The following is a 41068-nucleotide window of genomic DNA, read 5'->3' on the forward strand; positions in this document are numbered from 1 at the left end:
GCGGCTGCTCGCCGGGGCGACCGAGCAGCACCTCGACCTGACCGGCGCCCGGCTCGCCGGGCTGGAACTGCTCGGCGGCGCCTCCCGGGTGGACCTGCGCCTGCCGGTGGTGACCGGCACCCTGACGGTGCGGATGAGCGGTGGCGCCGACCGGTTCGCCGTGCACGCCCCGGGCGGCCCGCCGGTGCGGGTCCGGGCCGCCATCGGCGCGGGCGTGGTCAGCGTCTACGGCGACCGCCGCGACGGGGTTCCCGCCGGCGCGCTGATCAGCTCACCGAACTGGGACCGCCGCGCCGACCGGGTGTACGTGGACCTGGTCGCCGGGGCGCGCACGGTCACCGTCACCGACGACTGACGGCCGAGGCCCGGGTGGGGCCGCCCGGGCGCGGCATAGAGTCGGGCCGTGGACCGTACCGAATCGTTGCCCGCGCAGACCCGACCACCCGGTGTGGCGGCGGTCGACCCCGGCAGCGTGCTGCTGCCCGGGCACGACGTGCCGCTGGGCCGCTACACCACCGTGCGCCGGCTGCTGCCGCAGCGCCGGCGGCGGATGGTCGGGGCGTGGTGCTTCGTCGACCACTTCGGCCCGGACGACGTGGCCGAGCGGCCCGGCATGGAGGTGCCGCCGCACCCGCACACCGGCCTGCAGACGGTCACCTGGCTGCTGGACGGCGAGATCGTGCACCGGGACAGCCTGGGCAACGTCCAGCCGATCCGCCCCGGTCAGCTGAACGTGATGACCTCCGGGCACGGCATCGCGCACTCCGAACGGTCGCCCGCCACGCACCCGCCGCTGATGCACGGCGTACAGCTGTGGGTGGCGCTGCCCGACCCGGCGCGGGCCGGCGCGGCCGGCTTCGCCCACCACGCGGACCTGCCCCAGTGGCGCGACGGCGACTGGGAGGTGACGCTGCTCGTGGGCGAGCTGGCCGGCGAGCGGTCGCCGGCCGTGGCGCACACCCCGTTGCTGGGCGCGCAGCTCACCGCCCGCGGGCCGGCGCCGGCCACTCTGTCGCTGCGGCCCGACTTCGAGTACGCCCTGCTGGCGATGTCCGGCGCGGCCGAGGCGGACGGGGTGGCGCTCGCCCCCGGCGCGCTGCTCTACCTCGGGCGCGGCCGGCAGCGGCTGACGGTGGGCGCCGACGCCGGCACCCGGCTGATGCTGCTGGGCGGGGCGCCGTTCGACGAGCCGCTGGTGATGTGGTGGAACTTCGTCGGCCGCTCGCACGAGGAGGTGGCGGCGGCCCGGGAGGACTGGATGGCCGGCCGGCGCTTCGGCCGGGTGGCCGACGACGCGGCGCCGCCGCTGCCCGCCCCGGAGATGCCGACCACCCGGCTCAAGGCCCGCGACCGGGGCGGGGACGTCCGCGGCTGACCGGGTGCGCTGCCCCACAGTTCGGCGAAAATCAGCCGTACGGAGGATGTCCTGTCGTATGGTGATCGTGGCAGCGATGCCCGCCCGGTTCGGGCGAACATCCACCTATCGGCGGTTCGCCGATGTCAGGTGCGCGTGGCGCCCCAGGTCGCGGTTCGTGACCCGGGGCGCCCGCCTGTTTCGGGGTGTACCGGGCAGTCAGTGGGCCAAACCGGCCAGCAGGTTCACCGTCGCCGCGATGATGATCGCCCCGAACAGGTACGACAGCAGCGCGTGCCGCAGCACCGCCCGGCGGATCGGGGCGCTGGTCAGGTCGGTGTCGGAGACCTGGAAGGTGGCGCCGACCGTGAACGCCAGGTAGGCGAAGTCCGCGTAGCAGGGCCGGGCCTCCTGGTGGAAGTCCACCCCGCCACCGTCGCCGTAGTAGAGCCGGGCGTACCGGGTGGTGAAGACGGTGTGCACCACCGACCAGGACAGCAGGACGCTCAGCGCGCCGAAGGCGGCGTACAGGTCCGCCGCCGACCCCGGCTTCCGGTCGTGCGCGGTGATCAGCACCACCGCGACGGCCAGCAGGCTGGCCAGGCAGGCGGCGAGCAGCAGGACGTCCCGGACGGCCCGGTTCGGGTCCTCGTGCTTGGCCAGCCGCGCGGTCCGGTCGGCGTCCGCCGGCCAGAGCGTGCGCCAGACCATCGCCAGCCAGACGGCCGCCGCCACGTCCCAGCCGCCCAGCGGGCCCAGACCGGGGGAGACCAGCCAGCCGACCAGGCCGCCGCCCAGCGCGCCGGCCGCGCCCAGCACGGCCAACTGCCCGGCGGCCGGAGTGTGCCCGGCCACCCGCCGCACCCCGCGGGTCAGATGCCGCGCAGGTGCTGCGAGACCCGCGGGTGCCGGTCCCGGGCCTGGGCGGCCCGGTGGGCCGGGCTCAGCTCGGGCGCGGCGTCGATGCCGGCCGAGCGGGCCACCTGGTTGCCGTTGGCGTAGTCGACCGGCGGAAGGGCCCGCAACGCCTTCAGCACGTCCGGCGGGGCGCCCTCCCGTTCCGCCTCGCGCACCACGTCGTCCTTGCCCGCCGGGAAGTCCAGGCTGGACAGGTACCGCAGGACGTCGGTGTAACTCGCCATGGCGTGGGCTCCCTCGCCGCCTCGATCCGGTCACGACCGGGCGCGGTTACCCGTCGTCGCGCCCGGCACGCCCGGTCGGCGGGAAAATCGGCGCCGTTTCCACGCCCGGCCGGCGGGTAACCGAGCCGTCCGACCCGGAGGGAGCACCGCGATGGACTACGACACCTTCCTCGACCAGGTCGCCCGGCGGGCTCGCACCGGGCCGAACCGGGCCGTGGAGCTGACCCGGGCGACCCTGGAGACCCTGGGCGAGCGGCTGACCGGGGGCGAGGTGCTGGACCTGGCCGTCCAGCTGCCGGCGCCGTTGCGGCTGGTGCTCAAGCCCAGCCCGAGCACCGAGGCGGCCGAGCGGTTCGGGGCCGCCGAGTTCGTGGCCCGGGTCGGCCAGCGGGCGGGCCTGGACGAGGCGTCGGCCCGCGAGGGCGTCCGGGCGGTCTTCGTGACCCTGCGCGAGGCGCTGCGCGGCGGCGAGTTCGACGACGTGGTGATCCAGCTGCCCCGGGACTACCGGGACGTGGTGGAGCCGGCGCTGATTCCCGGCACGGCCGCCCTGCGGCGCTGCTGACCGCCCACGCGGGGCCCGGTCAGCCGATCGTGCCGGCGGCGCGCAGCGCCGCGATCCGCTCGGTGGCCAGGCCCGCCTCGGCCAGCACCTCGTCGGTGTGCTCACCGGGGGTGGGTGGTGGCCGGCGGATCGCGGTGGGGGTCGCCGAGAACCGGGGCGCGGGTGCCGGCTGGGTCACCCCGTCGGGCGCGACGAAGGTGCCCCGGGCCACCAGGTGCGGATGCTCCGGCGCCTCCCGCCAGTCCAGCACCGGCGCCACGCAGGCGTCCGAGCCGGCCAGCAGCGCGGTCCACTCGTCCCGGGTGCGGGTGCGGAACAGCCGGGCCCAGGCGCGCCGCAGCACCGGCCAGTTCGCCGGGTCGGCGCGGTCGGGGGCCTCGTCGCCGGCCAGCGGAAAGCCGGTGAGCCGGACGAGTTCGGCGTAGAAGCGCGGCTCCAGGGCACCGACGGCCAGGTGCCGACCGTCCGCGCACTCGTACGTGTCGTAGAACGGCGCCCCGCCGTCGAGCAGGTTCACCCCGCGCGGGTCCTGCCACCTGCCGAGCCGGCGCAGCGCGTGGATCTGGGTGCTGAGCACCGACACACCGTCCACGATGGCCGCGTCGACCACCTGGCCGGGGGCGCCGGCGCGCACCGCGTAGAGGGCGGCGACGACGCCCAGCGCCAGCATCATGCCGCCACCACCGAAGTCACCGAGCAGGTTCATCGGGGGCACCGGGCGCTCGCCCGGCCGGCCGATGCCGTGCAGCGCGCCGGTCAGCGCCAGGTAGTCGATGTCGTGGCCGGCGGTCCGGGCGAGCGGGCCGTCCTGACCCCAGCCGGTCATCCGGCCGTACACCAGGCGGGGGTTGACCGCGTGGCAGTCGTCCGGGCCGAGGCCGAGCCGTTCGGTGACCCCCGGCCGGTACCCCTCGACCAGCGCGTCGGCGTCGCGGACCAGGGCCAGCACCACGTCCCGCCCGGCGCCCGACTTCAGGTCGACCGCCACCGAGCGTCGGTTGCGGTTCAGCAGGTCACCCGGGGGGCTGCCGAAGTCGGCCGGGGTGGTGCGATCCACCCGGATCACGTCGGCGCCGAGGTCGGCCAGCATCATCGCGGCGAACGGGGCCGGGCCGATGCCGGCCAGCTCCACCACCCGGACCCCGGCGAGCGGCCCGGCCGGGACGGCGGGGACGTCGGGGACGTCGGGGACCGTGGGGTCGGGCGGGCCGGCCGGGTCGGTCGGGGCGTCTTCGGTCACCCGGTCACGATAGGCCCGCGGCGACCACCCCGTCCCTCCCCGCCTCTTGCAAGATCACCGTACACAGCGGTTGACCAGGGCAACTTCGTGACCAGGGGCGGTCACGTCGGACTTGGCGGCGGGGGTGAGCCTGACCTAACCTGGGCGCACGAGGGGAGTACTTCCCACGAACCATTCCGGTCAGTACGGCGCGCCCCGGGCGCGCCTCGGGTGGTTGCCCACGCCAAACCGTGGGTGAAGGAGACCTCGAACATGGCACGGTGTTCGAGGAGGCTCCATGACCGGTACGTCGTATCTCGCTGCCGACCTTCAGTCGGTCGGCACCCCCACGCTCTGGGCGGTCACCATCGCCGGCGTGCTCGCCCTGCTGGTGCTCGACTTCCTGGTGACCCGCAAGCCGCACGAGGTGTCGATCAGGGAGGCGCTGGGCTGGTCGGCGTTCTACATCGCCCTGCCGCTGGCCTTCGGCGCCTGGGTCTGGTCCCGGTTCGGCTCTCAGCAGGGCGTCGAGTACCTGACCGGCTACCTGGTCGAGAAGTCGCTCTCGGTTGACAACCTGTTCGTCTTCATGCTGCTGCTGGCCGCCTTCGCGGTGCCGGCCGCGCTGGCCCAGCGGGTGCTGCTCTACGGCATCGCCGGCGCCCTGGTGCTGCGCGCCGTCTTCATCGCGCTCGGCGCCGCCGCCCTGCAGACCCTCGACTTCGCCTTCCTGATCTTCGCGATCATCCTGATCGCCACCGCGGTCAAGCTGCTGCGCGACGCCCTCACCGGGCACGGGCAGGAGGTCGACATCAACAAGATGCGGTCGGTGAAGCTGCTGCGCAAGGTCATGCCGGTGGTGGACGACTACCACGGCACCCGGATGACGATCAAGCAGGCCGGCCGCCGGGCGCTCACCCCGTTCGCGCTGGTCGTGGTGGCGGTGCTGGCCACCGACATCGTCTTCGCGGTCGACTCGGTGCCGGCCGTCTACGGCATCACCGAGGACCCGTACCTGGTCTTCGCCACCAACGCGTTCGCCCTGCTCGGCCTCCGGGCGCTCTACTTCGTGCTGCACGCCGCGCTGAGCCGCCTGGTGCACCTGAGCTACGGCCTGGCGATCATCCTGGCCTTCATCGGCGTGAAGCTCGGCCTGCACTGGGCGCACGGCATCTGGTCCGGCGTCCCGGAGATCCCCACCCTGGCCTCGCTCGGCGTGATCATCGGCGTACTGGTGATCGTCACCCTGACCAGCCTGCGGGCCACCCGCGGTGGCCGCCCGGGCGACCGCGAGGTGGTCTCCGAGCGGTCCTGAACCGTCGGTCGGCGGCGGCCACACTCCGGCCGCCGCCGACCGACCCCCACCCGAAGCGGTCCGTCCGAACGCTCCCGTCCGGCCCCGCCGGGTGGTACGACTGACGGGTGGGAATCGTCTCGCCGGGCTTTCAGGGCCGCCGCCGTACGACCGGACCGGACCTGCCCCCCGGGCAGTACCTGACCGAGGACTTCCCGGTGCTGTCCGCCGGGCCGACGCCGAGGGTGCCGCTGGACAGCTGGGAGTTCGTCATCAGCACCGAGACCGGCGCGGAGTTCCGCTGGTCGTGGGACGAGCTGATGAGCCTGCCGCAGGAGACCCCGACCGTCGACATCCACTGCGTGACCCGCTGGTCGAAGTTCGGCACCAGCTGGCAGGGCGTCTCGCTGGACGTGCTGCTCGCGGACATCGACACCGCCGCCGACTACGCGCAGGCCCACTCGTACGGCGGTTACACCACCAACCTGCCGCTGGACGACCTGCGCGACGGGCGGGCCTGGGTGGTGCACGGCTACGACGGCGAGCCGCTGCCCGCCGAGCACGGCGGGCCGGCCCGGCTGCTGGTGCCGCACCTGTACCTGTGGAAGTCGGCCAAGTGGGTGCGCGGCATCCGGCTGACCGTCGAGGACGAGCCGGGCTTCTGGGAGACGGCCGGCTACCACGACTACGGCGACCCGTGGCGCGAGCAGCGCTACCAGGGCGACTGATGGCCGCGCCGACGGCCGGCCGACGGGTGGGTGCCCCGCTGATGTGGCGGGAGGCCCGGCTGGTGGAGCGCCGGGTCGAGACGCCGACCGCGCAGACCCTGATCCTCGACGTGCCGGGCTGGCCGGGGCACCTGTCCGGGCAGCACCTCGACGTGCGGCTCACCGCCCCGGACGGTTACCAGGCGGCCCGGTCGTACTCGATCGCCGGGCCGGCCGAGGGCGAGCGGATCGCGCTGACCGTGCAGCGGGTGCCCGACGGCGAGGTGTCGCCCTACCTGACCGACGTGTACGCCGAGGGCGACCCGGTGGAGGTCCGCGGCCCGGTCGGCGGCTGGTTCGTCTGGCGGCCCGAGGAGACCGCGCCGGTGCTGCTGGTCGCCGGCGGTTCCGGGGTGGTGCCGCTGATGGCGATGGTCCGCGCCCGCCGTGCCGCCGGCAGCCGCACCCCGTTCCGGCTGATCTACTCGGTACGCACCCCGGCCGACGTCTTCTACGCCGACGAGCTGCGCGCCCGGGCCCGCGACGACATGGGCCTGGACGTGGCGTACGTGTACACCCGGGAGGCGCCGGAGGGCTGGCGCGGCGAGCCGCACCGGATCGGGGTGGCCGACGTCAACACCCACGGCTGGCCGCCGGACCTGGAGCCGCTCTGCTACGTCTGCGGGCCGACCGGCTTCGTGGAGACGGTGGCGGACGTGCTGGTGGGGCTGGGCCACCAGACCCGGCGGGTGCGGACCGAACGGTTCGGACCGACCGGCTGACCGGCGAGGAGAGCCGATGACCGACATGTCGTACGTGGACGGCAACATGCTGGACGGCCCGCTGCGCGAGCTGTTCGCCGTCGACCTGAGCAGCGCCACCGGGCGCTGCGAGTCGTGCGGGATGGTCGGCCCGATGGCCGGCCTGCACGTCTTCTCGCACGCCCCCGGGCTGGTCGGCCGCTGCCCGGCCTGCACCGAGGTGATGCTGCGGCTGGTCCGCGCGCCCGACCGGGCCTGGCTGGACCTGCGCGGCGCCACCTTCCTCCAGGTCCCGATGCCGGCCCAGTCCACCTTCGGCCGCCCGGCCTGACCCCGCCGGGGTCGGCTTACCGTCGCCTTAACCCGCTGTTGTGGTGGGGCCGGGCACGGTGGAGCCTCCCGGCCCGCGTGAGGGAGCCGGGTCCGGCCGGTGGGGCCGGCCGGCCGGCGTCACGGGGTCGCCGGGCGCGGTCCCACCGCAGCCGCGTTGGGCACGCTTCCCGCGGATGCCGTGGAGCGTTCAGCGCCCTCCGCGCAGGTAGGCGCGAAGTGACAGCGGGACGAAGATGACCAGCAGCGCGGCCGACCAGAGCAGGACGGCGGGCACCGGATGCGCGAGTGGCCAGGCCACGTTTCCCGGCGGGGCGCCCGGGTTGCCGAACAGCTCCCGTGCGGCGGCGGTGAGCGCGCTCACCGGGTTCCAGTCGGCCAGGAAGCGCAGCCAGTCCGGCATTCCGCCGGTCGGGACGAACGCGTTCGACAGCATCGTGAAGGGCAGGCCCAGCGGCACCATCGCGTCGGCGACCTGCTCGTTCCTCACCGCCAGGCCCACACAGACCCCCACCCAGCTCAACGCGTACCGCAGGACGATCATCAGCAGGAACGCCAGCGCCGTGGGGATCAGGCCGCGGTGCGGCTGCCAACCCACCAGCATGCCCGTACCCACCATGATGGCCAGCATCAGCAGGCCGATCAGCAGGTCGGCGCCGGTCTGCCCGAACGGCACCGCCAGTCGCGCCATCGGCATGGAGCGGAACCGGTCCATCACCCCGCGGGAGGCGTCGCCGGCGGTCCGTGTCATGACCCCCGACCAGGCGGAGAAGGTCACCATCGCGAACAGGCCGGGCATCAGGTATTCGCGGTAGTCGCCGCCGTCCGGCACCTGGATCGCGCTGCCGAAGACGTACCCGAACAGCACCACCATGATGACCGGGAAGACCAGCGCGGCGACGATCTGCCCGGGCTCCTGCCGCAGCCGTGCCAGCTCGCGGCCGATCAGGGTCAGCCCGTCGGCGATCGTCCAGCCCAAGCGACCCAGTGGCGAGGTGAGGGTGCTCATCGAACGGGCTCCCTGCGGTCGGTGAGGCGCAGGAACACCTCGTCGAGGGTGGGGCGGCGCAGGCTCACGTCGGCGGCTACGACTCCGGCACGGTCCAGTTCGCGGACGATGTCGGCGAGCCGGCGGCTGCCGCCCGGTAGGGCGATGCTGAGCCGGTCGACGGCGGTGGTCGTGGGCGCGGCGTCGGCCAGAGCGCTGAGGACCCTCGCTGCCGCATCCATCGTGGCGGGGTCGTCGAGGGTGACGTCGAGCCGGTCGCCGATCGTGGCCTTGAGCTCGTCCGGTGAACCCCTGGCGATCACCTGCCCGCGGTCGATGACGGCGATGCCGTCGGCCAGGTGGTCGGCCTCCTCCAGGTGCTGCGTGGTGAGCAGCACCGTGGTGCCGTCGGCCACCAGCTCGCGGATGCTGCCCCAGATCTCGCCGCGGCCCCGCGGGTCGAGGCCGGTGGAGGGCTCGTCCAGGAACAGCACGTCCGGGCGCAGGATGAGGCTGGTGATCAGGTCGAGGCGGCGGCGCATGCCCCCGGAGTAGCCGGCGACCGGTCGGTCGGCGGCGTCCAGCAGGCCGAAGCGGTCGAGCAGTTCGTCGGCCCGCCGGTGCGCCTCGCGACGGGACAGGTGGTAGAGACGCCCGAACATGCGCAGGTTGCCGCGGCCGGTGAGCTTCTCGTCCACGGCGGCGTACTGACCCGCGAGTCCGATCCGCTCGCGTACCTTGCCAGCCTGGCGAACGACGTCGTATCCGGCGACGCGGGCCTGCCCGGCATCGGGGTCCGACAGGGTCGCCAGGATCCGCACCGCCGTTGTCTTCCCCGCCCCGTTCGGCCCGAGCACGCCGCAGACCGACCCTCTCGGCACGCTCAGATCCAGCCCCCGTAGGGCATGGGTGTCACCGAAGGACTTGTGCAGCCCTTCGGCGACCACGATCGAATCTGCCATGATCACCTCACTGGGTACGTCGTACGCGGTGGTGGCGGCCAGAGTAGGGGACTGGGTACTGTGTACGCAACCAGGAGGGTGGGACGGTGGCCGACGCCAAGTACGTGAACATCTGGATGCGCCCCGAGCGTCCGGCCTACGGACCGAAGCCGGCCTACAGCCGGGCGCGGATCACCGAGGCGGCGATTCGGATCGCCGACGCCGAGGGGTTGCAGGCCGCCACCATGCGGCGGATCGCCGCCGAGATCGGCGCCGGCGCGATGTCCCTCTACCGATACGTCCCGAGCCGCGACGACCTGGTCGACCTCATGGCCGACCGGGTGACGGGCGAGGTCGACGTCACGGGCATGCCGTCGGACGACTGGCGCACCGACCTGACCCGCTACGCCGAAGGGCTCCGGGCCATGTGGCGCCGGCACCCCTGGATCGCGAGCGTGCAGCGGTCACTCCCCAGCTTCGGCCCCAACCAGCTGCTTCTGATCGAACGGCTGATGGGAGTGTTCGACCCCCACGTCCCCATCGACGAGAACCTCGGCCTTATCGCGCTGCTGAACAACTTCGTCGAGGGCGCCACCCGCGAGGAGATCAGCGCGGCCGAGGAATTCCGCCGCAGCGGGCTCACCGAGTCGGAGTGGATGGCGCGTCGCCATCCGTACGTCGACCGGCTGGTAAGGAGCGGGGACTACCCGATCTTCGCCAAGATCGTGCTGGAGGCACGCCAGCCCCACCTGAGCCGCGACGACCAGTTCCGGCACGGGCTCCAGCGCGTCCTCAGCTGCATCGCCGCCGCCCTCCTATCGAACGGCCGATTCTCCGAGGCACCCGAGGCTGACTCCCCAGCCATTGCGGAAAGTGGCGATTGAGCACCCCCAATGCGAGGAGCCGGTAAACCTGTCGATCCCAAGGGGCGTCCCGGCTACCGTCCGGCGGTGACCTACCAGCATCCCCTCGCGTTCCTGATCGGCCTGGAGGGCGTGGCCCTGCTGCGGGCCACGGCCGGCGACGACGGCCTGGACCGGGAGTTCGTCGAAGCGCGCCTGACGGAGGTGCGCCGGCTGCTCGACGAGGCGGCACCGGCTGTAGGCGAGGGCGTCGAGCGCGGCGCGGTCGGCACGATCGACGGCTACCGGGCCTGGGCGGCGACGTACGACCAGCCGGGCAACCCGCTGATCGAGGTGGAGCAGCCGGTGGTCCGGGCGATCCTGGACGGGTTGCCGCCGGGGCGGGCGCTCGACGCCGCCTGCGGGACCGGCCGGCACGCCGCCCACCTGATCGCCCGCGGGCACACCGTGGTCGGCGTGGACAGCTCGCCGGCGATGCTGGACCGGGCCCGGGTGAACGTGCCCGAGGCCGGGTTCGTCGTCGGTGACCTGCGCCGACTGCCGGTGCCCGACGGGGCCGTCGACCTGGTGGTCTGCGGTCTCGCCCTCGCCCACGTGGCGGAGCTGGCACCGGTGCTGGCGGAGTTCGCCCGGGTGCTGCGTCCGGGTGGCCACCTGGTCGTCTCCGACGTGCACCTGCTCGCGCTCTACCTGGGTGGGGTGGCGCAGGCGGTCGGGCCGGACGGTCGGGTCGGCCTGCTGCCGGCGTACCGGCGCTCGGCCGCCGATTACCTCACCGCAGCGCTGGCGGCCGGGCTGCGGGTGCGGGCCTGCGCCGAGCCGGGCTGGCCGACCAGTGAGTACGCCGGCGGCCCGGAGGCCCGGCGGTGGTGCCCGGAAGCCGCGGACGTCGCCTACACCGGCACCCCCGCCGCCATCGTCTGGCACTTCACCCTCGGACAGTGACGAGATCTTGGCGAGTTGTGGTTCGCGGTGAACCACAACTCGCCAAGATCCCAGCGAGAGCCGCCGTGCCGCCGTGCCGGCGTTGCCCGCCGTGCCGGCGTTGCCCGCCGGGAGGCGGCCGCCGGGCGGGACCGGGAGGCCGCGGGTCGGAGGGGCGTACTGGTCAGGCCGTGGCGAGGGCATCCAGGTCGGCGCGGCGGGGTGGGTCCGCGCCGGGGCGGGTGCAGGTGATCGCGGCGACCCGGGTGGCCCGGTCGAGCACCGCGCGCAGCCGCGCCTCGGTCAGCGCGCCGACCGCCGACGGGTCGGCCGCGCCGGCCTCGACCAGGGCGTCGAGCAGGCCCGCCGTGAAGGCGTCGCCGGCGCCGACGGTGTCCACCACCGGCACCCGGCGGGCCGGGTGGTCCAGCCGTACCCCGGCGGTGAGCGCGTACGAGCCTTCCGCGCCCCGGGTCACCACGACCAGGCGTACCCCCAGATCGCGCAGGGCCTGCGCGGCCTCGGCCACCGACGAGCCCGGGAAGAGCCAGGCCAGGTCCTCGTCGCTGGCCTTGACCAGGTGGGCGTGCCGGGCCAGGGCGAGCAGCCGGCGGCGGGCGCCCTCCGGGTCGGCGAGCACGGCCGGGCGGACGTTCGGGTCGAGGCTGATCAGCACCCCACCCGCGGCGTGTTCCCGGGCCAGCAGCTCGGCCACCCGGTCCGCCGCGGGCGGCAGCAGAGCCGCCAGCGAGCCGGTGTGCAGCACCCGGGTGCCGGCGGGCAGTCCGGCCAGTTCGTCCGCCGTCCAGTGCCAGTCGGCCGTGCCGTCCAGGTAGAAGTCGTAGCTGGCCGCCCCCGTGGCACCCAGCGACACCACCGCGAGGGTGGCCGGCCGGTCGTCGGTCACCGCCGCGGTCAGGTCCACCCCGTTGGCCTCGGCGTGCGCCCGCAGCCGGTGCCCGAAGGCGGTGCGGGAGAACCGGGCCAGCATCCGGGTGGGGCGGCCGAGTCGGGCCAGCCCCACCGCGACGTTCAGCGGGCTGCCGCCCGGGTGGGCGGCGAACAGGTCGCCGCTCCCGGACGGTGCGAGGTCGATCACGGCCTCGCCGAGCACGGTCAGCACCGCTCAGGCCCCCGCCGCGACGGCGTCCACCCGGGCCGCCTGCTGCTGGGTCGGCGCGGTCGGGCCGGCCTGCGCCGGGTCCGGCGCGACGTCCCGGCGACCGTGCACCGAGTACGGCGTGCCCGGCTCGGCGTCGCCGAGCAGCACCGTGCCGTCGGCGAGCACCCGGACCGGGATCGGGTCGCTCAGCTCGCCGACGAACCGGCCGTCCTCGTCGTGGTTGAGGAACGCCAGCAGCTGCCAGGCGCCGTCCGCGTCGCGGACCAGTCGTCCACTGTAGAGACTGTCGTCGGTTAGCTGCTGCGCCTTCGTCGCGTCGAACGGGCCGAGCAGCGAGTCGCCCGGCACCGCCCACACCCCGCAGGCGCGGGCGTCGCGGCACCGCTCGGCGAGCTGGTCGTGCAGGCAGGAGAAGATCAGGATCGGTCGGCCGTCGACGATCTCGACCTGCGGCACCTCCAGGTGACCGAAGCCGCTGCCGGGCGCGGTGACCGGTGGCTGCGCCTCCCAGTGCACCAGGTCGTGCGAGCGGGCGTGCGCGATCACGCCCCGGTCGTCGACCGGTCCCTCGTTGGCCCGGGCGGTGATCAGCATGTGCCAGCCGTCGCCGTCCGGGTCGGCGAACACCCACGGGTCCCGCCAGGCCTCGTCCTGCCAGGTCGAGTCGCCGAACCGCTCGTACCAGCGGCCGGCGGCGGTGAGCACCGGGGAGGTCGGGTGCCGCTCCCAGGTCATCAGGTCGGCGGAGGTGGCCAGGCCGATCCGCTGCACCAGGGCCCGTTCGGTGCTGCCCGCGCCGGTGTAGAACATGTACCACCGGCCGTCCGGGCCGGGCAGCACCGAGCCGGTCCAGGTGGCCACGTCGTCGAAGGCCGGCCGGTCGGCCGGCACCAGCGCGTCGGCGAGCTGGGTCCAGGTGCGCAGGTCGGTGGAGACGGCGTGGCCGACGCTGGCGCGGAAGTGCCGGCGGTCCGGGTCGCCCAGGGCGCGGGAGGCGCGCAGGAAGTACAGGTGGTGGGTGTCGCCCTCGCGGGCGAACCAGAAGTCCCAGATCCAGGCGTCGGGAAGTCGCAGCACGGTGGGTCCTTTCGGGCGCCGCCCGGGGGCGGCGGGGGCTCGGTCGCCGCACGCGGGTGCGGCGCGGCAGCCGTCGGTGGGGGAGACCGACGGGGTACGGGGAAGGTCAGGCGGGCGGCGCGGCGACGGAGTCGCGGCGGACCAGCGGGCAGGGCATGACGACCTGCCGGGCGGTGCGCCGGCGGGCCCCCTTGGGATGGTTGAGCAGCTCGACCATGGTGTCCACGGCCCAGACGCCCATCTCGTAGTGCGGCAGCGCCACGGTGGTCAGACCGGGGTGCAGCCCCTCGGCGATGAGCTCCTGGTTGTCGAAGCCGACCACCGACAGGTCGGCGGGGATCCGCAGGCCCAGTTCGGTGGCCGCCCGGTAGGCGCCCATCGCCATCCGGTCGTTGAAGCAGAACAGCGCGGTGGGTCGCTCCGGCCGGTCGAGCAGCTCCCGGGCCGCGCGGTAGCCGCCGTGGGTGTCGGACTCCTCGGCGAGCACCAGCTCGGGCCGGAACGGCACCCCGGCCTCCCGCAGCGCCTCCTGGTAACCCAGCAGCCGGCCGCGGGTGGCCGGGATGTCGTCGGTGTTGGTCACGAAGCCGATCCGCCGGTGGCCGGCGGTGAGCAGCTCGCGGACGGCCACCCGCCCGCCACCGGTCTCGTCCGGCACCACCGACGGCAGGCTGGCGTCGGGGCTGCTGGCGTCGAGCAGCACCACCGGCAGCGGGCGCAGCTCGTTCGGCACCCGCACCACCTGGTGGTACATCGTCGCGTAGAGCACGCCGTCCACCCGGTGCTGTGCGAGCGCCTGGATCTCCCGCCGCTCCACCTCCGGGTCGGCCCCGGTGGTGAGCAGCATGAGCACCCAGCCGCGCGCCGAGGCCGTCTCCTGCGCGCCGAGGATGATCCGCCCGGCGTGCGGGGTGGTGGCGATGACGTCGCTGAGCAGGCCCAGGGTGTGCGACCGTTGCAGCCGCAGCCCCCGGGCCAGCCCGTTCGCCGCGTAGCCGAGCTGGCGGGCCGCCGACTCGACGCGTTCGCGGGTCTCCGGGCTGACCCGGGTGCCGGACTTGTTGTTGAGCACGTGGGACACGGTGGTCACCGAGACACCCGCCGCCGCGGCCACGTCCCGGATGCTCACCCTGGGTCCCATCAGCTCATCACCGCACTGCTCGCCTCGGGCCGGCCGTCCGGAGTGGACGACCGACCAACGGTATCGGACCGGTCACTCGTCCCACAGGCCGTGCTCGGGCCAGCGGCGCGGCAGGCGCTCGTCGACCGGCGGCAGCTCGGGCAGCGGCTTGTGCGGGTGGTGCTGGTACCAGTACGCCACGGACGAGAAGTCGTTGCCCTGGTCGTTGGCGTGCCCGTGCTCGATGGTCACCCTGATCGACTTGGAGAAGCGCACCGGGTCCTCGATGTGGAACCGGTACATGCTCCACAGTCCGAAGTGCTCCTGCGGGCTGCTGGCCAGGCTGATGCCGTGATACGGCCCGGCGTACGCCCCGCTGGGGAAGCCCCAGGCGGCGTTGAAGTAGTCCTCGGTTCCGGTGCCGTGCAGCGACGGCGGCCACTGCTCACCGTCGATGAAGATCATGTCGTCGCCCTCGCCCGGCCAGGTGTACGGCTGGTTCGAGGCGTTGTGGTTGTCGATGCTCAGCACGCAGCCCACGTAGTGCCCGGCGCCGCCGTCGGTGTCCAGGATGACGTAGTTGTCGTCGCCGGTCAGGTTGACGCCCGGCAGGTCCCACGGGTTCGGCACCTCGCCCGGGGCGAGCCCGTTCGGCACCGGGGTGCACGGCTTCTCCTGCCGGTAGTACGCGTGGAAGTACGCCACGTCGTCCGGCTTCGCCTCGTCGGTCAGGTCGTAGTCGACGTAGTAGAAGAGGTTCTCGATCGGCTTGTCCGACTCGTTGCGGATGACGATCTTCGCGGACTTGCCGAACGGCATCGGGAAGTACGAGTTCATCGCGGCGGCGAACGGGCCCTTCGGGCCGCGACGCGGGCCGAACACCATGCTCAGCGGCAGCGACACGTAGTGCGTGCAGGTGGCGTGTCCGACGCCGAAGAAGTCGCCCAGCGGCGAGCGGACGCTCGGGTTCTCCTCGCCGTCCCAGTACATCTCGATGACCAGCTTGCGCAGGTACTTCTCCGAGTAGCAGCGGGTGGTCAGCCAGATGTGCTCGATGACGCCGGTGCCGGTGATGTCGGCCAGCACGTGGGTCTCGCCCGGCGGCACGACGGCGAAGTCGCGGTTGCCGCCGGTGCGGTCCCAGCTCGACTCGCGCTTGGAGCGGCCGGCCTTGACCCGGGTGAGGCCCGCCAGCGGGCTGGTGGGTCGCCAGAACGACATGGTGTTTCCTTTCAAGGGGGTTGTGCTGTCGGTGCGAGGGGGAGCGGACGGTCAGCCCTTGACCGCGCCGAGGCTGAGCCCGGCGACGATCCGCCGCTGCAGCAGCAGCGTCAGGACGACCGCGGGTACGGAGTAGAGCGTGGCCAGCGCCGTCATCGGGCCCCAGTCGAGGCCGAACTGGCTCTGGAAGTTGGCGATCGCGATCGGCGTGGTCTGGGCCCGGATCGAGGTGAGCAGCAGGGCGAAGAGGAACTCGTTCCAGGAGGCGAGGAAGGCGAAGATGGCGGTGACCGCGACCCCGCCGGAGACCACCGGCAGGATCACCCGCAGCAGCGCGGAGAACCGGCCGCAGCCGTCCACCAGGGCTGCCTCCTCGATCTCCCGCGGCACCCCCTCGAAGAAGCTGGCCAGCAGCCAGATCGACAGCGGCAGCGCCACCGTGGTCTGGGCCAGGGCCAGGCCGGTCGGGGTGTCGGTGAGCCCCACCGCGCCGAGGATGGTGACCAGCGGGATGCCGATCGCCACCGCGGGCGCCATCCGGACCAGCAGCGAGCCGGCCATCAGCACCCGACCGGTGCGGGTCCGGTAGCGGGTGATGCCCCACGCCGCCGGGATGGCCAGGGCCATCGACAGCAGCGTGGCGATCAGCGCGGTGGTGACGCTGTTGATGAACGACGCGGTGACCCCGGGCCGGTTCAGCGCGGTGACGTAGTTGTCCAGGCTGAACCGCTGCGGCAGCACGGTCGGCGGCACCGCGATGGCGTCCACGGCCGGCTTGAACGAGGTGAGCACCAGGTAGACGAAGGGGAAGCCGTACACCACCACGACCGCGACGGCGGCGACCCAGAGCAGCCCGGTCCGGATCCTGGCGGCGAGCAGGTGTGACATCAGGACTCCTTGCCCGGGCGCCAGATGGTCAGCACCGCGACCATCGCCACCGCCATCATCACGATCATGAACAGCGTGCTGGTGGCGGCGGCCGTGCCCGGGTCGTTGTAGCTGACCATCGTCTTGTAGATGGTCAGGCTCAACGTCTCGGAGGCGGACTGCGGGCCACCGTCGGTCTGGATGAGGATCACGTCGAACGCCCGGGCGGCGTCCACGCCCCGGATGATCAGCGCCACCGCGATCACCGGCCGCAGCAGCGGCAGGGTCACGCTGAACAGCAGCCGCAGACCACGGGCGCCGTCGAGGCGGGCCGCCTCGTACAGGTCCGGTGGGATGGCCTGCAGCCCGGCGTAGAGCACCAGGGTCATGAACGAGGTGGTCAGCCAGATGTCCGGCAGCGCCACCGAGAAGAGCACCAGGTCCGGGTCGCTGAGCCAGGAGACGTCACCCGGGTTGTCCAGGATGCCGACCCGGGTGAGCAGCTCGTTGACGATGCCGACGTTGTCGATCATCAGGAACCGCCAGAGCAGGCCGGCGACCACCGGCGCGATCATCAGCGGATAGAGGAACAGCGTCTGCAGGATCCGGGCCTTCGGGCCGAGCCGGTGGAACAGCAGCGCCACCGCCAGGCCGAGCACCAGCTCAGCCGTCACCACGATGACCGTGTACGCCAGGGTCCGCCCCGCCGCCGCCCGGATGCCCGGGTCGGTCAGCGCGGTGAGGTAGTTGTCCAGCCCGGTGAAGCTGCGCCCGTCACCCAGGCCGGAGCCGGTGTAGAGGCTGTCCACGGCCAGCTTGACCAGCGGCCAGCCGACCAGCGCGAGCAGCACCACCGCGGCCGGCGCGGCGAGCAGGGTGGCGTACCCGGCGTCCGACAGCCCGCGCCGGGCGCGGGACCCGCGCCGACCGGCCGGGACCGGCGTACGCGGGTCGGTCCGCGGCGGTGCTGCCTGCGCTGTCGAACTCATTTGATGATGCCCTCGATCTGGGTGCGGGCGGCCTTGAGCAGGGCGGCGTAGTCGGCGCCCGGGGTGAGCGCCTTCTGGATGGTGGGTACCAGGACGCTGTCCACGATCCGCTGCCAGTGCGGGCTGGCCGGGCGCGGCTTGGTGGCGCTGGCGTTCAGCGTGGCCAGCAGCGGGGCGAACGACTCGAAGCCGGGCTTCTCGGCGAACGACTGGTACGCCGACTTGCGGGCGGCCAGGCCGAGCGTGGTCTCGATGCTCAGCGCGTTGTTGTCGTACGCCGCCTTGATGAACTGCTTGGCCAGGTCGGCCTTGCCGCCGCCGGAGGGGATCGACAGGTACCACGGGCCGGGGATGCCGGCGACGCCGGCGGTGCCGCCGACCATCGGCGCGGCCCCGACCTTGCCGGCGACCTTCGCGTCGGCCGGGATCTGCCGGTACGCGTGCGCCCAGAACCGGGTCATCGCGGTCTGGCCCTGGTTGAACAGGTTCTGCGCGGCGCTCCAGTCGGTCTGCGCGGCGCCCGCCGGGGCGACCTTGTGCTTGTTGTTGAGGTCGGCGTAGAAGGTCAGCGCGGCCAGGTGCTGGGCGTTGTCGACGATCACCTTGCCGCTGTCGTCGAGGACCACGCCGGGGGAGCCGGCCTGCAGCACGTGCGCCAGCCACTCGGTCTCCACCGCGCCCTTGACGTCGGTGCCGTAGAGCTTCTGGTCGGGCCGGGTGAAGAAGGTGGCGATGTCGGTGAACTGCTGCCAGGTGGTGGGCGGGGCGAGCGGGTAGCCGTACTTCTTCTGGAAGGCGGCCTTCTCCTTGGCGTCCTCGAAGAGGTCCTTGCGGTAGAAGAGGATCTCGCTGTTGGTCCAGACCGGCATGCCGATGAACTTGCCGCCGTTCTGGGCCTCCTGGACCAGCGCGGGGAAGAGGTCGTTCTTGACGTCGGCGGTGAACAGGTCGTCCAGCCCGGCCAGCTTGCCGGCGAACAGCGGGATCCACACCGCGTCGACCGCGCAGACGTCGAAGGAGGCCTTGCCGCTGGACAGCTCGCTGGTCAGCCGGTTGAACAGCCCCTCGTAGGGCAGCTCGACCAGGTTGACGGTGGTGGCGGTGTCCTGCTTGAACTTGTCCGCGACCGGCTGCAGCTCGATCTTGCCGCCGCCCTCGCAGGCCACGGTCAGGGTCTTGTCGCCGCCGGAGTCACCGGCGCCGCCGCCGCTGTCGCCGCCCGCGCCGCAGGCCGCGGTGCCGAGCAGCGCCGCCGCGCCGGCGCCGGCGGTCAGGCCGAGGAAGCCGCGGCGGTGCCAGCGGCCGGTTGTCGATCCGAAGCCCTCAGAGGCCATGGTTGTGCTCCGTTTCAGGGGTGGCCGGGGCGCGTGGGGGCGCGCGCCGGAGCGCATGGTGGAGTGGGTGAGGCCTTGTGCCAAAACCTTTTGGCAAAAGCTTTTGGCAGAGCGTAAGAGCGCCTTCCGTGGCGGTCAAGTGTCAGTCCGGTAAATTCCCGCCGCCCCGACCGCGGCCCTCGCCCGCCCTCGCCCGCCCTCGCCCGCCCTCGCCGATCTAGGGATAGATGTCGTGGTTGGAGATCAACTCACCGCCACTCGCCCTAGATCGGCGCGGACGGGGGTGGGGCGGGGCGGCCGGGTCAGGTGGAGTGGCGGGGGATCAGGGGGCAGGGGAGGGGGGTGACGCCGGGCGGGAGGGGGGTGGCGCCGACCAGGTGGTCCACCGCGCGGCGGCCCATCTCGCGGTACGGCAGGGCGACGGTGGTCAGCGCCGGGCGCAGGTGCGCGGCGATCTCCTCGCGGTTGTCGAAGCCGACCACCGCGACGTCCCCCGGGATCCGCAGCCCCCGCTCGCGCAGCAGGTCGTACGCGCCCATCGCCATCCAGTCGTTGGCGCAGAACAGCGCGGTCGGCGGGTCGGCCAGGTCGAGCAGCGCGGCGGCGCCGGCGTGGCCGGACTCCTGCCACCAGTCGCCGGTACGCACCAACCGGTCGTCGATCGCGAGCCCGACCGCGGTGTGCGCGTCCCGCCAGCCGGCCAGCCGCCCGGCCGAGGCCGGGTAGTGGGCCGGGCCGTTGACCAGCCCGATCCGGGTGTGGCCGGCGGCCAGCAGGGTGTCGGTGGCGAGCCGGCCGCCCTGCCGCTCGTCGGGCACCACCGCGGGCAGCCGCCGCTCGGTGTCGACGCAGTCGACCAGGACGGTCGGCGGCAGGTCGGCGAGGTCACCGGCCAGGGTCACCTCGCGGTGGTGGTCGGTGGCGATCAGCAGGCCCTCGACCTGCCAGCGGGTCATCGTGGCTGCGGTGTCGAGCAGTGAACCCGGGCCGCTGTCGGTGTCCACGATGAGCAGGGTGCGCCCGTGCCGGGCCGCGGTCTCCTGGGCGCCGGCGATGATGCCCACCGCGTACGGCGTGGTGGCGATCGCGTCGGTGACCAGCCCGAGCACCCCGCTGCGCCGGGAGCGCAGCCCCCGGGCCAGCTCGTTCGGGCGGAAGCCGAGCTGCTCGACCGCCGCCCAGACCTTCGCCCGGGTTGCCTCGGGGATGGCCACCCCGGCGACCTCGTTGACCACGAACGACACCGTCGTACGGGAGACGCCGGCCAGCCGGGCCACGTCCTGCTGGGACGGTCGGGCGGGGTGTGGGCCGGTCACCGGCCGAGCCTATCGGTAGCGGTCAGTGTCTTGACAGGACTCGGCGAGGGCGAGTACTAACACGTGTTAACGCCGCGTTGCCCGGTTGTTTCGCTCTCCCCGCTCGTTCCGGCCACCGTGCCGGCGCCACCTGACCCCCGGAGAGTTCCATGACTGACCGCCACCTGCCCCGCCGTACCCTGCTGCGGGCCCTCGCCCTCGGCGCCGTCGCCGCTCCGGCGGCCCTCGCCGCCCCCGCCACCGCCGCGCCGTCCACCACCGCGACCCCCGATCGGTCCGACCGCCCGACCCCGGCCACGCGGGCCGCCGTGCCGGCGCGGCCCACCCACGCCCACCTCATCGGCGTGCTCTGACCCGCACGCCCCGCCCCGCGGGCCGCCACGGGTAGATCTCGGCGACCTGTGGTTCGCAGCTGACAGTTCGCAGCTGACCACAACTCGCCAAGATCGCTCGTTTCGCATCCCCGCTGACCGCGTGCCACACCAGGGCGGCCCGTTTCGGGTCGCCGAGTCATCCCGCACCCCGCGTAACCGCACCCCGCCTGCCGGCGCTTCCGTCGCCGGTGGGCGACGGCCACCGGTACGTCCGATCCGCGCCGGCGGCCGGTGGAGTGCGCCCCGTCCCGTCCCCGAGCCAAGGGAAGTCCCATGTCGACCGTGTACGACGTGACCACCTGGACCGTGCCCGGCAACCCCGCCGTCACCTGTTACACCGACGTCGGTGCCGTGATCAACAGCATCATCGCCGACGTCAAGGCCAGCCAGCCGAGCCAGGGCAGCAAGCCCGGCGCGGTGATCTACCTGCCGCCCGGCGACTATCCACTGAAGACCCGGGTCACCGTGGACGTCAGCTACCTGACGATCAAGGGCTCCGGGCACGGCTTCACCTCCTCCAGCATCCGCTACAACTCCGGCGACACCTCGTCGTGGTGGGAGATCTGGCCCGGCGGCAGCCGGATCCGGGTGCAGAACACCGACGGGCAGGCCGAGGCGTTCCGGGTGGCCCGCGCCGGCAACCCCCGGCTCAGCTCGGTGGTCTTCGAGAACTTCTGCCTCGACGGGGTCAGCTTCACCCCGAACCAGAACTCGTACCGCAACGGCCGGGTGGGCATCCTGGTCGACACCGCCAACGACGCCTTCCGGATCGAGCGGATGGGCTTCGTCTACCTGGAGCGCGCCCTGGTCGTCCGGGACGCCGACGCGCTGAGCGTCAGCGACAACTTCATCGCCGAGTGCGGCAACTGCGTCGAGCTGATCGGCAGCGGTCAGGCCTCCAAGGTCACCGACAACCTGATCGGCGCCGGCTATGTCGGCTACTCGCTCTTCGCCGAGGGGCACGAGGGGCTGCTGGTCACCGCGAACAACATCTTCCCCCGGGGCAAGAGCGCCATCCAGTTCAAGAACACCAACCGCTCGTCGATCAGCGCGAACCGGCTGCACGGCTTCTACCCCGGCATGATCACCTTCGAGGGGCTGAACAAGGAGAACCTGATCAGCGGCAACCACCTGCGCCGGGAGGCGGAGCCCTGGGGGCCGATGCAGCCGTACGGCAACGGCCGCGACGACCTGTTCGGCGTGATCCAGCTGCGCGGCGACAACAACCTGGTCACCGGGAACCTGATCGCCTGGTACGTCGACCCGGCGAAGATCGCCCCGGCCGGCGCGACCCCGACGATGATCCTGGTCGCCTCCGGCGCCGGCAACGTGATCGCCACCAACCACGTGGTGGCCAACGTGGCGGTGAAGACGGTCGTGCTCGACGCCACCAGCACCGGAACCCGGGTGCTGGACAGCGGCACCGCCGCCCAGTTCCAGGCGTACACCGGCAGCTACGCCTTCCGGGCCACGCCGTGACCCGGCGGCGCGACGGTTACGCGGTGACCCGGCGGCGCGACGGCCGTGCCGTGAGCCGCCGGCGCGACGGCCACGCCGTGGGTCGGCGTACCCGGGACGGGGTGTGGCTGGCGCTGGTCGCGACCGTGCTGGCGCTGCTGCCGGGGTCGCCGGCGGCGGCCGGCACCCCCGGCGACTACCCGGAGTTCCCCTACCCGGCCACCGGCTACACCGAGCCGCAGCGCGGGCAGTTCCACTTCAGCCCGCGCGCCGGCTGGATGAACGACGTCAACGCGCCGCTGTGGCACAACGGGCAGTACCACCTGTTCTTCCAGCACAACCCGCACGGGCTGGGCTGGGACACCATGCACTGGGGGCACGCCACCTCGCCCGACCTGGTGCACTGGACGCAGAAGCCGGTCGCGCTGGAACCCGGCGTGCACCCGGGCGACCTGTGGTCCGGCGGCGGAGTGGTGGACACCGCGAACACCGCCGGCTTCAGGACCGGCACGGACGCCCCGATCGTGGTGTTCACCGGCACCAACGGGGTCAGCCTCGCCTACAGCAACGACGGCGGTCGGACGTTCCAGAACCACGACGGCGGCCGGCAGGTGCTCGCCCTGCCGCCGAACAGCCGCGACCCGAAGGTCTTCTGGCACGCCCCCACCAACCGCTGGGTGATGGTGGTGTGGACCGACAACGGCGGCAACGCCGCGCTGATCTACACCTCGCCCAACCTGAAGGACTGGACCTGGCGCAGCCGGTACGCCGCCGACTGGCTGGTGGAGTGCCCGGACCTGTTCGCGCTGCCGCTGGACGGCACCGGCCCGACCAAGTGGGTGCTCACCGACGCAAGCGGGGAGTACGTGGTGGGCGGCTTCGACGGCAGCACCTTCACCGCCGACGCGCCCACCCCGCAGCGGATGGACCAGGGCGCCAACAGCTACTTCGGCACCTTCTACGCCGGGCTGACCTTCCAGAACCTGCCCGACGGGCGGGTCGTGCAGATGGCCTGGCAGCCCGGCAACCTGGGCGCGAGCTGGACCGGTAACGCCACCGTGCCGGTGCAGCTGGGCCTGCGCAGCTACCCCGAGGGCGTGCGGCTCACCCGGTTCCCCGTCGCGGAGCTGGCCACCCTGCGCACCGGCAGCCAGAGCTGGACCGACCGGACGGTCACCGCCGACCCGGCCACCGACCCGCTCGCCGGCGTCACCGCCGACACCTACGAGCTGGTCGCCGAGTTCGACGTGGCGGCCAGCACCGCCACCCGGTTCGGCTTCGACCTGCACCGCCGCGCCGACGGCACGTACGACCGGCGGGTGGCGTACGACCGGGCGGCGCAGACGCTGTACGGCGCCCCGCTCGCCCCGGTCGGCGGTCGGGTGAAGGCGCGCGTCCTGGTCGATCGGGGACAGCTGGAGATCTTCGGCAACGACGGGAGGCTGTCGTACACCGACAACGTGGCGTTCGATTCGTCCCCGGGCAGCCAGGGCATCCGGCTGTTCGCCGAGGGCGGGAGCGCGCGGGTGGTGTCGCTGCAGCTGCACCGGATCGGCTCCACCTGGGGGCAGGGCGAGTCCACCCTGGAGGGCAACCTGACCGGGCCGTGGCAGGCGGCCGGCGGCGCCTGGACGGACGTCACCGGCGGCAAGCGCGGCGACGCCCCGGGCGACGGCTTCTATCTCAGCACCAGCACCGCCGGGGACGTCACGTACGAGGCGGACCTGCGGCTGGAGACCGCCGCGGCGGCCGGTATCACCGTCCGGGCCAGCGCCGACGGGGCCACCCACTACACCGCCAACATCGACGCCGCCGGGCTGGTCAAGCTCTGGCGACCGGGCCGGGACATCGCGGTGTACCCGACCCCGATCAGTCGGGGCCGGACGTACCACCTGCGGCTGGTGGCCAGCGGCCCGAGCCTGAAGGTGTACCTCGACCACGGCGCCACTCCGGTGATCGACGCGACCGACACGGCGTACGCCAGTGGGCGGCTCGGCGTCAACGTGTTCGCCGGGGCGGCCATGGCGCAGAACGCGCAGCGCGACGCGGCCGGCTTCCGGACCAACCTGGGCCAACGGTGGAACCCGGTCGCGGGCGAGTGGACGGTGCCGACCGGCGGGCTGCGCGGGCGGCGGATGGACAACGGGTTCCGGATCGCCGACCGCACCGCCGCCGACCTGACCCTCGACGGCGACGTCCGGGTGCTGGCCGGGCGGGCCGCCGGGCTGACCTTCCGCGCCACGGCCGACGGCACCGGCCACTACACCGCCAACGTCGACACCGACGGGCTGGTCAAGCTGTGGCGGCCGGGCCGGGACATCGCCAGCTATCCGACCCCCGTGGTGCCGGGCCGGACGTACCACCTGCGGGTGGTCGCCACCGGGCCGCGCATCCAGGTGTACTTCGCCGGCGGGACGACCCCGGTCATCGACGTCACCGACGGCACGTACACCAGCGGCCGGATCGGGGTGAACGTCTTCGACTCGGTCGCCGAGTTCCAGGACGTCAACCTGGGCTGAGCACCGGGTGCCGGCCCGCCCGCGGCGGCGGGCCGGCACCCGAACCGCGGTGGACAACCGGTCTGGGGTCGGTCAGAGTGGGCGGCCGTGAGATACCTGCGCAGCGCCGGCCCGGTCGGCATCCGCCGTCCCCGGGCCGCCGACGAGGCCGAGTTCATCGCCGCCGCCCGGCGCAGCCGGGAACTGCACCACCCGTGGGTGGCCGCCGCCGACACCCCGGAGCGCTTCGCGGCGTACCTGGCCAAGGGCCGCCGCCGCGACCAGCAGAGCTTCCTGATCTGCGATCGGCCCAGCGGCGACATCGCGGGCTTCGTCAACATCGGCGGCATCGTGATGGGCGCGCTGCGCGGCGGGTTCATGGGCTACGCGGCATTCCTGCCGTACGCCGGCACCGGGCACGCGTCGAGGGGCATCGGCCTGGTGCTGGCGCACGCCTTCGACACCCTCGGCCTGCACCGGGTCGAGGCGAACATCCAGCCGGCCAACGAGCCGTCCCTGCGGGTGGCCCGCAAGCTCGGCTTCCGCCTGGAGGGGTTCTCGCCCGACTACCTCTTCATCGACGGGGCCTGGCGGGACCACGAGCGGTGGGCGATCACCGCCCCGGCCTGACCGGCGCCCGCAGGGGACGCCGGTCACGGCCCGCCGGTGGTCAGCTACCGGGCTTCGGGAAGGCGACCGGGCTGCGGTGCCCGGCCCGGTCCACCGCCCGGACGCCGAAGAAGACGTTGTCCTTGGACAGGTCGACGGTCGCCTCGGTGACGTCGCCGACGCCGATCACCTTCTGCCACTCCGCCGCCGTGGTCTCCCGCCACACCACCTCGTAACCGGCCAGGTCCGGCTCGGTGCCGCGCTGCCAGCGCAGGGTGGTGTCGTTGGTCAGGTTGGTGGTCACCACGATCACGCCCTTCGGGGTGCCCGGCCCCTGCGCGAGTGACCACACCGTCGCGCCGTTGACCAGCGCCACCCGGGTGATGTAACCGAAGTCGCAGAACTCGGGCAGGTCGCCGTACTGCACGCCGTCGACCACCCGGACGTTCTGGTGCTGGTGGGCGAAGTCCTCGTTCGGCTCGCTGAACCGGCCGGCCGGCCAGCCCTGCTGCAGGAACGGGATGTGGTCACCGCCGCGCAGGTAGCGGTCCCGCCGGTAGATCACCCGGACCCGCATGCCGGTGGCGCCGTTGTCGGCCACGTCCCGGACGAACCGGGCCAGCTGCCGCGACGGCGAGTCGTTCTCGCCGCCCACCGACTGCCGGGTGGCCGCCTCGGCCGGCGTCTCGGCGGTCGGCACCCCCTCGGCGAAGAGCCGGACCGACCGCGGGTCGCGGGTGCCGTCGTCGGCGGTGGACGAGCCGACGATGTCGTTGGTGAACATGCCCTGCAGGTCGACCCCGGCGGCCTTGAGCTGCTGGGCCAGGTAGGTCGAGCCGTACAGGCCCTGCTCCTCGCCGGCCACCGCGGCGAAGACGATGGTGGCCTCGGTGCGCCGGGTGGCCAGCACCCGGGCCAGCTCCAGCACCACGGCCACCCCGGAGGCGTCGTCGTCCGCGCCCGGGGCGTCGCTGACCGCGTCCAGCACGTCGGTGGCCCGCGAGTCGTAGTGCCCGGACAGCACGTACACCCGCTCGGGCGCGGAGGTGCCGCGCAGGGTGGCCACCACGTTGGTGATCCGGGTGGCGACCGGGATCCGGGAGGCCGGCTGCTGCACGTACGACTGCAGCTCCACGGTCATCCGGCCGCCGGAGGCGGCGGCGTACCCGGACAGCTGCGCGAAGATCCAGTCCCGGGCGGCGCCGATGCCCCGGGCCGGGTCGTCCTGGCTGGAGAGGGTGTGCCGGGTGCCGAAGGCGGCCAGCCGGCGGACGGTCGCCTCGATCCGGTGCGGGTCGACCTCGCGCAGCAGGGCCCGCAGCTCGCGGTCCGGAGCCTGCGGGTGGATCGGGCGGCCGGGCCCGACCGGCCCGGCGGCGTCGTGCGCGGCGGCCGGCTCGGCGATCAACGGTACGGCCACCGTGGCGGCCGCGGTGGCGGCGGAGGCGGACAGGAAGGTGCGGCGGCTGGGCCTGGTGGGCCCCTCGCCGGTGGTCTCGTGTGATCCCATACCGGCCATCCTGACCACGTCCCGCGTCGGTTGTCCATATCAACGGTGGTGGATCAGGTGCCCGGCCCGGATCCGGGTTTGCCGGCCGCCGGTCGGGTTTGCCGGCCGGGTCGACGGGAACGGCAGCAGGCATGACGAAACCTCGTGTGGTGATCGTGGGAGCCGGTTTCGCCGGTTACCACGCGGCGAAGACGTTGAGCCGGCTGGCCGGCAAGCGGGCCGAGATCGTCGTGCTGAACTCGACCGACTACTTCCTCTACCTGCCGCTGCTGCCCGAGGTGGCCGCCGGGGTGGTCGAGCCGCGGCGGATCTCGGTGCCGCTCACCGGCAGCCTCAAGGGGGTGCGGGTCGTGGTGGGCGAGGCCGACGAGGTCGACCTGCAGAACCGTTGGGTCGGCTTCACCCAGCCGGAGGGCGACCGGGGTCGGCTCGCGTACGACCGGTTGGTGCTCTCCGTCGGCAGCGTCAACAAGCTGCTGCCGATCCCGGGGGTGACCGAGTACGCGCACGGCTTCCGGGGCCTGCCCGAGGCGCTCTACCTGCACGACCACGTGATCCGCCAGATCGAGCTCGCCGAGCAGGCCGAGGATCGGGCGGAACGCCAGGCCCGGGCCACCTTCGTGGTGGTCGGCGCGGGCTACACCGGCACCGAGGTCGCCGCGCACGGTCAGCTGTTCACCGACGCGCTGGTCAAGCAGCGGCCCCGGCTGGACGTGCGACCGCGCTGGATGCTGTTGGACATCGCCCCCCGGGTGCTGCCCGAGCTCGACCAGCGGATGTCCGACACCGCCGACCGGGTGCTGCGCCGGCGCGGCGTGGACGTGCGGATGGGCACCTCGGTCGCCGAGGCCACCGCCGACGGGGTGAAGCTCACCGACGGCGAGTACGTCCCGACCTGCACCCTCGCCTGGTGCGTCGGGGTACGCCCCGACCCGTTCGTCGCCGACCTGGGGCTGCGCACCGAGAAGGGTCGGCTGGTGGTCGACGAGTACCTCAACGTCCCCGGCTACCCCGAGGTGTACGCCTGCGGCGACGCGGCCGCCGTGCCGGACCTGACCCGCCCCGGGCAGATCTGCACGATGACCGCCCAGCACGCGCAGCGGCAGGGCAAGCTCGCCGCGCAGAACATCGCCGCCTCGTACGGGCAGGGCAACCGGCGCCCGTACAAGCACCACGACCTCGGCTGGGTGGTGGACCTGGGCGGCCGGGACGCGGCGGCCAACCCGTTGAAGGTGTCGCTCGCCGGGCTGCCGGCCAAGGCGGTCACCCGCGGGTACCACCTGATGGCGATGCCGGGCAACCGGACCCGGGTGGGCGCCGACTGGGCGCTCGACGCGCTGCTGCCCCGCCCGGCGGCGCAGCTTGGCCTGGTCCCGGCCAACGCGGTGCCGCTGGAGAGCTCCTCCCCGGAGGTCCCCGCCCGGTAACGGCGCTGAGCCGTCCCGCCCGGCTCCGGGCCGGGTCGCCGTCACGGCGGCCCGGCCGGCTTCGTCGTCGCCGCGGTCGCCTGCTCGGTCGCTCCGGGGCCTGCGCGGCTACGGCGGCGGCTCGGCGCCCGGCCGCGTGGGCTCGGTGCGGTCGGCCTCCGGCCGCGCGGGCTCGGTGGGGTCGGGCAGCGCGCGCCGGCCGGTGGGCTTGAACTCGCGCAGCAGGATCTGCGCCACGCCGGCCGCCGGGATGGCCAGCAGCGCGCCGAGCAGCCCGGCCAGCTCGGCGGCGAGCAGCACACTGACCAGCACGGTCAGCGGGTTCAACCGGACCGCCCGGGACATGATCACCGGTTGCAGCAGGTGGTTCTCCACCTGCTGGTAGACGACGAAGAAGACCAGCACCACCACGCCCGCCGTGGGGGAGTGCAGGAACGCCGCGCCACCCGCGAGCACCGCCCCCAGCGTCGCGCCGACCAGCGGCACCAGGTCGGCCAGGGCGACCAGCAGCGCGATCACCGCCGCGAACGGCACCCCGGCGAGGAACAGCACCAGGAAGGTCAGACCGCCGCAGATCACGCTGATCAGCAGGTTTCCGCTGAGGTACCCGGTGATCGTCCGGGACACCTCCCGGCCGACCCGCCGCAGCCGCCGGGCCGGACCGTCGCCGACCAGGTCGAGCGTGGTGCGGATGATCCGGGGCGCCTCCAGCACCATCAGGAACGCCAACACCACCACGGTGACCACGGCGGCCACCGTCTGCAGCACCCCGCGGACCACCCCGACGGCGGGCCGGCGCAGGTCCTCGCCGTACCGGCCGACCTGGTCGGAGTGCTCCCGCACGTAGCCGAGCAGGCCGGTACGGTCCAGCAGGCCGCCGATCCGGCCCCGCCCGGCCCGGGCCTCCCGCAGCAGGTCGGGGGCCTGCTCGACGAACCGGCGCAGCTCGTCCAGCAGCGGCAGCAGGATCACCGTGCCGAGCGCCGCGAGCAGCACGAACGCGGCCGCGAAGACCAGCAGCGTGGCCAGCGCCCGGCGCCGCACCAGCCGCCGCTGCAGGCGGTCGACCAGGGGCTTCAACGCGACCGCGAGGAACGCGGCGACCAGGATCCAGACCAGCACCCGACGGGTGGCCCAGAGCAGCGCCAGGGCCAACGCGGAGGCCAGCACCAGACCGATGACGATCAGTGCCGATCGGGCGGTCGCCCGGTCCCGCGCCGCGCTCATCCGGCGCGGCTACCCGCCCCGGGCGGCCGGAAACGCCACCGGGTCGCCGCAGCGCGCTCAGCCGGCGCCCAGGTCGGCGTCCGTCGCGGGGCGCGCACCGGCCACGAACCCGTCCAGCGCCGCGCCGTGCAGCACACCGCCGGGCACCGGGTCGGCGGCCACCCGGGCGGCGAGCCGGCGCACCGGCAGCCGGTCGCCGGCGGGGGCGGCGGCGAGCACCACGTTGCCGTACCGGCGCCCGCGCAGCATCCGGCGGTCGGCCACCAGGCAGACGTCCGCGAAAACCGACCGCAGGGTGGCCGCCTGCACCCGGGTGAAGACCAACGGCGGCAGGTCGGTGACGTTGACCAGGTAGATCCCGTCGGGGCGCAGCGTCCGGGCCACCTCGGCCGCGAACTCCCGGCCGGCCACGTGCGCCGGCATCCGGGCCGCCCGGTAGATGTCCGACAGGACCAGGTCGTACGCGGCGTCCGGCGCGTCGGCCACCGCCGAGCGGGCGTCCGCCACCTGGACCCGGATCTCCGGCGCCACCGCCGGCAGCTCCCGGGCCACCAGGTCGATCACCGCGGCGTCCCGCTCGACGACGTGTTGGTCCGACCCAGGGCGGGTGGCCGCGACGTACCGGGGCAGCGTCAACGCGCCGCCACCCAGGTGCAGCACCCGGCACGGGCGGCCGGCCGGGGCGGCCAGGTCGACCACGGCCGCCATCCGGCGGACGTACTCGAAGTGCAGGTGGCGGGGGTCGACCACGTCGACGTACGACTGGGCGACCCCGCCGGCGAGCAGGGTCCGGCCGGTGCGGCGGGTCGGGTCGGCGACCAGTTCCAGGCGGTCGTCGGCGGCGCTGTCCATGCCCGGCACGCTAACCGGCTTGCAAGGGCGCGGGTCGACGGGCGGGGTGCGTCACCGCCGCTGCCCACCGTGGCCGTGCCCGGCGGCGCACTGCGGCCGGGCGACCGCGGGCCGGCGGGGGCATACCCCACCGGCCCGTCGGTTTCCGGCGGTGCTCAGCCGGCGGCCATCCCGGCGCCCGCCTCGTCGATCGCGGCGTCCACCCGGTGCGCCAGGTCCACGTCCGGGCCGGTCACCGCGTCGGCCTGCCGGCTGCGGACGGTCAGCACCGCGCTGTCCGGATCCGGTCGGCCGATCTGCGGCCCCCGGCCGGTCTCCTCGCGGAGCTGGTCCACCCGGTCGAGCACCCGGTCCAGGTTGCCCGCCGGCAGCTCGATGGTCCGCACCAACGACCGCCGGTCGCTCGACCAGTACGGCAGGTCGCCCAGGGCGTCGCGCAGCTGCGCCTCGGTCAGCGGCGCGGTGGCGCCGCGCGAGCCCACCAGGCCGCCACCGACCTCGGGCGGTTCGAGCAGGTCACGCAGCCCATCCGGGACGTGCAGCGACTCGACCAGCTCGCCGTCGTGCGCGGCGAGCGCGGCCAGCGTCGCGGCCACCTGGTAGCGGGCCTGCTCCGGGGTCAACCGGCTGCGCCGGCCCACCTCGGCCAGGAAGCCGGGCAGGTCGTCGTGCCGCTCGACGCCGTCCACCGGCAGCACGTCGTGCAGCTTCACCGGCACCGCCTCGAGCAACCGCTCGCGCTCCGCATCGCCCAGCGCCCAGGCCAGGGTCAGCACGGTCGCCTCGGCGGCCACCTTCGCGCGGCCGAAGTCGACACCGGCGCGCCGACCCACCTCGTCGACCAACTCCCGGTACGCCATCGGCCGGGCCGCGCGCGCGGCCCGGTCCGCGTCGGGCATCGGGCGGACGGCGGTCGGCGTGGCCGGCGTCGGTGGGGCCGGGCCGCCCCGGGTGCTGTCCGGCTTGTGCCGGCCGGCCGCCGGGGGGCCGGACCGTCGTCCCCGGTCCAGGCTGGTCAGCTGCTTGCCGGCGCTCAGCGTGGTGCCGGCCGCGCTCGGCTGCCGGCCCTGCTCCCGGGCCTGCCGGGCCAACGCGCGGCGGCGCTGGTTGTCGCCCTCCATCTGCTTGCGCATGCTCCACCTCACTCCAAACCGTGGGTTCCGTGCTCGCCCGTCGCGTTCCCGCCGCCACCCGGAAGCTAACGGCGTGGACCGGGGCGGAGAGCTCACACCCGGGGGGTGAGGGTGGCTCACCCGGGCCGGCCGCACGATCGGGATGGACCGGAGTTCTTCCGACGCACGCGGAAGGAAGGTCGCCATGAAGCGGATCGTCGAGATCGTTCCCGCCCGCCCCGGTTGGTACGCCCGGTGGCAGGTGTCACCGGACGCGACGCGCTGCTACCCGGTGAGCCTGTGGGCGCTGGTCGAGGAGTCGGACGGCTCACAGCACGAGGTGCTCGGCATGGACTGCACCGGGCAGTGGCCCGGATCCGACGACAACGCCGCGGGGGTGGAGTTCGTCCGGTACCTGTTCCAGACGCCGGATTCCGGCCCGCCCGAGGACGCGGAACCCCCGTCCCCGACCGACCTGCGCGCGGGCGGCCCGCGCCTGCAGCCGGTCACCGCCTAGACCTTCCTCCGGCCCCCGACCCCTGGTCCCAGGGTCGGGGGCCACCCCGTCCGGGGTGGCCGCCGGGGAACCGGCCGTCGGTCAGCCCGCCTGGCGGACGCCCTCGGCGCCGGCGGCCGGGCCCTGCTCGACGGCGAGCAGCTCGGCCAGGCCGGTGCGGTCCAGCAGCTGCTGCAGGTGCGGGTTGACCCCGGCCAACCGCACCCGCCCGGCGCCGGACTGGCTGATCACCACGAAGGCGCTCAGCCCGGAGGAGTCGCAGAGGCCGACGGCGGCGAGGTCGATCAGCAGGTCGTGGTGGCCGTCCGCGCGCGCCTGCGCGGCCGCGGCGATCAGCTCGGGAGCGGTGTCGAAGTCGAGGTCACCGCTCAGCGTCAGTCGGGCGAGCCCGGCGTCGAGCCGGGTCACCTCGATGGACAGCAGCGGGGAACGCATGCGTACATGTTCCCAGCCCGGGTGCGGCGGAAAACGTCCGGGGCCGGATCGTCCTCGGATGGAGTCAGGCGGAGGCGACCGGGCGACCGGCCGACCCGGCCGGCGGTCGCCCGGCTCGCGGCTGGGGCAGCGGGCGGGCGAGCAGGCCGGTGACGCCGGTCATGTCGAGGATCGTGTCCAGGAACCGCGGCGTGGAGCGCAGCCGCACTACCGTGCCGCACTGCTGCCCCTCCCGCCAGGCGTGGACGATCACCGACAGGCCGGTGCTGTCGAGGAAGAGCAGGTCGGCGAAGTCGAGCACGAGGACCGGGGGACGCGTCGCGAGCACCTGGTCGACCTCGGTGCGCAGCGGGGCGGAGGTGGTGAACGCGAGGTCCCCTCCGACGCGGATGACCGGAGCCTCCCGGTCCGCGAGGTCGACGGCGATGGTCAGCGGGGTCGCCTCGGGCTTCCTCCCAGGGGGCACCAGATCACGCCTTTCCGCACGGCTGCCGGTCGGGCAGGTTCCTGCCCGGATCGTAGCAACACCCGCCCTGGTGCGCCCGGAGCGCGATCCGGGCCGGCAGCGGCGGGGTGGCGGTTCCGGCATACCGGCGTAGGCTGGGGCGAAGAGATTGGAACACACGCGCCGTTTCCGCCGGAGCGAGGGTGCCGACCCTGACGGTGGCGCGCGGACGGCATCGACACGAGGAGTGGGGCTCAAGCTGGTGACTGCTGCCGACGTCAGGGGTTCGGACCCGGGCGACGGACGGATCTCCACGTCGAGTGCCGCACGGGTTCCGGCCTGGTCCGCCGACGCCGGTGCCCGGCGACCCGCCGTGCTGCCACCGCTCGCCCCCGACCGGGGGCATCCCGAGCCGGACTGGTCCGAGGTCGTCGAGCACTTCCGCGAGGGCCTGGTCATCTGCGGCGCCGACGGCGTGGTCCACCACCTGAGCCCGGTCGCCGAGCGGCTGCTGCCCGAGCTGACGGTGGGCCGCCCGCTGGCCGACGCCGGCCTCCCCGAGCTGACCCGACCGGACGGCACCGCGGCGTTCGGTCACCGGGGCCGCCGGCTGCGGGTCCGCCGGGTCCCGCTCTCCGGCTCCCGGGTCTGCCGCTACGTCGAGGACGTCACCGACAGCGTCAGCCGGGCCGACGCGCTGCTCGCCGAGCGGGCCCGCTCCGCGTTCCTCGCCGCGGTCGGCGAGAAGCTCGGCAACCCGCTGCACCCCGACCGGGCCGCCGCGGCGGTGGTCCGGCTCGCCGTACCGACCGTGGCCGACGTCTCGGTGCTGGTGCTCGCGCCGCGCGCCGGGCGGGCCCGTTGGTGGCGGGCCACCCGGGCGGACGACGAGGCGCCCGCCGTGGACAGCGGCGTGCTGCCCGCCACCGACCTGCCCGCGGCGATCGCCGAGGGGCTCACCGGGATCGAGCCGCACACCGTCGACTGGCTGGTCGAGCAGGCGGTCGAGGCCGGCTGGCTGCCCGGGCTGACCGCTCGTGAGGTGACCGCCCGGGTGGTGCCGCTGCCCGGCCCCGACGCCCCGGCCGGGGTGCTGCTGGTCGCCCGCCGGGCCACCCGCTGGTACGACGAGCACGACGTCGACCTGGTCCGCGCCTTCGCCGCCCGGGCGGGCGCCGCCCTCACCACCGCGGTGCTCTACCGGGATCAGGCCGAGGTGGCCGACACGCTGCAGGCGAGCCTGGTGCCGGTCGAGCCGGCCGGGTTGACCGGTGTGCAGTGGGGCACGGCGTACCGGCCGGCGCAGGCCAGCCTGCGGATCGGTGGCGACTTCTACGGCTCCCACCCACTGCCCGACGGCGGCTCGGTGTTCTTCCTCGGCGACGTCTCCGGCAAGGGCGTGGAGGCGGCCGTGTTCACCGGGCAGCTGCGCCAGTGCCTGCAGGCCCTGCACCGGGTGGAGTCCCGGCCCGGGCGGCTGCTGCGGCTGCTCAACGACGCGCTGCTGGAGACCACCATGGCCAACGGCCAGGGGCGCTTCGCGACCATGGTGCTCGGCGTGGTGCGACCGCGACGCGACGGTGGCCTCACCCTGACCATGGCCGGCGGCGGGCACCTTCCCCCGCTGGTGGTGCGGGCCACCGGCGCGGTGGAGACGGTCCCGTTGACCGGCATGCTGATCGGCGTGGTCCCCGACCCCCGGATCGGCGAGGTGACGGTGCGCCTCGAGCCGGGCGAGACCTGCGTGCTCTACAGCGACGGGGTGACCGAGGCGCGCGGTGGCCGCCGCGCCGACGAGCAGTTCGGCCAGGACCGCCTGGTCAACGCGCTCACCGACTGTCACCGGGTGCCGGCCCCCGCCCTGGCCGAGCGGATCGAGCAGGTCACCTGTGACTGGCTGGCGCAGGGCGACCACGACGACATCGCGGTGCTCGCCCTGCGGGCCACCGGACCGGGTGGCCGGCCGCCCCGGCACCTGCACGCCGTGCCCACGCAGGGGCGGCCCGGCGAGGAGAGGACAATCCGATCGTGACCGCCCCGACCACCCATGCCGACCCCGCGCAGGCGTACCCGGAATTCATCGCGTCGCTGGCGGAGGCCGACGAGTACGCCGCCATCGACGTTGCCGTGGGGCTGCTCGAGGCCGGCGTGCCGGCCGAGCGGGTGCTGCTGGACCTGGTGGCGCCCGCCCAGGCGGAGGTGGGGGAGCGCTGGGCGCGCAACGAGTGGAGCGTCGCGCAGGAGCACGCGGCCACCCACATCAGCGAGCGGGTGGTCGCGGCGATCGCCGGGCACGCCAACCCCCGGCCCACCCGCGGCCGCATCGTGGTGGCCTGCATGGACGGCGAGTGGCACGCGCTGCCGCCCCGACTGGTGGCGGAGGTGCTGCGGCTGCGCGGCTGGCAGGTGACCTTCCTCGGCGCCAGCGTGCCGGCCGCGCACCTGGTGTCGTACCTGCACCGGCACGACGCGCACGCGGTGGCCCTGGCCTGTGCGCTGCCGATGCGGCTGCCGTACGCGCACCGAATGATCGAGGCGTGCCGCCGGTCCGACGTGCCCGTGGTGGTCGGTGGGCGCGGTTTCGGCGACGACGGCCGGTGGGCCCGGGCGCTGGGGGTGGCCTGGGCGCCGGACGCGCCGAGCGCCGCGGACCTGATCGCGGACGAGCGGGCGCTGCGCCGGGCGCACCCCGCGCAGCTGTCGCACCTGGCCGACGACGAGTACGCCAGCCTGGTGAAGCGGCGCGGTGAGCTGATCGACTCGGCGCTGGCCGACCTGCGCGAGCGGGTGCCGTCGGTGCGCGACTACACCCCGGCCCAGTTGGACTCCACGGTCAGCGACCTGGGCTACATCGTGGACTTCCTGGCCGCGGCGCTCTACGTCGACGACGCCTCGCTCTTCACCGACTTCGTGGACTGGCTGGTGGCCATCCTGACCAGTCGGGGCGTGCCCGGCGCGGCGGTCGGCCTGACCCTCGAGCACTACCACCGGCTGCTGCGTGACTTCCCCCGGGCGGCGGGGTTTCTCGCTCAGGCGCAGGTGGCGGTGCCGGCGCGGGACGGCGCGGGCCGGCGCTGAGCGGGGCGTTCCGGCCTCGGCGGGCGCTGCGTATACTTGCTCCACTGCAAGGGTCGGCCCTGCGGTGCGAGCGAGGGGGACGACGTTGGCCTTCACCGTCACGCCCGCCGGCCGCGATGGTGACGTCCTTCGGCTGCGCCTGGCCGGTGAGCTCGACCTGAGCGTGGCCGGCGAGCTCACCGCCGAGCTGGACCGGCTCCAGTCGGCCGGCGAGCGACGGCTGCTGCTGGACCTCGCCGGGGTCACCTTCTGCGACTCCACCGGCATCGCGGCGTTCGTCCGGGGGGACAACCGGGCGGCCGTCGACGGCGGGTGGCTGCGGCTCACCGGTGCGGTCGGCCGGGTCGACCGGGTGCTGCGGCTCACCGGCGTCGCCGACGTGCTCGGGCACCCCGCGGCGGCGACCGACCCGGCGCGGCCCGTTTCCGGCTGATCGACTAGATTTCCCCGCCAGTGGGTACCAGGCGGTTCCCATCGCAGATCACAGACAGGCGTATCCCATGGGCTCAGGCACCTCGAACCCCGTCCGCATCCTGGTGGTGGACGACGACCCGGGCGACGTCCTGATGATCGAGGAGGCCCTGGAGGACTCCGAGATCGACAAGGTCATCGACGTGGTCAGCGACGGCCAGGAGGCGATGGAGTTCCTCCGTCGCGAGGGCCGGCACACCGAGGCCCGGCGCCCGGACGTGATCCTGCTCGACCTGAACATGCCCCGGATGGACGGGCGTCAGGTGCTCGGCGAGGTCAAGCAGGACGAGGACCTGCGGACCATTCCGATCGTGGTGCTCACCACCTCCAACGCGGACACCGACATCGTCGGCAGCTACACGTTGCAGGCCAACGCGTACGTCACCAAGCCGATCGACCTGGACGACTTCAACGACGTGGTGCGCCGGATCGACGAGTTCTTTGGGCGCGTGGTGGTGCTGCCCAAGCGCTCCTGAGCCGGCGCGGCCGCCCGCCGCGCAGTTGCTGAACATTTTTCCCGAACCCCTTCGGCGGCGACCGGCAGCCGCGAGGATCGAGCTGGGGAAAGACGTACCAGCTGCCTGGGGGGCGACAGTATGAGGTTCTCCGTCGTTGCGACCGGCTACGACCAGCGACAGGTCGACTCGTGCCTGGACGAGCTCGGCGTCCGGTTGACCCGGCTCGCCGTGCGGGCGCAGGTGGCCGCGGGCGCCGGCCGCGAGTGGGACCAGATCCGCCAGGAGGCCACGCTGCTGTGCGGCCTGGTCGACCGGCGTGGCGCCGCGACCGACGCCGACGTGGTGGCGGCCCGGCGGCAGGCGTCGGCGATCGAACACGAGGCCGCCGACCTGCTGGCCCGGGCCCGCGGCGAGCTGGAGGCCGCGCGCGAGGAGGCCCGGCAGGTCCGCGAGCGGGTGTACGCGGAGGCGGTGCGGGCCCGCCGCGACTTCGAGGCGGCGCTGCACGAGCGGCGACGGCGGCAGGCCCGGGCGGACGAGATCCTGACCGGAGTGCCGGTGGAGGCCGTACCGGTCGACACCCCGACGGCGGCGGCCGCCGGCCCGGTGCCGGCCACCCGGATCGGCTCCGGCGCCGACGAGACGACCGAACGGCCCGGCCCGGGCACCCGGGTGGCCTGAGCGACGGTCAGGTCAGCGCGTTGACCACCGTGGTGGCCCGCTGCTCGTGCGGCGCGTACGCGTCGGGGAAGGCGGAGATCTGCACGGCCTGGGCGGCGTCGGTGACGCTGAGCTCCTGCCAGCCGTCGACCTCGGCCAGCGCCAGGTAGAAGGCCCGGGCGGCGAACGCCGGCTGCATCAGCTGGGCCACCGTGCCCCAGCCGCTGCTCGGCCGCTGCTGGAACAGCCCCACCGAGTCGTGGTCGGAGCCGCTGCCCTGGTGCGGCAGGTCGTACGACTCGGGCAGCACGTCGCTGGCGAGGTTGTAGAGGTCGCTCTCCTGCATCGCGCAGGCCACCGCGACGATCAGGGCGCGGCGCGGCATCCGCAGGGCCACCCCGGCCTCGACGATCGTCCGGGCGTTGTCCATCTGCGCCTGGGTGAGCCCGGCGACCGGGCGCGGCCGCTTCGGCTTCGGCTTAGCCGTCGGGCGGGTGGTCGGCGTGCGGGCGGCCGGCGGCGTCGGGGTGGCCGTAGCGGTGGGGCTCGGCGTGCCCGGCGCGGCGATGGGGGAGGCGCCCCGGTCCAGCGAGCGGGAGGCGCGTTCCTGCTGTCCGGCGCGGTCGGCGAGCAGCTCCTGCACAGGTTCCGGGCGGGGGCCGGCGTCGTGCGCCCCGACGTACCCGACGAAGCCGAGGCAGCAGGTGACTCCGCCGGCCAGGACCACCCTCGCGGGCGCCGAGGCGAGCAGGGAGCGACCGCCCCGCCGCGGCGGCTCCGGGGCGCGGTGCCGTCCGGTCCGCCGTTCGGCCGATCCGGGGTCCACCGTACGGGTCGCGGGGCGGTGCGGGGCGGGCTGCTGGTCGGAGGTGTCGTCGGAATGCACCCGACGAGGCTAGAGAGGATCCCGGCCCGTGCCATCGGGGTCATTGGTGGCATGCGCCACAATCTGCGCCGATCCGACCGGTCATTACCCTCGGTAAACCACAAACACCGCTGATACGATAAACCGCTTTTGCCTGCTTTATCGGTATCGCCGGCCGTTATCCGGCGCGAGGCACCGAGCTGGGCACCGGATCGGTCCCTCCCACGTTCGGGGGACCGCGGGGTGTCCGTACCGGCGAGCGGCCCTCGGCCCGACGGCGGGGTGGCGGCCCCGCGGTCGTCTCGCCCGATCGCCCCGCGGCGCGGCAGGCCGGTCGGTACGATGCGGACGGTGACCGAGAGCATGATCGACAGCTCCGTCCGCGGCAGCGCCGGCCGGCCCGCCGGCCGGCGTGGACTCGTCGTCGTGCTGCTCGCTCTCCTGCTCGCCGCGCTGCTCGCCGGGCACCGGGCGGTCCCCAACGTCCGCGGCGTGGGCAGCCTGCTCGACAGCGTCGCGCCGCTGCTCGGCCTCGGCGTACCGCCGCTGGTGCTCGCCGCGCTGCTGCGCCGCTCCCGCCGCGCGGTCGTCGCGGTGCTGCTGCCCACCGTGGTCTGGCTGGCCGCCTACGGCGGCGCCTGGCTGCCGCCGGCGGCCGGCGCCGGGCCGGCCGGCATCCGGGTGGCCAGCCAGAACCTGCGCTCCGGAAACCCGCACCCCGGTGCGACGATCGCCCCGATCGTCACGGCGGGCGCCGACCTGATCGGGCTGCAGGAGGTGGACGACGGCGACGCCCTCCCCGCCGACCTGAAGGACCGGTACCCGCACCGGGCGGCGGTCTCCACCGTCGCGCTGTGGAGCCGGTACCCGATCCGGAACACCGCCGGGGTGGACACCGGCCTGGGCTGGACCAGGGCGCTGCGCGCGGTCGTCGCGGCGCCCGGCGGGGACCTGGTCGTCTACGTGGTGCATCTCGGCTCCGCCCGCGCCGGGCACACGGCCAGCCGGGACGAGACGGTGCGCTCACTGGCCGCCACCATCCGGGCCGACCCGGCGCCCCGGCTGGTGGTGCTGGGCGATCTGAACACCGCCAGCACCGACCGGGTCTTCGCCCCGCTGGCCCGGCTGCTGCGCGACGCGCAGGCCGAGGCGGGGCAGGGCTTCGGCTTCACCTGGCCGGCGCGACTGCCGGTGACCCGGCCCGACCACGTGCTCTACCGCGGGCTCACCCCGACGTCCGCGGGTGTGCTGCACACCCCGGACAGCGACCACCGGGCGGTCACCGCCGGCTTCCGGCGGTGACCGCCGGCTTCCGGCGGTGACCGGCCGGCGCGCCGGTCAGTGCCGGCCGTTCTCCGCCGAGGTGACGGTCAGCCGGTGCCGGCTGTTGTCGCCGCTGGAGAACGGCCACAGTCGGTCGGCGTGCGCGACCAGGTCGGCGAGCTGGTCGCGGCTGAGCCCGGCGGACGAGATGGAGGCGTGCACGTCGGCCCGGTACCGGCCGTCGTCGTCGCGGCCAAGCCTCGCCTCGGCGGTGACCTGGACGGTGTGCGCCTCGTCGGTGATCTCACCCGCCGCCTCCACCGCGGCGTGGTGCAGGCAGGACGCGAACGCGGCGGCCAGCAACTGCTCCGGAGTCAGTCCGGTGCAGTGCGGCGCCAGCGGTGACGCCAGGGCCGTGGACAGGCCGCCGTCGTCGGTTCGGACGTGGCCACCGGCCGCGGTGGCCGAGGCCTCGTGCAGCCAGGAACTCGGATCCGGCATCGCGTTCCCCCCTCGCTCCTGCGCCGGATTCCCGACCTCGACCGGGTGAAACGCGGCTCAGGCGCCGGTGCGGGTGTGCTCGTCCAGCGCCACGGCCTCGGTCGCCTCGGCGGCCGCGCGCTCGGTCCACGGGGAGATCGGGGCCGGCCGCGGGCGGGGCACCGAGGCGAGCATCGGCACGTACACCCGGGCGTCGACCGCCTCGGCCAGCACCAGCGCCGCCATCAGGCTGGTCGGCCGTTCCGCGGGATCGTCGGCGAGGCAGCTGCGGCACAGGTCGGCCACCTCGGCCGGCAGCCCGTCCACCGGCGGCAGCGGGTCGGGGGTGACCCGGTGCCGGGCGCCGATCAGCTGGGTGGCGGTGGTGCCGCTCGGGTACGGCAACCGCCCGGTGAGGCAGTAGTAGAGCAGCACCCCGAGGGCGTACATGTCGGCGGCGGGGGTGGCGGGCTGCCGGTCGAACTGCTCCGGCGCGAGGTAGGCGGGGGTGCCCAGCACCGTCCCCTCCGGACTGCCGTCGGGCGCCCCGCTGGGGGTGGCGATGCCGAAGTCGAGCACCTTCACGCCCGACGGGGTGAGCATGACGTTGGCGGGCTTGATGTCGCGGTGCACGATCCCGTGCGCGTGCGCGGCGGCCAGCGCGGCGGCCACCTCGGCGCACACCCGCACCGCGATCTGCCAGTCCAGCGGGCCGGCCCGTAGGTGCGCGGCGAGGGTCTCGCCCTCGGCCAGCTCCATCACGATGTACGGCGCCTCGCGACCGGGCAGGGTGGGCGACACGCCGAAGTCGTGCACACTGGCGACGTTGGGATGCACCAGCCGGGCGGCCGACCGGGCCTCGCCGCGGATCCGCTCCACCGAGGCGCCCTCGCACGGGTGACCGGGGGAGATGAGCTTCACCGCGACCGGCCGGTCCAGCACCACGTCGTGCGCCCGCCACACCTCCGACATTCCACCCAGGGCGATCCGCTGCTCGAGCTGGTACCGCCCGGCCAGCGTCCGCATAGTGTCCGCTCCCGCCCCTGTCGCCCCGCGCGTCCGGTCCGTCGCCGTCGCTCCGGATCCGGTACCCGGGCCGCGAGCAGGGCAAACCGTCGGGGGGGGGGGGCCCCCCCCCCCCGGGGGGGGGCGGGGGGGGGGGGGCGCGCCCCCCCCCCCCGGCGGCCCCGCCGG

The 41068-nt window shown here is 74.2% G+C and carries 43 protein-coding genes (1 of these 43 only partly in view); 21 read left to right on the plus strand and 22 right to left on the minus strand.

Features of this window, described 5'->3' with window-relative positions:
- Positions 1 to 355, plus strand: the final stretch of a protein-coding gene (locus ACFY3U_RS12300; protein WP_387199282.1) for a hypothetical protein. Its footprint begins 530 nt before the window's first position; 355 of the gene's 885 nt are visible here — the last part of the coding sequence; its start codon lies beyond the left edge, outside the window; the stop codon is at positions 353 to 355.
- A 48-nt stretch (positions 356 to 403) separates the two neighbouring features.
- A complete protein-coding gene (locus ACFY3U_RS12305) occupies positions 404 to 1375 on the plus strand; it encodes a pirin family protein (protein ID WP_387199284.1) in 972 nt (323 codons plus the stop codon).
- Positions 1376 to 1573: 198 nt separating this feature from the next.
- On the opposite strand, the gene ACFY3U_RS12310 is transcribed toward ACFY3U_RS12305, so the two are convergent.
- Complete coding sequence (locus ACFY3U_RS12310; protein ID WP_387199287.1) at positions 1574 to 2209, minus strand: DUF1345 domain-containing protein; 636 nt, start codon at positions 2207 to 2209, stop codon at positions 1574 to 1576.
- Between the two features lie 17 nt (positions 2210 to 2226).
- The gene (locus tag ACFY3U_RS12315; RefSeq protein WP_387199289.1) at positions 2227 to 2496 is read right to left on the minus strand and encodes a DUF2795 domain-containing protein; all 270 of its coding nucleotides are present in this window, start codon (positions 2494 to 2496) and stop codon (positions 2227 to 2229) included.
- A gap of 151 nt (positions 2497 to 2647) precedes the next feature.
- Between ACFY3U_RS12315 and ACFY3U_RS12320 the strand changes: the two genes are divergently transcribed.
- The gene (locus ACFY3U_RS12320) at positions 2648 to 3061 is read left to right on the plus strand and encodes a DUF2267 domain-containing protein (RefSeq protein WP_387199292.1); all 414 of its coding nucleotides are present in this window, start codon (positions 2648 to 2650) and stop codon (positions 3059 to 3061) included.
- A 19-nt stretch (positions 3062 to 3080) separates the two neighbouring features.
- On the opposite strand, the gene ACFY3U_RS12325 is transcribed toward ACFY3U_RS12320, so the two are convergent.
- Positions 3081 to 4301: a CaiB/BaiF CoA transferase family protein gene (locus tag ACFY3U_RS12325; protein WP_387199295.1), complete on the minus strand. Its 1221-nt coding sequence runs from the start codon at positions 4299 to 4301 to the stop codon at positions 3081 to 3083.
- 277 nt (positions 4302 to 4578) lie between these two features.
- Here ACFY3U_RS12325 and ACFY3U_RS12330 point away from each other — a divergent pair, with 277 nt between their 5' ends.
- The 4 genes from ACFY3U_RS12330 (at position 4579) to ACFY3U_RS12345 (ending at position 7373) form a co-directional block, all read left to right on the plus strand.
- A complete protein-coding gene (locus ACFY3U_RS12330; RefSeq protein ID WP_387199298.1) occupies positions 4579 to 5595 on the plus strand; it encodes a TerC/Alx family metal homeostasis membrane protein in 1017 nt (338 codons plus the stop codon).
- Between the two features lie 107 nt (positions 5596 to 5702).
- A complete protein-coding gene (locus ACFY3U_RS12335; RefSeq protein WP_387199301.1) occupies positions 5703 to 6302 on the plus strand; it encodes a sulfite oxidase-like oxidoreductase in 600 nt (199 codons plus the stop codon).
- On the plus strand, positions 6302 to 7063 hold the full coding sequence (locus ACFY3U_RS12340; protein WP_387199303.1) for a ferredoxin reductase: 762 nt from the start codon (positions 6302 to 6304) through the stop codon (positions 7061 to 7063). Before ACFY3U_RS12335 ends, ACFY3U_RS12340 begins: the two co-directional genes overlap by 1 nt.
- A gap of 16 nt (positions 7064 to 7079) precedes the next feature.
- The gene (locus ACFY3U_RS12345; RefSeq protein ID WP_387199305.1) at positions 7080 to 7373 is read left to right on the plus strand and encodes a DUF6510 family protein; all 294 of its coding nucleotides are present in this window, start codon (positions 7080 to 7082) and stop codon (positions 7371 to 7373) included.
- Positions 7374 to 7562: 189 nt separating this feature from the next.
- Here the strand turns inward: ACFY3U_RS12345 and ACFY3U_RS12350 are convergent, their stop codons facing one another.
- Together ACFY3U_RS12350 and ACFY3U_RS12355 are read right to left on the minus strand one after the other, a co-directional pair.
- A complete protein-coding gene (locus tag ACFY3U_RS12350) occupies positions 7563 to 8381 on the minus strand; it encodes an ABC transporter permease (RefSeq protein WP_387199308.1) in 819 nt (272 codons plus the stop codon).
- Positions 8378 to 9322, minus strand: coding sequence for an ATP-binding cassette domain-containing protein (locus ACFY3U_RS12355; RefSeq protein ID WP_387199312.1), 945 nt, complete (start codon positions 9320 to 9322; stop codon positions 8378 to 8380). Before ACFY3U_RS12355 ends, ACFY3U_RS12350 begins: the two co-directional genes overlap by 4 nt.
- An 86-nt stretch (positions 9323 to 9408) precedes the next feature.
- On the opposite strand from ACFY3U_RS12355, the gene ACFY3U_RS12360 reads away from it, so the two are divergent.
- A complete protein-coding gene (locus tag ACFY3U_RS12360; RefSeq protein WP_387199315.1) occupies positions 9409 to 10185 on the plus strand; it encodes a TetR/AcrR family transcriptional regulator in 777 nt (258 codons plus the stop codon).
- 66 nt (positions 10186 to 10251) lie between these two features.
- Entirely contained in the window at positions 10252 to 11109 is an 858-nt protein-coding gene (locus ACFY3U_RS12365; protein WP_387199318.1) for a class I SAM-dependent methyltransferase, read from the plus strand.
- A gap of 163 nt (positions 11110 to 11272) precedes the next feature.
- Here ACFY3U_RS12365 and ACFY3U_RS12370 read toward each other — a convergent pair whose 3' ends face one another.
- From ACFY3U_RS12370 to ACFY3U_RS12405, 8 genes are all read right to left on the minus strand, one after another.
- Positions 11273 to 12211, minus strand: a complete 939-nt coding sequence (locus ACFY3U_RS12370; RefSeq protein ID WP_387199321.1) for a carbohydrate kinase — start codon at positions 12209 to 12211, stop codon at positions 11273 to 11275.
- A 3-nt stretch (positions 12212 to 12214) separates the two neighbouring features.
- Entirely contained in the window at positions 12215 to 13288 is a 1074-nt protein-coding gene (locus ACFY3U_RS12375) for a glycosyl hydrolase family 32 (RefSeq protein WP_387199324.1), read from the minus strand.
- A 106-nt stretch (positions 13289 to 13394) separates the two neighbouring features.
- Positions 13395 to 14429, minus strand: a complete 1035-nt coding sequence (locus ACFY3U_RS12380; RefSeq protein WP_387199326.1) for a LacI family DNA-binding transcriptional regulator — start codon at positions 14427 to 14429, stop codon at positions 13395 to 13397.
- A 72-nt stretch (positions 14430 to 14501) separates the two neighbouring features.
- Positions 14502 to 15629 carry a glycoside hydrolase family 172 protein gene (locus ACFY3U_RS12385; RefSeq protein ID WP_387199329.1) on the minus strand — a complete coding sequence of 376 codons (1128 nt, stop codon included), beginning with the start codon at positions 15627 to 15629 and terminating at the stop codon, positions 14502 to 14504.
- Positions 15630 to 15680: 51 nt separating this feature from the next.
- On the minus strand, positions 15681 to 16517 hold the full coding sequence (locus ACFY3U_RS12390) for a carbohydrate ABC transporter permease (RefSeq protein WP_387199332.1): 837 nt from the start codon (positions 16515 to 16517) through the stop codon (positions 15681 to 15683).
- Positions 16517 to 17485 (minus strand): carbohydrate ABC transporter permease, encoded by a 969-nt coding sequence (locus ACFY3U_RS12395; RefSeq protein ID WP_387199335.1) that lies wholly within the window; start codon positions 17483 to 17485, stop codon positions 16517 to 16519. The genes ACFY3U_RS12390 and ACFY3U_RS12395 overlap by 1 nt, the downstream gene beginning before the upstream one ends.
- The gene (locus tag ACFY3U_RS12400) at positions 17482 to 18819 is read right to left on the minus strand and encodes an ABC transporter substrate-binding protein (RefSeq protein ID WP_387199338.1); all 1338 of its coding nucleotides are present in this window, start codon (positions 18817 to 18819) and stop codon (positions 17482 to 17484) included. The genes ACFY3U_RS12395 and ACFY3U_RS12400 overlap by 4 nt, the downstream gene beginning before the upstream one ends.
- 302 nt (positions 18820 to 19121) lie before the next feature.
- Positions 19122 to 20135: a LacI family DNA-binding transcriptional regulator gene (locus ACFY3U_RS12405; protein ID WP_387199341.1), complete on the minus strand. Its 1014-nt coding sequence runs from the start codon at positions 20133 to 20135 to the stop codon at positions 19122 to 19124.
- Positions 20136 to 20284: 149 nt separating this feature from the next.
- Between ACFY3U_RS12405 and ACFY3U_RS12410 the strand changes: the two genes are divergently transcribed.
- From ACFY3U_RS12410 to ACFY3U_RS12425, 4 genes are all read left to right on the plus strand, one after another.
- Positions 20285 to 20488: a hypothetical protein gene (locus ACFY3U_RS12410; protein WP_387199344.1), complete on the plus strand. Its 204-nt coding sequence runs from the start codon at positions 20285 to 20287 to the stop codon at positions 20486 to 20488.
- A 294-nt stretch (positions 20489 to 20782) separates the two neighbouring features.
- Positions 20783 to 21988, plus strand: coding sequence for a NosD domain-containing protein (locus tag ACFY3U_RS12415; protein WP_387199347.1), 1206 nt, complete (start codon positions 20783 to 20785; stop codon positions 21986 to 21988).
- Between the two features lie 23 nt (positions 21989 to 22011).
- Positions 22012 to 24486 (plus strand): GH32 C-terminal domain-containing protein, encoded by a 2475-nt coding sequence (locus tag ACFY3U_RS12420; protein WP_387199350.1) that lies wholly within the window; start codon positions 22012 to 22014, stop codon positions 24484 to 24486.
- An 87-nt stretch (positions 24487 to 24573) separates the two neighbouring features.
- The gene (locus ACFY3U_RS12425) at positions 24574 to 25095 is read left to right on the plus strand and encodes a GNAT family N-acetyltransferase (protein ID WP_387199352.1); all 522 of its coding nucleotides are present in this window, start codon (positions 24574 to 24576) and stop codon (positions 25093 to 25095) included.
- Positions 25096 to 25135: 40 nt separating this feature from the next.
- Here ACFY3U_RS12425 and ACFY3U_RS12430 read toward each other — a convergent pair whose 3' ends face one another.
- Positions 25136 to 26584: a M20/M25/M40 family metallo-hydrolase gene (locus ACFY3U_RS12430; RefSeq protein WP_387199355.1), complete on the minus strand. Its 1449-nt coding sequence runs from the start codon at positions 26582 to 26584 to the stop codon at positions 25136 to 25138.
- 131 nt (positions 26585 to 26715) lie between these two features.
- On the opposite strand from ACFY3U_RS12430, the gene ACFY3U_RS12435 reads away from it, so the two are divergent.
- On the plus strand, positions 26716 to 28011 hold the full coding sequence (locus ACFY3U_RS12435; protein ID WP_387199358.1) for an NAD(P)/FAD-dependent oxidoreductase: 1296 nt from the start codon (positions 26716 to 26718) through the stop codon (positions 28009 to 28011).
- 108 nt (positions 28012 to 28119) lie between these two features.
- Here the strand turns inward: ACFY3U_RS12435 and ACFY3U_RS12440 are convergent, their stop codons facing one another.
- The 3 genes from ACFY3U_RS12440 to ACFY3U_RS12450 form a co-directional block, all read right to left on the minus strand.
- Positions 28120 to 29238, minus strand: a complete 1119-nt coding sequence (locus ACFY3U_RS12440; RefSeq protein WP_387199361.1) for an AI-2E family transporter — start codon at positions 29236 to 29238, stop codon at positions 28120 to 28122.
- Positions 29239 to 29295: 57 nt separating this feature from the next.
- Complete coding sequence (locus ACFY3U_RS12445; RefSeq protein ID WP_387199364.1) at positions 29296 to 30090, minus strand: spermidine synthase; 795 nt, start codon at positions 30088 to 30090, stop codon at positions 29296 to 29298.
- Positions 30091 to 30245: 155 nt separating this feature from the next.
- Entirely contained in the window at positions 30246 to 31223 is a 978-nt protein-coding gene (locus tag ACFY3U_RS12450; RefSeq protein WP_387199366.1) for a DUF2267 domain-containing protein, read from the minus strand.
- Positions 31224 to 31407: 184 nt separating this feature from the next.
- Here ACFY3U_RS12450 and ACFY3U_RS12455 point away from each other — a divergent pair, with 184 nt between their 5' ends.
- Entirely contained in the window at positions 31408 to 31719 is a 312-nt protein-coding gene (locus ACFY3U_RS12455) for a hypothetical protein (RefSeq protein ID WP_387199368.1), read from the plus strand.
- An 81-nt stretch (positions 31720 to 31800) separates the two neighbouring features.
- Here the strand turns inward: ACFY3U_RS12455 and ACFY3U_RS12460 are convergent, their stop codons facing one another.
- Together ACFY3U_RS12460 and ACFY3U_RS12465 are read right to left on the minus strand one after the other, a co-directional pair.
- Entirely contained in the window at positions 31801 to 32154 is a 354-nt protein-coding gene (locus ACFY3U_RS12460) for an STAS domain-containing protein (RefSeq protein ID WP_387199371.1), read from the minus strand.
- A gap of 64 nt (positions 32155 to 32218) precedes the next feature.
- The gene (locus ACFY3U_RS12465) at positions 32219 to 32620 is read right to left on the minus strand and encodes an STAS domain-containing protein (RefSeq protein WP_387199374.1); all 402 of its coding nucleotides are present in this window, start codon (positions 32618 to 32620) and stop codon (positions 32219 to 32221) included.
- Positions 32621 to 32861: 241 nt separating this feature from the next.
- Between ACFY3U_RS12465 and ACFY3U_RS12470 the strand changes: the two genes are divergently transcribed.
- The 5 genes from ACFY3U_RS12470 (at position 32862) to ACFY3U_RS12490 (ending at position 37287) form a co-directional block, all read left to right on the plus strand.
- The gene (locus ACFY3U_RS12470) at positions 32862 to 34631 is read left to right on the plus strand and encodes a PP2C family protein-serine/threonine phosphatase (RefSeq protein WP_387199377.1); all 1770 of its coding nucleotides are present in this window, start codon (positions 32862 to 32864) and stop codon (positions 34629 to 34631) included.
- Complete coding sequence (locus ACFY3U_RS12475; protein ID WP_387199380.1) at positions 34628 to 35677, plus strand: B12-binding domain-containing protein; 1050 nt, start codon at positions 34628 to 34630, stop codon at positions 35675 to 35677. Before ACFY3U_RS12470 ends, ACFY3U_RS12475 begins: the two co-directional genes overlap by 4 nt.
- An 85-nt stretch (positions 35678 to 35762) precedes the next feature.
- Positions 35763 to 36110: an STAS domain-containing protein gene (locus tag ACFY3U_RS12480; protein ID WP_387199383.1), complete on the plus strand. Its 348-nt coding sequence runs from the start codon at positions 35763 to 35765 to the stop codon at positions 36108 to 36110.
- A gap of 67 nt (positions 36111 to 36177) precedes the next feature.
- Positions 36178 to 36624, plus strand: coding sequence for a response regulator (locus ACFY3U_RS12485; RefSeq protein WP_387199386.1), 447 nt, complete (start codon positions 36178 to 36180; stop codon positions 36622 to 36624).
- Positions 36625 to 36744: 120 nt separating this feature from the next.
- Entirely contained in the window at positions 36745 to 37287 is a 543-nt protein-coding gene (locus tag ACFY3U_RS12490) for an ATPase (RefSeq protein WP_387199389.1), read from the plus strand.
- A 7-nt stretch (positions 37288 to 37294) separates the two neighbouring features.
- Here the strand turns inward: ACFY3U_RS12490 and ACFY3U_RS12495 are convergent, their stop codons facing one another.
- Entirely contained in the window at positions 37295 to 38152 is an 858-nt protein-coding gene (locus tag ACFY3U_RS12495) for a hypothetical protein (RefSeq protein ID WP_387199392.1), read from the minus strand.
- A 330-nt stretch (positions 38153 to 38482) separates the two neighbouring features.
- Here ACFY3U_RS12495 and ACFY3U_RS12500 point away from each other — a divergent pair, with 330 nt between their 5' ends.
- The gene (locus tag ACFY3U_RS12500) at positions 38483 to 39433 is read left to right on the plus strand and encodes an endonuclease/exonuclease/phosphatase family protein (protein ID WP_387199395.1); all 951 of its coding nucleotides are present in this window, start codon (positions 38483 to 38485) and stop codon (positions 39431 to 39433) included.
- A 36-nt stretch (positions 39434 to 39469) separates the two neighbouring features.
- Here the strand turns inward: ACFY3U_RS12500 and ACFY3U_RS12505 are convergent, their stop codons facing one another.
- Together ACFY3U_RS12505 and ACFY3U_RS12510 are read right to left on the minus strand one after the other, a co-directional pair.
- Positions 39470 to 39895, minus strand: a complete 426-nt coding sequence (locus tag ACFY3U_RS12505) for an OsmC family protein (RefSeq protein WP_387199397.1) — start codon at positions 39893 to 39895, stop codon at positions 39470 to 39472.
- Positions 39896 to 39952: 57 nt separating this feature from the next.
- On the minus strand, positions 39953 to 40900 hold the full coding sequence (locus ACFY3U_RS12510) for a serine/threonine-protein kinase (protein ID WP_387199400.1): 948 nt from the start codon (positions 40898 to 40900) through the stop codon (positions 39953 to 39955).
- Between the last annotated feature and the right edge of the window lie 168 nt (positions 40901 to 41068).

Origin of the sequence: Micromonospora sp. NPDC000089, assembly GCF_042899365.1 — a bacterium.
Taxonomy (GTDB): Bacteria; Actinomycetota; Actinomycetes; order Mycobacteriales; family Micromonosporaceae; genus Micromonospora.

What these genes read in the sequence shown, in the direction of transcription:
- ACFY3U_RS12315 (WP_387199289.1), bottom strand. Translation starts at nt 2,496, where the DNA reads ATGGCGAGTTACACCGACGTCCTGCGGTACCTGTCCAGCCTGGACTTC.
- ACFY3U_RS12320 (WP_387199292.1), top strand. Translation starts at nt 2,648, where the DNA reads ATGGACTACGACACCTTCCTCGACCAGGTCGCCCGGCGGGCTCGCACC.
- ACFY3U_RS12330 (WP_387199298.1), top strand. Translation starts at nt 4,579, where the DNA reads ATGACCGGTACGTCGTATCTCGCTGCCGACCTTCAGTCGGTCGGCACC.
- ACFY3U_RS12340 (WP_387199303.1), top strand. Translation starts at nt 6,302, where the DNA reads ATGGCCGCGCCGACGGCCGGCCGACGGGTGGGTGCCCCGCTGATGTGG.
- ACFY3U_RS12345 (WP_387199305.1), top strand. Translation starts at nt 7,080, where the DNA reads ATGACCGACATGTCGTACGTGGACGGCAACATGCTGGACGGCCCGCTG.
- ACFY3U_RS12350 (WP_387199308.1), bottom strand. Translation starts at nt 8,381, where the DNA reads ATGAGCACCCTCACCTCGCCACTGGGTCGCTTGGGCTGGACGATCGCC.
- ACFY3U_RS12355 (WP_387199312.1), bottom strand. Translation starts at nt 9,322, where the DNA reads ATGGCAGATTCGATCGTGGTCGCCGAAGGGCTGCACAAGTCCTTCGGT.
- ACFY3U_RS12380 (WP_387199326.1), bottom strand. Translation starts at nt 14,429, where the DNA reads ATGGGACCCAGGGTGAGCATCCGGGACGTGGCCGCGGCGGCGGGTGTC.
- ACFY3U_RS12385 (WP_387199329.1), bottom strand. Translation starts at nt 15,629, where the DNA reads ATGTCGTTCTGGCGACCCACCAGCCCGCTGGCGGGCCTCACCCGGGTC.
- ACFY3U_RS12390 (WP_387199332.1), bottom strand. Translation starts at nt 16,517, where the DNA reads ATGTCACACCTGCTCGCCGCCAGGATCCGGACCGGGCTGCTCTGGGTC.
- ACFY3U_RS12395 (WP_387199335.1), bottom strand. Translation starts at nt 17,485, where the DNA reads ATGAGTTCGACAGCGCAGGCAGCACCGCCGCGGACCGACCCGCGTACG.
- ACFY3U_RS12400 (WP_387199338.1), bottom strand. Translation starts at nt 18,819, where the DNA reads ATGGCCTCTGAGGGCTTCGGATCGACAACCGGCCGCTGGCACCGCCGC.
- ACFY3U_RS12410 (WP_387199344.1), top strand. Translation starts at nt 20,285, where the DNA reads ATGACTGACCGCCACCTGCCCCGCCGTACCCTGCTGCGGGCCCTCGCC.
- ACFY3U_RS12415 (WP_387199347.1), top strand. Translation starts at nt 20,783, where the DNA reads ATGTCGACCGTGTACGACGTGACCACCTGGACCGTGCCCGGCAACCCC.
- ACFY3U_RS12430 (WP_387199355.1), bottom strand. Translation starts at nt 26,584, where the DNA reads ATGGGATCACACGAGACCACCGGCGAGGGGCCCACCAGGCCCAGCCGC.
- ACFY3U_RS12435 (WP_387199358.1), top strand. Translation starts at nt 26,716, where the DNA reads ATGACGAAACCTCGTGTGGTGATCGTGGGAGCCGGTTTCGCCGGTTAC.
- ACFY3U_RS12440 (WP_387199361.1), bottom strand. Translation starts at nt 29,238, where the DNA reads ATGAGCGCGGCGCGGGACCGGGCGACCGCCCGATCGGCACTGATCGTC.
- ACFY3U_RS12445 (WP_387199364.1), bottom strand. Translation starts at nt 30,090, where the DNA reads ATGGACAGCGCCGCCGACGACCGCCTGGAACTGGTCGCCGACCCGACC.
- ACFY3U_RS12450 (WP_387199366.1), bottom strand. Translation starts at nt 31,223, where the DNA reads ATGCGCAAGCAGATGGAGGGCGACAACCAGCGCCGCCGCGCGTTGGCC.
- ACFY3U_RS12455 (WP_387199368.1), top strand. Translation starts at nt 31,408, where the DNA reads ATGAAGCGGATCGTCGAGATCGTTCCCGCCCGCCCCGGTTGGTACGCC.
- ACFY3U_RS12460 (WP_387199371.1), bottom strand. Translation starts at nt 32,154, where the DNA reads ATGCGTTCCCCGCTGCTGTCCATCGAGGTGACCCGGCTCGACGCCGGG.
- ACFY3U_RS12485 (WP_387199386.1), top strand. Translation starts at nt 36,178, where the DNA reads ATGGGCTCAGGCACCTCGAACCCCGTCCGCATCCTGGTGGTGGACGAC.
- ACFY3U_RS12490 (WP_387199389.1), top strand. Translation starts at nt 36,745, where the DNA reads ATGAGGTTCTCCGTCGTTGCGACCGGCTACGACCAGCGACAGGTCGAC.
- ACFY3U_RS12505 (WP_387199397.1), bottom strand. Translation starts at nt 39,895, where the DNA reads ATGCCGGATCCGAGTTCCTGGCTGCACGAGGCCTCGGCCACCGCGGCC.
- ACFY3U_RS12510 (WP_387199400.1), bottom strand. Translation starts at nt 40,900, where the DNA reads ATGCGGACGCTGGCCGGGCGGTACCAGCTCGAGCAGCGGATCGCCCTG.